This window comes from Geodermatophilus sp. SYSU D00710 (genome assembly GCF_054050195.1).
Genome location: NZ_JBJGYX010000024.1, coordinates 1 through 56,679 on the forward strand (window position 1 = coordinate 1; position 56,679 = coordinate 56,679).

The window sequence follows — 56,679 nt, forward strand, 5'->3', positions numbered from 1 at the left end:
CGGCGGGGGGGGGGGGGTGGCCGGCCGGTGGTGCTGGGTCTTGATCTGGGGCCCGACGCGCGGGGGCGGCCGCGGGGGGGCGCCCCCCGCCCGCGCCCCCCCCCCCCGGTCGAGGAACCCCTGCGGGTCGGGCGCCGCCGACGTGCACAACAGCGCCAGCCGGTCCACCCGCGACGGCTCGCGGGCGGCCAGCCGCATCGCCGTCATCCCGCCCAGCGACAGGCCGGCCACGTGCGCCCGCCGCACGCCGAGCCGGTCGAGCAGCGCGACGACGTCGTCGGCGAGGTCGTCGACCGTGTACGGCCCGGCCGGCGCCGGCGACTCCCCGTGCCCCCGGGCGTCGTAGGTGACCACCCGGTAGCGCTCGGCCAGCGCCGGCACCTGCGGGTCCCACATCCCGCGGGTCGCGCCCAGCGAGTTGGACAGGACGACGACCGGCGCGTCGGCCGGCCCGTCCACGGTGTAGCTGACCTCGACCGCGCTCACGGCGCTCCCTCCACCAGCCTCTCGTGCTCGGACAGCGCCGCGTCCACCTGGGCGCCGGCCTCCCCCACGTCCGGCGCGGCCGCGGCGAGCACCGCGGCGGCGTCGACGTCGTCGCGCGCGGCCACCAGCTCGGCCAGCGGCCGGCCCGACGCGCGTGCCTCGCGGGTCGCCGCGGCCGCCGCGTCGTGCGCCCCGCCGCGTCCCAGCGCCGGCGCGAGGGCCTCGGCCAGCGCACCGGCCAGCGGCCCCTCGCCCGCCGCGGCCACGGTCGCGGCCATCCGGTCGACGTCGGGCCGCAGCCCGCGCAGGCCCTCCGCCAGCCACGACGCCGCCGAGCCGACCGTGACCAGCAGGTCGGTGAGCGTGGGCCACTCGCTGTGCCAGGCACCGGCCGCCCGCTCGTGCTCCTGCTCCATCGCGCCGAGCAGCGTGGCCACCAGCCCCGGCGCCCGCCGCGCGCACGCCCGCGCCGAGATCGCCGCCACCGGGTTGCGCTTGTGCGGCATGGCGGAGGACCCGCCGCGCCCCTCGCCGGCCTCGGTGACCTCCGCGACCTCCGACTGGGCCAGCAGCACCACGTCGACGGCCACGGTGGCCACCACCCCCGCGGTCGCGCCGAGCGCCCCGGCGAGGTCGGCCACCGGCAGCCGCACGGTCGACCACGGCACCGCGGGCGCCACCAGCCCGAGCCCGCCGGCCAGCGCCTCCCGCAGCACCACCCCGGCACCCGACGACGCCGCGAGCGTGCCCACCGCGCCGCCGTACTGCACCGGCAGCGTGGCCACCACCTCGGCCAGCCGCAGCCGCGCGCCGTCGAGCCCGGCCAGCCACGTCGCCGCCTTGAGCCCGAAGGTCGTCGGCAGCGCCTGCTGCATCAGCGTCCGGCCCATGACCGGGTCGTCGCGGTGCGCGCGGGCCAACTCCGCGCACCGCCCGGCCGCGGCGGCGAGGTCGGCGTCGAGCGCAGCGACCGCCGACCGGGCCAGCAGCACCAGGGCCGTGTCGACGACGTCCTGGCTGGTCGCGCCCACGTGCACGGCGACCGCGTCGCGCTCGCCCACCGCGTCCTGCAGCGCGCGCACCAGCGGCGGCACCGGGTTGCCGGCGTCGGCCGCACGGGCGACGACGCCGGCGAGGTCGAGCCGCGACGGGTCGGCGCAGGCCGCGGCCACCGCGTCGGCCGCCGTCGCCGGCACCAGGCCCACCGACGCCGCGGCCCGGGCCAGCGCCGCCTCGACCTCGAGCAGCGCGCGGAACCAGGCGTCGTCGGAGACCGCCGCCGCCGCACCGCCGCGGGCGAAGGTGCCGGCGAACAGACCCGTCACGACGTCCTCCCCACCGGCCGTCGCGCTCAGACGGCGAAGAAGACCGTCTCGCGGTCCCCCTGGAGGTGCACGTCGAAGCGGTACCCGTCGTCGGTCGGGGTGGCCAGCAGCGTCGACCGCCGGTCCTCCGGCAGCGACCGCAGGACGGCGTCATCGGCGTTGGCCGCGGCCTCGTCGGCGAAGTAGACGCGGGTGACCACCCGGTCGAGCAGGCCGCGCGCGAACACCGAGACGTCGACGTGCGGCGCCTGCAGCCCGCCCTCGCCGTCGGGCACCCGGCCGGGCTTGAGCGTGCAGACGGCGTACTCGCCGTCGGGCACGGTCTGCACGCGGCCGAACCCGGTGAAACCCGGGCGGGCGACCGCGCCCCGCGGGTCGTCGGGGTGGTCGAAGCGGCCGTCGGGGTCGGCCTGCCAGGTCTCGATCATCGCGTCGGGGACGACGTCACCGTTGCCGTCGAACACCGTCCCGCGGATCCAGATCGCGCCCTCGGTGCCGGGCGGGACGACGAACTCGCCGCCCTCCCAGGTCAGCCCGATCGCCAGGTACGGGCCGACGGTGGCGCTCGGCGTGAGAGGGAGGCGGCTCACGCGACGTCCCCGTCGTCCTCGGTCTCGAACGGCGTCCGGTCGGCGCCGCGCAGCACGACGTCCCACTCGAAGGCCAGCGCCCAGTGGTCGACGGTGCGCTGGTGGTCGAAGCGGCTGACCGCCGCCGGCCGGGCCGCCTCGGGGATGGCGTTGTAGATCGGGTCCTGGGAGAAGAGCGGGTCGTCGGGGAAGTACATCTGCGTCACCAGGCGCTGGGTGAAGGCCCGGCCGAACAGCGAGAAGTGGATGTGGGCCGGCCGCCAGGCGTTGTCGTGGTTGCGCCAGGGATAGGCGCCGGGCTTGACGGTGAGGAACTCGTAGCGTCCCTCGGCGTCGGTCACGACCCGGCCGAGGCCGTCGAAGTGCGGGTCCAGCGGCGCGGGCCAGGTGTCGACGACGTGCCGGTAGCGACCGGCCGCGTTGGCCTGCCAGACCTCCACCAGGGTGTCGGGCACCGGCCGGCCGTCGCTGTCGAGCACGCGGCCGTGGACGACGATCCGCTGACCCACGGCCTCGCCGCCGGCGCGCCGGGTGAGGTCGGCGTCCTCGGGGCGCACGCGGTCCTCGCCGAGCAGTGGACCGGTCACCTCGGTGAGCCGCTGCGGCAGGTCGACCGGGGTCCGCAGCGGCGCGCGCAGCGCGGTGCTGCGGTACCCGGGGAAGCCCACCGGGGTGCGCGCCGCGGCGTCCGCGCGCAGGTAGCGGGGCAGCCGCAGCCCCGGTGGCGTCACCTCGGGTGTGGTCCGGGTCATGCCGGGAACGTACGTCCGGGCGGGAGCCGTCCCAAGCGTCCGGTTCCGCTGGGAGGAAGTCCGAGGGGGTCAGCGGCCGGCCGCGGCGCCGGCGAGCTCGGCCAGGTGGGCGTGCACCAGCGTCACCGCCAGCGCGCCTTCCCCCACCGCCGAGGCGACCCGCTTGACCGATCCCTGGCGCACGTCGCCGGCCGCGAAGACACCCGGCGTGCTGGTCTCCAGCAGGGCCGGCGGCCGCTCCAGCGGCCACGCCGGCGAGGCGTCCTCGGTGGTGAGCGAGGCGCCGGTGAGCAGGAAGCCCCAGCGGTTGCGCGCCAGGGTGCCGGCGAGCCAGTCGGTGCGCGGTTCGCTGCCGATCATCACGAACAGCATCCCCGTCTCCTCGGTCTCGGCGCCGGTGTCGAGGTCGCGCAGCACCACCGACTCCAGGACGTCGCTGCCGCTCCCGCCGACCACCTGCACCCGGTACCGGATCTCCACCCGCGGCAGCGCCACCAGCTCGCGGATGAGGTAGTCCGACATCGTCTCGGTCAGCGACGCGCGGCGGACCAGCAGGGTCACCTTCTCGGCGTACCGCGAGAGGTACACCGCCGCCTGGCCGGCCGAGTTGCCGCCGCCGACGACGAAGACGTGCCGGCCGGCCATCGCCGGGGCCTCGCTGACCGCCGCCCCGTAGAAGACGCCGCGGCCGGTGAACGACTCCAGCTCCGGCACGCCGATCCGACGCCAGGCCGCGCCGGTGGCCACCACCACCGTCCGCGCCTGCACCGTGGACCCGTCGTTGAGGGTGAGCCGGTGCACGCCGCCCTCGGTGGTCAGCGCCGTGGCGGTGCGCATGAAGGAGAACGTCGTGCCGAACGCCCACGCCTGCAGGTAGGCGGAGAACGCCAGCCGGCTGCCGCTGACGCCGGTGGGGAACCCGAGGTAGTTGCGGATCAGCGAGCTGGTGCCGGCCTGCCCGCCGACCGCCTCGCACTCCAGGTGCAGGGTGTCGAGCCCCTCGGACGCGGCGTAGACGCTGGCGCCGAGACCCGCGGGCCCGGCACCGACGATGGCGACGTCGTGGACGGCCTCGGTGTCCAGCGGGTCGAACAGGCCGAACGCCTCGGCCACCTCAAGGTCGGTCGGGGCCTCGAGCACGGTGTGCTCGGGCCGGAAGCGGACGACGACCACCGGCAGCCGGGGCTGCTCGAGCTCGAGGTCGGCGAGCATCGCGCGGCCCTCGGGGGAGCCCGCCTCGTAGACGCCGATCGGGATGCGGTTGCGGGTCATCTGGTCGCGCAGGTGCTGCGCGTGCGGGTCCCACTGGTCCCCGATGATCCGCACCGCCTCGAACCCGCCGCCCCGCCGCGAGGACCACTCGTCGAGGATCTCGGTGACCGAGCGGTGGAACTCCTCGTCGGCGCGCCCCTGCGGCGCGTAGACCCAGCGGTCGAGCTGGCCCACGGTGATCGCCTCGAAGATGGGCCGGGCGGTCTCGAAGGCCCCCCACCGCACCAGCGCCACCGCCACCGCGCCGGGGTACCGGCCGTGGCAGGCGCGCAGCACGTCGAGCCCGTCGGGGTCGGCGTCCCCGAGCCCGCCCAGCAGCACGGCCACCGGCGGGTCGCCCGCCGCGCCCATGGCCGCCTCCGCCTCGGCCGGGTCGGCACCGGACACGATCCGGTAGTCGCTGCCGTAGCGGCGCTCGAGCTCCCGGGTGGTGGCGGTGCGCACGCCGGCGTCCCGGGTGACGACGACCAGCGCGGCGCCGGGGTCGTGGGCGGTCACGACGGCGCCCCGTCGCGGACCGGGAGGAGCCGGGAGGGACCGGGCTGGGCGGGGGCACGGGTCACGGTGGTCTCCGAGTGCGCGTCCCCCGTGCTGTCGTCGGCCGCCGGTATGCAACCACCCTGGCCGGGGCCCTGTCACCGGGTTCCGGGACGCCCGTGACGGGACGGCGGGCCGTCCCTAGACTCGCGGCGTCGGCAGACTCCCCGGCGTCGGCGACCCCGGACGGGCCGAGCGCCCGTCGACCGGGCGGGAGGTGCACGCACGTGACCGCAGTGGCGGACGTGCCCGGCGCCCCTCCCCCGCCCATCGCGACCCCCGACCGCCGGCTGCGGGTCTTCGTCTCCTCCACCCTCGAGGAGCTGGCGGCCGAGCGGCGCGCCGTCCGCGACGCCATCGCCCGCCTGCGGCTGACCCCGGTCATGTTCGAGCTCGGGGCCCGCCCGCACCCACCGCGCGACCTCTACCGCGCCTACCTCGCCCAGAGCGAGGTCTTCGTCGGGATCTACGGCGACCGCTACGGCTGGGTCGGCCCGGACATGACGATCTCGGGCCTGGAGGACGAGCTCGTGCTGTCGGCGGGCATGCCCCGGTTGCTCTACGTCCGCACGCCGGCCCCCGACCGCGACCCCCGGCTGACCCGGCTGCTCGCGCGGGTGCAGGCCGAGGGCGGCATGTCGACCACCCCCTACCGCGACCCGGCCGGGCTCGCCGACCTGGTCGCCGACGACCTCGCCGTGCTGCTCAGCGAGCGCTTCGGCCGGCCCTCCCCGACGCCGTCCGGGCTGGCGGCGGGCTGGCTGCCGACGCCGCCCACCCCCATGGTCGACCGCACGGCCGAGCTGGCCACGGTGACCGGCCTGCTCCGCGACCCGGCCGTCCGGCTGGTGGCGCTCACCGGCCCGGGTGGCATCGGCAAGACCCGGCTGGCGCTGGCCGCGGCCGCCGCCGTGGAGCCCGGCCGCGACGGCACCTGGTTCGTCGACCTCTCCGCCGTCCGGGACGCCGCCGACGTCCCCGCCGCCGTCGCCGAGGCGGTCGGGGTGGCGGCCGAGGGCCGGCGTCCGCTGCTCGACCTGGTCGCCGACCGGCTGGCCGGCCGGCGGGCGCTGCTGGTCGTCGACAACCTCGAGCACGTGACGGCGGCCGTGCCCGGCCTGGCGACGCTGCTGGCCCGCTGTCCGTCGACCCAGCTGCTGGTGACCAGCCGCACCGTGCTGCGGCTGCGCGGCGAGCACGACGTGCCGATCGAGCCGCTGGGGACACCGGCGCCGGGCGACGCCGGTGTCGCGGACGTGACCGGGGTGCCCGCCGTGGACCTCTTCGTCGCCCGCGCCCAGCAGGCCGACCCCGGCTTCGTCCTCACCGAGGCCACCGCGGGCCCGGTCGCGGAGCTGGTCCGCCGCCTCGACGGCCTGCCGCTGGCGGTGGAGCTGGCCGCGGCCCGGGTGCGCACGCTGCCCCCGCGGCTGCTGCTGGCCCGCCTCGACCGCGCGCTCGACCGTGCCCTCGACATGGGCGACCCCGACGTCGACGTCCCCGACCGCCAGCGCACGCTGCGGGCCACGATCGCCTGGAGCCACGACCTGCTCGACGAGCGGGGCCGGGCGCTGCTGGCCCGGCTGTCGGTGTGCGCCGACGGCTGCACGCTCGACACCGCCGAGGCGGTGGGCGCCGACGGCGACGACCTCGACGTCGTGGAGACGCTGTCGGACCTGGTCGGGCACAGCCTGGTGAGCCCCACCGACACCGGCGACGGCGAGCCGCGGTTCCGCATGCTGGAGCTGGTCCGGGCCTACGCCGCCGAGCGGCTGCGGGAGCGCGGCGAGGAGGAGGCGACCCGCGCCCGGTGGGCCGAGCACATGGCGGGCCTGGGCGCCGACGCGGGCGCCGGGCTGGCCGGCCCGGCGGCGCAGCTGTGGCGCGCCCGGCTCGACGCGGAGACCGCCGACCTGCGGGCCGCGCTGCGCTGGGCGGTGGCCACCGACCGCGCCGAGCTGGCCGTGCGGCTGACCGCGCCGCTGGTCCGCTGGTGGTGGGCGCGCGGGCTGCTGCCGGCCATGGCCGAGCTCGCCGAGCAGACCGCGCGGCTGCCCTCGGCCGCCGCGCTGCCGCCCGACCTCGCCGGCCGGCTGGCCTGGGCCCGCGCGGCGCTGCGGATCGCGATGGGCTCGCCGGCGACGGCGGCGCCGCTGCTCGACGGGCTGGTGGCCGACGCCCGCCGGCGCGGCGACGTCTGGCTGGTCGGCCACGGCCTGGGCGCGGAGGCCATGACCCTGCCCCCGGGGGACCCCCGCGTCGCCCCGCGGCTCGACGAGGCCCTCGCCGAGCTGCGGCGCAGCGGGGACGGGTGGTCGGTCGCGTTCAACGGGATGCTGCGCGGCGGGGTGGCGCTCGCGGCGGGGGACCTCGAGGGAGCCGAGCGGGTCGCCGACGAGGCCCGCGGCCTGGCCCGCGCGGCCGCCGACGACCAGCTCACCGCGCTGCTGACCGACACCCTCGCGCTGGCCGCGCTGCTGTCCGGGGACCTGCCGCGCGCCCGCGCCCGGCTGGAGGAGGCCGCCGCGCTGCACCGCCGGACCCGCGACCTGGAGGGCGTGGCCTCCTGCCTGGAGGTGCTCGCCGGGCTGGCCCTCGCCCAGGGCCGGCACGCGCCGGCCGCCCGGCTGGCCGGCGCGGCCGAGAACGCCCGCGCCGCCCTCGGGGTGGCCCGCTGGTCGCCGCACCAGGCGCTGGCCGACCGGCTCCGGGAGACGCTGCGGGCCGCGCTCGGCGACGCGGAGGAGGCGGCCGAGCGCGCGGCCGGCGCGGCGCTGGGCCCCTGGGCGGCGCTCGACGAGGAACTACCGGGCGGCGGCTGATCGGACCAGCGCGCCCGCCGGGTACTGCGACAGCGGTGCGGTCCCCGGGTGCGCCACGGTGAACCGGCCGACGGGGGCGTCGCTGCCGGCGTACGGCGCGGGCGGCGCGGCGTCGGCGGCGCCGAGTGGCCGGCCCGCCGGCAGCGTGCTGCGGTACTCGACGGCGCGGAAGGCGGCCAGCGCCGGGGACAGCTCGAGCCGGCGCAGCGCGCCGGCCACCGGGTGCTCCCCCAGCACGAGCCCGGCCCTGCCCGGACCCGGCCGGGCCTGCCACCGGGCGAGCACCGGGATCGTCGTCTCGTGCAGCCGCCCGTCCCGCACCGACCACAGCCGGCGCGTGCCGGTCCCGCGCAGCGCCGGGCCCCACGTCCGCACGGTGTGGGTGAGCACCTCGGTCCCGCCCTCGGACAGCCGCACCACCTGGCGGTCGGCGGCGTCGAGGAAGTCCATGTCGGCGAGCCACTTGGGCAGCCCCCACTCCTCGCGGCCCAGGTCGCGGGCCTCCCGCGAGGTCACCGGGAGCTGGAGCACGAACCCGCCGATCGCGGGCCGGGTCCTGCGGCGCGCCGCCGGGCCGGCGAGGACGCCGGCGGTCACCCCGACCTCGCCGTAGGGCGCCACGGTGTGCGTGCCGCCGTCGGCGTCGGTCCAGGTGACGGTGCGGTAGCGGTAGGCGTGCACCGCGACCAGCGTGCGGCCGCCCGGCAGCGGTATCGGCCGCAGCAGCGGCCGGCCTGCGCGCCGCGGCAGGGCCGCGGCGACCGCCTCCGCCGAGGCGAGGTGGTAGGAGCAGGCCACCGCCGTGTCGTGGTAGGCCAGCGGCAGCCGGACGGACTCGGTCATGCCCACCTCCCCGGCGTCCGGCCCAGCACACCGGTCCGCGGAACAGACCGGCAAGACCCCAGCCTCCGGCCCTTCCGCTGGGTGGGAGACTGCCGCCGTGGCGGGCGGCGCGGCCGAGGGTGGGCGATCGGTGACCTCCCGCGCCCTGGCGCTGCTCGACGCGTTCGACGCCGCGGCGCCGCGGCTGTCGCTCAGCGAGATCGCCGAGCGGTCGGGCACCCCGCTGACGACGGCGCACCGACTGCTCGCCGAGCTCACCGGCTGGGGCGCGCTGTCCCGCCGCGCCGACGGCCGCTACGAGATCGGCCGCAAGCTGTGGGACCTCGGCCTGCTCGCCCCCGTGCAGCTCGAGCTGCGCCAGGTGGCCGCGCCCTTCCTGCTCGACGTGCACACCGCCACCCGCGACACCGTCCACCTCGCCGTGCGCGACGGGACCAGCGCGCTGTACGTGGAGCGGATCTCGGGCCGCGAGTCGGTTCCGGTGGTCAGCCAGGTCGGCAGCCGGCTGCCGCTGCACGCCACCGGGGTCGGCAAGGTCCTGCTGGCCGCCGCCCCCGACGAGGTCGTCGCCGAGGTCCTCGCCGCACCCGTGCGGGCCACCCGGCACACCGTGGTCGACCCCGGGCGGCTGCGCCGGGAGCTCGGCGAGGTGCGCCGGCGGGGCTGGGCGCGCACCGCGGAGGAGATGTCGCTGGGCACGCTGTCGGTCGCCGTCCCGGTGCGCGTGGAGCGCCCCGGCAGCACCGTCGTCGCGGCGGCGCTCGGGATCGTCGTCCCCAGCCACCGGCGCGACCTGCCCCGCCTGGTGCCGGTGCTCGAGGTGGCCGCGCGCGGCATCGGGCGCGCGCTCGCTGGCACGGCTCCCTTCCGCTGACCGGGAGGCGGCGGTGTCCTGCCGGGCGTAGCCGGGGTCACACTCGGCCGCATGCGCACCCAGGTGGGGATCATCGGCGCCGGCCCGGCCGGCCTGCTGCTGTCGCGGCTGCTCGCCCTGCAGGGCGTCGACTCGGTGGTGCTGGAGAACCGCTCGCGGGAGTACGTCGAGGCCCGGATCCGCGCGGGGATCCTCGAGCAGAACACCGTCGACGTGCTCACCGAGGCGGGTCTGGGCGACCGGCTGCACCGGCAGGGCCTCGAGCACCGCGGCATCCACCTGCAGTACCCGGGCGTGCGCGCCACCCTCGACTTCCCGGCGCTGTGCGGCCGCCGGGTGTGGGTCTACGGGCAGACCGAGGTGGTCAAGGACCTCGTCGCCGCGCAGCTCGCCGGCGGCCCGCCGCTGCACTTCGAGGTCTCCGACGTCGCCGTCGAGGACGTCGACACCGACAGCCCGCGGATCCGGTTCACCGACGCCGAGGGGCACCCGCAGGTGCTGGAGTGCGACGTCGTCGCGGGCACCGACGGCTTCCACGGCCCGTCGCGCGCCGTCGTCGCCGAGGGCACGCGGCAGCGGCTGTGGGAGCGCACCTACCCCTACGCGTGGCTGGGGATCCTCGCCGACGCCGCCCCGGCCACCGACGAGCTCATCTACGCCTGGCACCCCGACGGGTTCGCGCTGTACTCCATGCGCTCGCCGTCGGTGTCGCGGCTGTACCTGCAGGTGGACCCGTCGGAGCGGATCGAGGACTGGTCCGACGACCGGATCTGGGAGTCGCTGGCCACCCGGTTCGCGCACGAGGGCTGGGAGATCAGCACCGGCCCGGTGACCGAGAAGTCGATCCTGCCGATGCGCTCGTTCGTCAGCGCCCCGATGCGCCGGGGGCGGCTGTTCCTCGCCGGCGACGCCGCGCACATCGTGCCGCCCACCGGCGCCAAGGGCCTCAACCTGGCCGTCGCCGACGTCGTGCTGCTGTCCCGGGCGCTGGTGCGGCTGCTGCAGGAGAAGGAGTCCGACCTCGCCGACGCCTACTCCGACACCGCGCTGCAGCGGGTGTGGCGGGCCACCCACTTCTCCTGGTGGATGACCTCGATGCTGCACACCACCGGCGACCCGTTCGACGCCGAGCTGCAGCTGGCCCAGCTGCGCCGGGTGTGCTCCTCGGAGACCGCGGCCCGCGAGCTGGCCGAGAACTACACCGGCCTGCCGCTCAGCTGAGCAGCTCGCGCACCCGCCCGGCGGTCCCCTCGGCCAGCGGCAGGTGCGGCAGCACCCCGGTGACCTCCTCGGGCTCGAGTCCCTGCTCCACGAGGACGGCCAGCAGCCGGCGGGCCTCGGCCGGCGGCACCGGCGAGGGCAACCCCGCCTCCCGGACGGCGGCCAGCGCGAGGAACAGCGCGCCCGAGAGGTCCTCGTCGCCCTCGTCCGGCGGCGGCGCCGGCGCGGCCGCCCGCGCGGTGGCCTCGGCGGCGCGCACCAGCGACAGCGGCAGCCCCTCGGACTCGACCTCCAGCAGCGGCGCCCGCCCCAGCGCGGCCAGCACGACGTGCTCGGCCTCGGTGCGCAGCGGCTCCTCCCAGTCACCGGCGCGGACGACGTCGGCCGGGTCGGCGTCGGCGGGGTCCTCCCCCAGCTCGTCGAGCAGCTCGGCCCACTGACCGGGCCGGGTGCGGCGGGCGCGGACGGCGGCGAGCACGCAGGTCTCGTGCACGAACGGCTCGATCACCTCGCGGTCGAACCGGTCGGCGAACACGGTGCCGTCGGCGTCGACGGCGTTGAGCGCGTCCTGGAAGCTGCCGGGTGTGGCGTCGCCGAGCTCGATGCGGCCGTCCTCCTCCCCCGACAGCGGCTGGCCGGTGGCGGCCCGGTCGCCGATCGTCGAGCCGGTGGCCACCAGCCGGCCGCGCAGCCGCAGGTGGTGCGGCCGGTCGGACAGGCCCACGCTCCACGCGCAGGCCTCGGCGATGAGCGCGGCACGGCGCTCGCGGAGCAGCTCGCGGCCGAGCAGGCCGAACCAGTCGGGTTCGAAGTCGGACACCGCACCGTTCTACCCGGCCGGCCGGGCTCGGGGACCGCGGACGAGGTCCTCGACCGTGGCCCGGACCCCCCGCTGCCGCAGCGAGGTCAGCGTCTCCACGAACGCCGCGGCCACCCGCGGGTCGTCGGCGAGGTCGCCGAAGACGTCGGTCTCGCGGAGGAAGGCCAGCGGGTCGGGGTCCCGGGCGCGGGCGAGCAGCGCGTCGCGCCGCGGGTCGGACAGCTCGATCGGCCGGCCCGCGTCGTCGGCCCCCTCCGCCGTGCGCGCCCAGCCGGCGAGGACCGCCACCGACCGGCGGATCTCCCGTCCCGCGGCGAGGTCGTCCCGCAGCACCGGGAGGAGGAACTGCGGGACGCGGTCGGAGGCGTTCTCGCAGATCCGGGTCAGGGTGTCGCGGACGGCGGGGTTGGCGAAGCGGCCCACCAGGTCGGACCGGTAGCGGCGCAGGTCGATGCCGGGCACCGGCGGCAGGGTCGGGGTGGCCTCCTCGTCGAGGTAGCCGAGCAGCAGCGCGCGGAACAGCGGGTCCTGGCAGGCGTCGTGCACGTGCTCGTGACCGGCCAGCCGACCGAGGTGGGCGAGCACCTGGTGCCCGGCGTTGAGCAGCCGCAGCTTCATCGTCTCGTAGGGGGCGACGTCGGCCACGAGCTGCACGCCGACGTCCTCCAGCGGCGGGCGGCCCCCGGGGAAGGAGTCCTCGAGCACCCACTGCGTCCACGGCTCGCACACCACCGGCCAGGCGTCCTCGACGCCGGTGGCGGCGGTGAGCTGGGCCCGGTCGGCGTCGGTGGTCACCGGCGTGATCCGGTCGACCATCGAGTCCGGGAAGGGCACCTCGGCCGCCACCCACTCCCCCAGCGCGGGGTCGCGCAGCGCTGCGAAGGCGGCGAAGCTCGCGCGGGCCAGGTGCCCGTTGCCGGGGATGTTGTCGCACGAGACGACGGCGAAGGGCGCCACCCCGCGCTCGCGCCGCCGCACCAGCGCCTCGGTGACCAGGGCGAACACCGTCCGCGGCGGCGCGCCGGGCCGCAGGTCGGCGACCACCGCCGGCGCCGTGGCGTCGAAGGCGCCGGTGTCGGGCGAGGTGTTGTACCCGCCCTCGGTCACGGTCAGCGACACGATCCGGGTGCCGGGCGCGGCCATCGCCTCCACGACCGCGTCGGGGTCGTCCGGCGCGAGCAGGTAGTCCGCCAGCGAGCCGACCACCCGCGCGTCGAGGTAGCCGTCCGGGTGCTTGACGACCAGCGTGTACAGGCGGTCCTGGGCCGCCATGACCTCGGCCATGCGCCGGTCCGAGGGCAGCACGCCCACGCCGCAGATCCCCCAGTCGCGGTGCCCGGCCGTGAGCAGGTCGTCGACGTACACGGCCTGGTGGGACCGGTGGAAGCCGCCGACGCCCAGGTGGACGATGCCGGTCCGCACCGCCGGCCGCTCGTAGCGCGGGATCCGCACCGACGCGCTCAGTCGGGACAGCGTGGTCGCGTCGAGCCGGGGCATCGGGTCCTCCTCGGGTGCGGGTCCCCGGGCTACCCGGCCGGGCCGCCGTCACCCGCCGCGACGTCGACCCGCGCGGGCACCGGCACGCGCTGCAGGTCGGAAGCGACGACGAGGTCGCCGTCGTACTCCGCGCGCGCTTCGTCCTCGAACCGGCGGGGGTCGGCGTAGCGCTGGGAGAAGTGGGTGAGCACGAGCCGCCGCACGCCCGCCTCCGCCGCGACGCGGGCCGCCTGGCGCGCGGTGAGGTGGCCGTACCGCCGGGCCAGCTCGGCGTCCTCGTGCAGGAAGGTGGCCTCGATGACCAGCAGGTCCGCGCCGTCGGCCAGGGCCGCGACGTTGGCGCACAGGCGGGTGTCCATGACGAAGGCGAACCGCTGACCGCGACGCGGGACGCTGACCTCCCCGATCCGGACAGTGCGCCCGCCGGCGTGCAGCACGCCCTCGCGCTGCAGCCGGCCGACGTCGGGGCCGGTGACGCCGGCCGCGGCGAGCCGGTCGGGCAGCATCCGCACGCCGTCGGGCTCGACGAGGCGGTAGCCGAAGGTCTCCACGGGGTGCTCGAGCCGGCGCGCCTCGAGGACGCCGGCGGGGTCCTCGGCGACGGTGCCCTCGCAGTGCACCGGCTCGGCGCGGATGTCGGCGAGGTCGGCGAAGGCGCTGGCGTGCCGCAGCCGGTCGAAGAAGACCTGTCCCGACGCCGGGTAGTGCACTGCGACCGGGTGCGGGACGCCGTCGAGGGACATCCGCTGCACCACCCCGGGCAGGCCCAGGCAGTGGTCGCCGTGGAAGTGGCTGACCAGCACCCGGTGGACCGCGCTGCTGGGGACCCCGGCCAGCAGCATCTGCCGCTGGGTGCCCTCGCCGGGGTCGAACAGGAAGCCGCGGCCGTCCCAGCGCAGCAGGTAGGCGTTGTGGTTGCGGGTGCGGGTGGGCGCCTGGCTGGCGGTGCCGAGCACGACCAGCTCCCGCCCCGCCACGGCCGGGAACCTACCGGCGGCCGGCCGGGAGGTCCTGCCGTGCGCAGTAGTGCTCTGCCTACAGGTGTGTGCAGAGCACGACCGTCCGCGGAGGTGAGGTGTCGCCCTAGCCGAACAGGTCGGACAGGAACGACTCCTTGCGCTTCTTCCCGTGCGAGCCGTACGAGCCGTGCGAGGACGACGACGACCGGGTCACCGCGCCGAGCACCTCGTTCACCACGGCGCCCAGGCCCGCTCCGCCGGCGGCCGGGTACTGCGCGCCGTGCTGCTGCGGAGCGCCGTGCGGCTGCGGGGTGCCGTACTGCTGGGCGGCGCCGTGCTGCTGCGGGGCCGGCTGGGCCCGCTGCTGCGCGCCGTGCCAGGAGTTCTCGGCGTCGATGAGCCGCTCGAGCTCACCGCGGTCGAGGAAGATGCCACGGCACTCGGTGCACTGGTCGACGTGGACGCCGTTGCGCTCGTAGGTGCGCATCGTTCCCTGGCACTTGGGACAGACGAGATCCATGCCGCACGGTACGACGCTCGGGAGTGCCCCGGACGGCGCCGGACCGTGCCACAGTGCGCGCCCGTGACGACGACCCGCACGGTGACCCTCCGGTTCGGCGCGGCCTCCCGCGAGGACCTCACCCACACCAACCTCTCCGCCGTCCGCAGCGACGGCCCGGTGCTCTGGGTCGCCGGCGACGAGACCGCCACCATCGAGCGGCTCGTCGCCGACGACCCCGCCGACCCCACGTGCTACGGGGACCAGACCACCTTCTCCCTCGCCGACCTGGTGCCCCTCCCGGGCGGTACCGGCCCCGGCGTCGAGGAGGAGGCCGACATCGAGGGCATCGCCCGCCACGACGGCGCGGTGTGGGCGGTCGGCTCGCACAGCCTGCGCCGCCGCCGGATCCGCGACGAGCACGACGGCGAGCAGGCGCTGCGCCGGCTGGCGAAGGTCACCGGGCAGCCGCGCCGGCAGATCATCGCGCGGATCCCGGTGGTCGACGTCGACGGGCTGCCCACCCTGGTCAAGGACGACGGCACCCGGAGCGCCGCCGTCTTCGGCACCCGCGGCAAGGACCTGCGCGACCTGCTCGCCGACGACGAGCACCTCGGCCCGTTCCTCGCCATCCCCAGCAAGGACAACGGCCTCGACGTCGAGGGCATCGCGGTCGCCGGCGACCGGGTGTACCTGGGCCTGCGCGGGCCGGTGCTGCGCGGCTGGGCGGTGGTGCTGGAGCTGCGGCCCGAGGTCGACGAGCGCGACCCCGCCCGGCTGCGCCTGCGCAGGTTCCCCGACGGGTGCCGCTACCGCAAGCACGTGCTGCGGCTGGCCGGCCTCGGGGTGCGCGACCTGTGCCCGCACGGCGACGACCTGCTGGTGCTGGCCGGGCCGACCATGGACCTCGACGGCCCGGTGTACGTCTACCGCTGGCACGGCGCGCTGGTGTGCGAGGAGCCGGCCGTCGTCCGCGGCGACCGGCTCACCCGCGAGCTGGCGCTGCCCTACGGCGACGGCGACGACCACGCCGAGGGCATCGGCCTGCTCGGCGCCCCGGAGGACGGCCGGCTGCTGGTCGTCTACGACAGCCCGGCCCCCGAGCGGCTGACCGCCGACGGCGGCGTGGTCGCCGACGTCGTCCAGCTGCCCTGACCCCCGCTCAGCCGATCCGGACCGGGCGGGGGGGGGGGGGGGGGGGGGGGGGGGGGGCGGGGGGGGGGGGGGGGGGGGGGGGGGGGGGGGGGCGGGGGCGCGCCCCGGGCGGCGGCCATCCCGGCCGCCGCCAGCCCGGCGCCGAGGGCGAGCAGGAGCAGCAGCGGCGCGGTCCACCCGCCGGTGGCCTCCGACAGCGCACCGACGACGACGGGGCCGAGCGCACCGGCGGTGTAGCCGACCAGCTGGGTCATGCCCGACAGCCGGGCGGCGGTACCGGCGTCGGCCGAGCGCAGCACGACGAGGGTCACCGCCAGCGCGATGCCGGCGCCCTGCGCCAGCCCGCCGAGCACCGCCCACAGCGGCCAGCCGCCGGGGAGTGCGAGCAGCCCGGCGACCGGCACGGTCCACAGCGCGGCGACGGCGAGCGCGAGCCCCGCCTGGCCCGTGCTGCGGGCGAGCACGGCGGGCACCAGCAGGCTGCCGGCGATGCCGAGCACCTGGAACACCGACGCGGCCAGCGAGCCGGTGGCCGCGTCGGTGCCGGCGCGGTCGGCCAGCAGGGTCGGCAGCCACGCGGTGAGCGAGAAGTACAGCGTCGAGTGCAGCGCCTGGACCGCGGTGACCGCCCACGCCACCGGCGACCGCCACAGCCGCGCGCGCCGGACCGGCGCCGGGCTCGCGGCGTCCGGGCCGGCGGCGGCGTCCCGGACAGCCCGCGCCCACACCGCCGCGGCGGCCACGGCCAGCAGCCCCTCCGCGGCGAGCGCACCGCGCCAGCCCAGCACGGCCGCCAGCGGCGCGGTGAGCGCGGCGCCGGCCGCGGCACCGGCGACCAGCGCCGCGGTGTAGAGGCCGGTCACGGTGGCCGCCCGCCGACCGAACCCCGCCTTGACCACGGCCGGCAGGAGCACGTTGCCCACCGTCATGGCCGCGCCGGCCAGGAGGGTGCCGGCCAGCAGCACCGGCGACCCGTCGAGCACCCGCAGGCCCTGGGCGACGGCGAGCACCACCAGCGACCCGAGCACCGCCGGCCCGGCACCCAGCCGCCGCCCGGCCGCGGCGGCGGCCGGCGCGAGCACGGCGAAGCACAGCACCGGCACCGCGGTCAGCAGCCCGGCCTCCGCGGCCGAGAGGCCCAGGTCGTCCCGGACGTCGGCGAGCACCGGGCCCACGGCGGCGATCGCGGCCCGCAGGTTGAGCGCGGTGAGCAGGACCGCCGCCAGCAGCAGGCGGTTCCCCCCGGGCACCCGCCCATCGTGCTCCGGGCCCGTCACGACGGCCCGCCGCCCGTCCCGGCGACGGGTCCGCGACACCGCCCGCGACGCGCGGGAGTCGCACGTACTGATCAGTAACCGGTGTGGGATCGTCGGAGGACACGTCGAGACGGCCGCCACCGGGCGCCGTCAGGAGAGAGGTCCCATGCGGTTGCAGCTTTCCCCGGAGATGGAGGCCTTCCGGGATGAGATGCGCACCTTCTTCACCACGCAGGTGCCGCAGGAGGTCCGCGACACGCTCGCGGCGCGCCGGCACCTGAGCCGCGAGCAGTACATCCAGGCCCAGCGGGTGCTCAACGCCGCGGGCCTGGCCGTACCGCACTGGCCGGTGGAGTGGGGCGGCAAGGACTGGACGCCGCTGCAGCGGCACATCTGGCGCGAGGAGATGCAGCTGGCCAACGTGCCCGAGCCGCTCGCGTTCAACACCAGCATGATCGGCCCGGTCATCGCCGCCTTCGGCAACCAGGAGCAGAAGGAGCGCTTCCTGCCGGCCACGGCGAACCTCGACATCTGGTGGTGCCAGGGCTTCTCCGAGCCCGACGCCGGCTCCGACCTCGCCTCGCTGCGCACCACCGCCGTCCGCGACGGCGACGACTGGGTGGTCAACGGGCAGAAGACCTGGACCACCCTCGGCCAGCACGCCGACTGGATCTTCTGCCTGGTCCGCACCGACCCGACGGCGGAGAAGAAGCAGCGCGGCATCTCGATGCTGGTCTTCCCGATGGACTCCCCCGGCGTCACGCTGCGCCCGATCCAGCTGATCGACGGCGGCCACGAGGTCAACGAGGTCTTCTTCGAGGACGTCCGCGTGCCCGCCGAGAACCTGATCGGCGAGGAGAACCGCGGCTGGGACTACGCCAAGTTCCTCCTCGGCAACGAGCGCGTGGGCATCGCCCGCGTCGGCGCCACGAAGAAGCTCATCGCGCAGGCCAAGCAGTTCGCCCGCGAGGTGCACGCCGGCGGCCGCCCGCTGTCGGAGGACCCCCGCACCACCGCGCGCATCGCCGAGCTGGAGAACGAGCTGCTGGCGCTCGAGCTCACCGCGTTGCGCGTGGTCGCCAACTCCGCCGACGGCAAGCCGCACCCGGCGTCGTCGGTGCTCAAGCTCCGCGGGTCGGAGCTGCAGCAGGCGGCCACGGAGCTGATCGTCGACATCGCCGGCCCGCTCTCGCTGGCCTCGTTCGCCGACGGCGGGTCGCAGGTCCCCGACTGGGCCCGGGTGGCCACGCCGGAGTACCTGAACTACCGCAAGGTCTCCATCTACGGAGGCAGCAACGAGGTCCAGCGGACCATCATCGCCGGCACGATCCTGGGGTTGTGAGGTAGCCGTGGACTTCACCTACGACAGCGAGCAGAACGACCTGCGGGAGGCCGTGCGCGGCCTGCTGCAGCGCGCCTACTCCGACAGCGAGCGGCGCCGCCAGGTCGTCGCCGCCGAGCCGGGCTTCGACGAGAAGACCTGGGCCCAGCTGGCCGAGATGGGCGTCCTGGGCCTGCCCTTCGCCGAGGAGCACGGCGGCATGGGGGCCGGGCCGATCGAGGTCGGCATCGTCGCCGAGGAGATGGGCCGGGTCCTCGCGCCCGAGCCCTTCGTCGAGTCGGTCGTGCTGGCCGGCGGGCTGGTCGCCGCCGTCGGCACCGACGCGCAGCGGACGGCGGTCCTCGGGCCGCTGTCCGAGGGCTCGAGCGTGCTCGCGTTCGCGCACGCCGAGCCGGCCGCGCGCTGGAGCCCCGCCGCGTCGGCGGTCACCGCCACGCGCGACGGCGAGGGCTGGGCGCTGACCGGCGCCAAGGAGCCGGTGCCGAACGGCGCCCGCGCCGACGTCCTGGTGGTCTCCGCGGCCGTCGACGGCGGCACCGCGCTGTTCCTCGTGCAGGGTGACGCCACCGGCCTCACCCGCACCGGCTACCACACGCACGACGGCGGCCGCGCGGCCAACGTGACCTTCGAGGGCACCCCCGCCGAGCTGCTCGGCGAGGGCACCGCCGACCGCAGCGCCGACGTCGAGCGCGCCCAGGCCCTGGCCCGGATCGCCTACGCCAACGAGGCGGTCGGGGCGATGGACACCGCACTGCGGACCACGTCGGAGTACCTGAAGACGCGCAAGCAGTTCGGCGTCACGCTCAACCGGTTCCAGGCGCTGACCTTCCGGGCGGCCGACATGTACGTGTCGCTGGAGCTGGCCCGCAGCACCGCGCTGTGGGCGAGCATGGTGGCCGACGCGGGCGGCGACGTCGTCACCGCCGGGCACCGCGCGCGGCTGCAGACCAGCCGCGCCGGCCGCCACATCGGCAAGGAGGCCATCCAGCTGCACGGCGGCATCGGGGTCACCGCGGAGTACTCGGTCGGGCACTACACCAGCCGGCTCACCGCGATCGACCACCTGCTCGGTGACGGCGACTGGGCCGCCGACCGGCTGGCGGAGACCGTCGACTCCTACCCGACCGTCGACCCGCTGGGCGCGCCCTACACGGGCTGACGACCCCGCACCTCACCGGCGGCGGCCGGCGTCCCCCTCGGGGGCGCCGGCCGCGCGCGTCTGCGGGCCCGTCCGGGCCGGCGGCGCCTAGGGTGCCCTGCCGTGCACGTCGCCTGGCTGCTCCTCCCGCTCGTGATCGGCGTCGCCCTGGCCTGGGCGGCGGCCCGCGCGGTCCGCCGCCGCAGTGGGCGCGTCGCGGCGGGGCTGGTCGCCGTCCTGGTGTGGACGGCGGTGGCCGCCGGCGGGTTGCAGCTGTGGGCGCGGGCGTCGCTGGACTCCTCCGCCACCGCCCGCGCCGTCGTGTGGATGGACGCCGACGTCGACGACTGGCGCCGCTTCCCGGCCCTCCCGATCCCGGCCGGTGGGACCCCGCTGCCGCTGCGCCCCGGCACCCTGCCCGCCGGCGTCCTCGACCGGGTGACCGTCCCCGGATCCGGCGAGGAGGACCTCGACGACCTGCTGGCCCGCACGCAGACGACGGCCTTCCTCGTGCTGCGCGGCGACGAGCTGCTCGTCGAGCGCTACCCCGGCGGCGGGTCCCGGGAGTCGGTGCAGACGTCGTTCTCCGTGGCCAAGTCGGTGCTGTCCACGCTGGTGGGCATCGCGATCGAGCGCGGCGAGATCGGCGGCCTCGACGACCCGGTCACCGACTACGTGCCCGAGCTGCTCGACCGCGACCCCGACGCCGCCCGGATCACCCTGCGGCACCTGGTCACCATGTCCTCGGGGCTGGCCTACGAGGAGCAGGGCCTGCCGTGGAGCGACGACGCGCTCACCTACTACGACCCCGACCTGCGCGCGCTCGCCCTCACCGTCGAGGTCGCCGAGCCGCCCGGGCGGACGTGGCTCTACAACAACTACAACCCGCTGCTGGTCGGGCTGGCGCTGGAGCGGGCGGTGGGCCGGCCGGTGGAGGAGTACGCCGCCGAGGTGCTGTGGGGACCGATGGGCGCCGAGGCCGACGCCAGCTGGAGCGCCGACAGCGAGGCCACCCGCTTCCCGAAGATGGAGAGCGGGGTCAACGCGCGGGCGGTCGACTTCGCCCGCTTCGGCCTGCTGTTCGCCCGCGAGGGCCGCGCCGGCGACGCGCAGGTCGTACCCGCCGCGTGGGTCGCCGAGGCGACCGCGCGCGACACCGCCACCGACCCGGCCGAGCACTACCAGTACTGGTGGTGGGTCGACACCGAGCGCGAGGGCCGCTTCTCCGCCCGCGGCAACAAGGGGCAGTTCGTCTACGTCGACCCGGCCACCGACGTCGTCGTCGTGCGGATGGGCCGGGAGGCGGTGCTGGAGGACTGGACGGCGGTGCTGCGCGACGTCACCGACCGGGTCGCCGCGACCTGACCGCCGTCAGGAGGTGAGCGCGCGGCGCAGGTCCTCGGCCGCGGCGGCCACCTGCTCGAGCACCGCCGCGACGCCGTCCTCCCGCAGCAGTCCGCCGCTGAGCCGCTCCACCGGCACCGGCTCGTGCACCGGGTCGGCGGAGCGCGCGCCGACCTCGAAGGCGACGCGCAGCAGCGCGCCGTCGGGGGCGGCGGGGTCGTCGGCGGCGGCCAGCGGGCCGACCATGACGGCCGGGAAGCCCCACTGCTCGAGCGCCACCGCCGACAGCCGCAGCGCGGAGATGCCGTAGCGGGACACCTCGGCGGCACGCCGCGCGGCGAACGAGCGGGCGGCGCCGGCCAGCGCCCGGTAGCCCGCGGGGTCGTCGCCGTGCAGCAGGGCCACCCCGACCTGGGCGAGCAGCCCGAGGCACAGGGCGTCCTGCGGCCGGGCGCCGAAGCGCGGCGCCAGCACCGACGCGGCCAGCGCCACCCCGGTGCTGGTCTCCCAGAACCCCTCGGGCAGGTGCTCCTCGTCGTCGAGGCAGGTCAGCGCGACCGTCGCCATGGTCCGCACCGCGGTGAAGCCGACCACCGTGACCGCGAACTGCAGCGTGGTCGCCCTGCCGCTCATGCCGAAGTAGGCCGAGTTGGCCAGCTTCATCACCCGGCCCGCCAGGGCGACGTCGCCGGCGAGCACCCCGGCCAGCCGGGCGGCGCTGGCGTCCTCGGTGGTGGCCACCGCGACCACCTGCGCGGCCACCGGCCGCTGCCCGGCCATCGTGTCCATCCGGGCCAGCAGCCGGTCGAGGTCGACCGCCGGCGGGGCGCCCAGCGACGGGACGGCGTGCAGGTGCGCGCTCACCGGGCACCGGCCCACGCGGCGGTGGCGGCGCCGTCCATCGGCACGGCCAGCGAGAAGCCCTGCAGGTAGGTGGCTCCCAGCGCGGTGAGCGCCGCGGCCTGGCCGGGGGTCGCCACCCCCTCCGCGACCGTGGACAGCCCCAGGCTGCGGGCCATCGCGATCACGGCGGTGGCGATCTCGGCGTGGCCCTCGGCGAGCTCGGCGACGAAGGACCGGTCGACCTTCAGGCAGGTCACCGGCAGGTGCCGCAGCGAGGCCAGCGAGGAGTACCCGGTGCCGAAGTCGTCGATGGCCACCGCCACGCCGAGGTCGCGCAGCGACTGCAGCACCGTGCGCGCCGCCGCGGGGTCGGTCATCAGCGCCGACTCGGTGATCTCGACCGACAGCCGGGCGGGGGCGAGGCCGTGCCGGTCCAGCGCGGCCACCACCGCGTCGCGCAGGCTCCCGTCGAGCTGCAGCGCCGAGACGTTGACGTTGACCCGGGGCGGGGCGGCCGGGCCCAGCTCACGGTCCCACGCGGCCACCTGCCGGCAGGCCTCGTCGAGCACCAGCAGCCCCAGCGCGCCGATGAGCCCGCTCTCCTCGGCCAGCGGCACGAAGGTGGCCGGGCTGATCGGCCCCTGCTCGGGGTGCACCCACCGGGCGAGGGCCTCGACGGCGTCCAGCGACCCGTCCCCGGCGGCGAGGATCGGCTGGTAGTGCAGCGCGACCTCGCGCCGCTCGATCGCGTCGCGCAGGTCGGCGACCAGCCGCAGCTTGGCGCGGGCCTCGGCGCGTCCCGCCCGGTCGAGCACCCGCACCCGGCCCTTGCCGCCGGCCTTGGCCTGGTACATCGCGATGTCGCAGTCGCGCACCAGGTCCGCCGCGTCGGCGTGCTCGGGGGCCTGCACGGTGACGCCCACGCTGGCGTGCGGCCGGAAGAGGACCCCGGCCAGGGACACCGGCGCGGCGAGCGCGTCGACGACCCGCGCGGCCAGCGCGGCGGCGGCGGCCTCGTCGACGTCGTGGCAGACGACGACGAACTCGTCCCCGCCGAACCGGGCCACGAGGTCCCCGGGTCGGACGGTGGCGCGCAGCCGGCCGGCCACCTCGACGAGCAGCTCGTCGCCGGCCTCGTGGCCGAGGGAGTCGTTGACCACCTTGAAGTCGTCGAGGTCGAGGAACAGGCAGGCCACGCCCCGGCCGCCGGGGAGCGCGCGGGCCGCGGCGAAGGCCTCGGCCAGGTGCTGGTCGAGCAGGGTGCGGTTGGGCAGGCCGGTCAGCGGGTCGTGGGAGGCCTGGTGGGTCAGGCGCGCCTCGAAGGCGAGCCGCTCGGTGACGTCCTCGACGGTGCCCAGGAAGCCGGCGCCCGCGCCGGGGGTGAACACGTGGCCCAGACGCAGCAGCGCCGACCGCTCGGTGCCGTCGGCGCGCACCAGCCGGGCGTCCGCCTCGACGTCGCTGCCCTGCAGGACGGCGGCCACGGCCTCGACGACGGCGCCGAGGTCGTCGGGGTGCACGCAGTCGGTCCACCCGGTGCCCAGCAGGTCCGCGGCCGGCCGCCCGACGAGCCGGCAGAACGCGTCGTTGACGTGCGCCAGCCGCATGCCCTGCTCGGAGAGGACCGTCGGCACCGGCGAGCGCTCGGTGAGGGTGGCGAAGCGCCGCTCGGCCGCGGCGGCGGTGGCCCGCGAGGCCCGCTCGGCGTCGGCGGCACCGGTGCCGACCGTCAGCGTCCACGCCCGCCCGGACGGGGCCGGGGTCGCCCGCACGACGGCGTCAACGAGGCGACCGTCGGCGGTGCGGACCGGCAACGCCAGCCGGGACGTGCGGCCGCGACGCAGCAGCACGGGCAGTTCCGCCGGCGGCAGGGTGGGCAGCAGGTCCGGCACCGGCAGGCCGGACGGCGCGTCGCCCAGCAGTGCGACCGCGCCCCGGTTGGCCCACGCGACCCGCGGCGTGCCGGTGGCGGCCTCGACCACCAGCACCGCCTCGTCGCCGGCCGCGGCCGCGGCGAACACCGCGGCCACCACCTCCGGCGACGCGCCGCCGGGCTGACCCGTCGTGCTCGGGCTGGCGGGCACGGGACTCCTCCCTGCTGTCGGTGACCTGCGTCGGCCGGCGTCCCGGTGCGGGGACTCCCCGGCACCCTCGGCACGCCGCGGGCCGGGCTCCAGCCCGGCGCACCCCGCCCTCACCCGGTCGGGGGACCACGCGATTCCGTGCGATCGGGTCACGAATCCGTCGGGGGTGGCCCGGGACGGTGCCGGCGCCTGTCACGATGCAGCACCGGGGTCGGCCCGCCCGCCTCCCCCGCTGCACCACCCGGTCCGCCGGCGGGGTCGCCGGCCCGAGCTGTCGATGGAGTGCGCGTGCTGATCGGTGTGCCGGCAGAGACCCGACGGAACGAGACGCGGGTGGCCGCGACGCCGGTGAGCGTCGGCCGGCTGTGCGCGCTGGGCCACGAGGTCCTCGTCGAGGCCGGTGCCGGGGCGGCGGCGTCCTCCCCCGACGAGGCCTACGTCGCCGCGGGCGCGCGGATCGGGCCGGCCGCCGACGCGTGGGCCGCCGACGTCGTCCTGCACGTCAACGCCCCCACCCCCGAGCAGGTGGCGCTGCTGCGCCCGGACGCCGTGCTGGTCAGCCTGCTCGCGCCGGCGCTGTCGCCGGACCTGCTCGACGCGCTGGTCGCCCGCGGCGTCACCGCCCTGGCGATGGACGCCGTCCCCCGCATCTCGCGGGCACAGTCGCTGGACGTGCTGTCGTCGATGGCCAACATCGCCGGCTACCGCGCCGTCGTCGAGGCCGCGCACGCCTTCGGCCGGTTCTTCACCGGCCAGGTCACCGCCGCGGGCAAGGTGCCCCCGGCCACGGTGTTCGTCGCCGGCGCCGGCGTCGCGGGGCTGGCCGCGATCGGCACGGCGAGCAGCCTCGGTGCGATCGTGCGCGCCACCGACGTCCGCCCGGAGGTCGCCGAGCAGGTGCGCTCCCTCGGCGGCGAGTACGTGGGCGTGCCCGCCGACGAGGACGAGCAGGCCGCCGCCGGCGGCACCGGCTACGCCTCGGTCACCTCCGAGGACTTCGACGCGCGCGCCGCCGTCATGTACGCCGAGCAGGCCCGCGAGGTCGACGTCGTCATCACCACCGCGCTCATCCCCGGCCGGCCGGCGCCCCGGCTGCTCACCGAGGACATGGTGGCGAGCATGAAGCCGGGCTCGGTGGTCGTCGACATGGCCGCCGCGCAGGGCGGCAACGTGGCGGGCTCGGTGCCCGACGAGGTGGTGGTGACCCCGAACGGCGTGACGATCATCGGCTACACCGACCTGCCGGCGCGGCTGCCGGCCCAGGCCTCGCAGCTGTTCGCCACCAACCTGGTCAACATGTTGACGCTGCTGACCCCCGGCAAGGACGGGCGGCTGGTGCTCGACCTCGACGACGTCGTCGTGCGGGGCATGACCGTGGCGCGGGCCGGGGAGAAGCTGTGGCCACCGCCCCCGGTGCAGGTGTCGGCCGCGCCGGCACCGGCCGCCGCGCCGCCACCCGCGCCGCTGCCCCCACCGGCCGCGACGACCCCCGCCCCGCAGCGGCGGGCGGCGCTGGTCGGCCTGGCCGGCGCGCTGCTGTTCCTGCTCGCCGCCTTCTCCCCCGACGAGCTCATCGGCAACCTGACGGTGTTCGCCCTGGCCGTGGTCGTGGGCTTCTACGTCATCGGGCACGTGCACCACGCGCTGCACACCCCGCTGATGAGCGTCACCAACGCGATCTCCGGGATCATCGTGGTCGGCGCGCTGCTGCAGCTCGGGCACGTCAGCACGGTGGTGACCGTGCTGGCCTTCCTCGCCGTGCTGCTGGCCAGCATCAACGTCTTCGGCGGCTTCGCCGTGACCCGCCGCATGCTCGGCATGTTCCGGAGGGCCTGACCATGACCGCCACGAACGCCGCGGCTGCGGCCTACATCGTCGCCGGCCTGCTGTTCGTGCTCAGCCTGGCCGGCCTGTCACGGCACGAGACCGCCAAGGCGGGCAACGCCTACGGCATCGCCGGCATGGCGATCGCGCTGGTCGCCACCATCGGGCTGGCCGCCCGCGACGGCGACGCGCTGTCGATCGGCCTGATCGCCGTCGCGATGGTGCTCGGGGCGGCGATCGGGCTCTGGCGGGCCCGGATCGTCGAGATGACCGGCATGCCCGAGCTGATCGCGCTGCTGCACAGCTTCGTCGGCCTGGCCGCGGTGCTGGTCGGCTGGAACGGCTACCTGTCGGTGGAGGGCGCGCCGGCCGGCGAGGCCGAGGTGCTGGACCTGCCCGTGGGCATCCACTCGGCCGAGGTGGCGATCGGGGTCTTCATCGGCGCGGTCACGTTCACCGGCTCGGTGGTCGCCTACCTCAAGCTGTCCGGGCGGATCCGCAGCAACCCGCTGGTGCTGCCGGGCAAGAACGCGCTCAACGTCGGCGCGCTCGCCGCGTTCGCCGTCCTGACCGTCGTCTTCGTCGTCTCGCCGGGGCTGGGCGTGCTGGCCGGGCTGACCGTGCTGGCGCTGGCGCTGGGCTGGCACCTGGTCGCCTCGATCGGCGGCGGCGACATGCCGGTCGTCGTCTCGATGCTCAACAGCTACTCGGGCTGGGCGGCCGCCGCCTCGGGCTTCCTGCTCGACAACGACCTGCTGATCATCACCGGCGCGCTGGTCGGCTCCTCCGGTGCCTACCTCAGCTACATCATGTGCCAGGCGATGAACCGCTCCTTCCTGTCGGTCATCGCCGGCGGCTTCGGCAACGAGGGCGCCACCGCGGTCTCCGGCGATGTCGGGGGCGAGCACACCGAGGTGACCGCCGAGGAGGTCGCCGAGCTGCTCCGCGACGCCGGCAGCGTCGTCATCACGCCGGGCTACGGCATGGCGGTGGCGCACGCGCAGAACGCCGTCGCCGAGCTGACCCGCACGCTCACCGACAAGGGCGTCGAGGTCCGGTTCGGCATCCACCCGGTCGCGGGGCGGCTGCCCGGGCACATGAACGTGCTCCTGGCCGAGGCCCGGGTGCCCTACGACGTCGTCCTGGAGATGGACGAGATCAACGACGACCTCGCCAAGACCGACGTCGTCCTGGTCATCGGCGCCAACGACACGGTCAACCCGGCCGCCGCCGAGGACCCGGCCAGCCCGATCGCCGGCATGCCCGTGCTGCACGTGTGGGAGGCCGAGCACGTGGTGGTGTTCAAGCGGTCGATGAGCACCGGGTACGCCGGCGTGCAGAACCCCCTTTTCTTCCGCGAGAACACCCGCATGCTGTTCGGCGACGCGCGGGAGCGCGTCGAGGACATCCTGCGGGCCCTGTGAGGGCCCCTCCCGAGAGGAGCACCGTGAGCACGACTCCCACCGCCGGCGTGCTGGTCAGCCCGGCCTGGCTGATCGGCGGCCTGCGCAACGTCCCCGGCTTCCTGGCCACCGACGGGCGCGGGCTGGCCTTCGTCAGCGACACCCCCGTGTTCGACGTCCCGCTGGGCGCGGTCACGGACGTGAGCTGGCCGTGGTGGTGGTTCGGCGGCGGGCTGAAGCTCACCGCGGCCGGGCAGCGCTTCAAGGTCACCTTCGTCCGGCCCAACGGCATGCCGGCGCCGAACCCGGGGATGCTGGCCTCCTCGGTCGGCACCGTCGGGGTGCTCACCGGCACGCTGCCGCCGCACGTGCTCGCCGACCTGCACGCCCTGCGGGGGCTGGCCGACGTCCGCGACGGGCGGGCCGCCGGCCGGCGCTGGCGCGAGGTGCTGCCGGGCTGAGTTGCGGCGCGGTCGCCGGGGGCGCGACGGTTGCCGCTGTGGACCCCTTCCGCCTCGGCATGCCGAAGATCCCCGGCCTCACGGAGCTGCTGACCACGCTCCAGGCGCAGACCGAGGCGCTGGCCCAGCTGCCGCGCACGCTGACCGACCTCAACGCCGCCGTCCGGGACCTCATCGCCGCCACCGCGACGGCGACGTCGGCGATCTCGTCGGCGCAGCGGACCGCGGAGCGGCTGGAGGACCTGGTCGGCGAGCTCGAGGAGCCGGTGCGGGCGCTGCGGCCGGGGCTGGAGCGGGTGGGCCGGGTGCTCGACGACCCCGCGGTCGACGCCGTGCCGGACATCATCCGCACCATCGACGAGGACCTCATGCCGATGATCTCGACGATCCGTCAGGCGCAGTCGCGGGTCGCCGGCGTCACCGGCCTGCTGCGCCGCCGCGGCCGCCCCGACGACGACGGGGACGCCGTGCCGTGACCGGTGCGGTCGCCGTGGCGGCCGTGGCCGGCCAGTGCGCGGGGCGCTCGAGCGCGGCCGGCAGGTGGGTGGCGCCGTCGCCGCGGGCCGCGGCCACCTGCGGGCGGGTGAGGAACAGCGCGCCGGAGAGGTCGGCGCCGCGCAGGTCGGCCGCGCGCAGGTCCGCGCCGAGCAGGTCGACGGCGGTGAGGTCGGCGCCCCGCAGGTCGGCGCCGATGAGGTAGGCGCCGCGCAGGCTGGTGCCGCGCAGGTCGGTGCGGCGCAGGTCGGCGCCCACCAGGTCGGCACCGCGCCGGTCCCGGCCGCCGGGGCGGATCGCGGCGCTGACCCGGCCGAGCAGCTCGCCGGCCTCGGCCCGGACCGCGGCGGCGTCGACGCCGGCCAGCTCCTCGGGACCGCCGGCGGCCAGCCGCTCGGTGCGCTCGGTGAGCGCGGCGACGTCGGCGCGCAGCGGCGCGGGCAGCGGCCGGGCGGCGGCCTCGGTGAGGTACCAGAGCAGCTCGTGCAGCTGCCGCAGGACGGGGAAGGCCGCGGCCACGCCCGGGTCGGCGGCCGGCCGCTCGACCGCGGCGGCCCGCACCAGCCGCTGCCCGGCGCCGAAGCAGTCGAAGACCGTGCAGCCGGGGAAGCCGCGCTGCCGCAGGTCGGCGTGGATGCCGCAGCGGGCGTCCGCGGTGAGGTGGACGCACAGCCGGCCGGCGGGCTTGTCGATCGCGAAGTCGGCGGAGGTGGCGAACGCGGGCAGGACGCAGCACAGCCCCGCGCAGGCGGAGCAGTCGGCGCGCAGCTCCCGCCGCCGGTCGACGGGATCCGCCGCCGGGGAGGCGGGAGGGGTCACCGCTCGAGGGTATGCGGCGCGGCTGCCCGCCCCGTCCCCGCCGAGATCACGTGATCTCGCCGAGCGGGCGGGGCCAGGATGGCGGCGTGGACGTGCTCAGCAGCCGCGTGCTCCTGCGGCCCACCGACGCCGCCCGGTCGCAGGCCTTCTACCGCGACGTCCTCGGGCTGGCCGTGTACCGCGAGTTCGGCCCGCCCGAGCACCGCGGCCTGGTGTTCTTCCTCGGCAACGGCCTGCTCGAGGTCTCCGGCCGGGCCGACGAGCGGCCGCGCGGCCTGGCGCTGTGGGTGCAGGTGCGCGACCTCGCCGCCGAGGTGGACCGGCTCGCGCGGGCCGGCGTCCCCGTCGTCGACGAGCCCGGGCGCCGGCCCTGGGGGCTGCTGGAGGCGACGGTCACCGACCCCGACGGCGTGGCGATCGTGCTGGTCGAGGTCCCGGCCGACCACCCGCTGCGGGTGGACGTGCGACCGCCCGGCCAGGTGCAGCCAGGGCCTGCCACGGTGGGCGAGTGACCAGGGAGCGGTTCGCGCACGAGGCACTGCTGTCGATGGAGTCCGGCACCGACGACCGTGCCCCGGGCGGCGCGATCACCGTCGCGCTGTGCGGCAGCTGGGAGCACGAGCCGCCGTGCCCGCTCGCGCCGCACCACACCCGGGCCGACCGGGCAGGCGACGAGGTCCGGCTGCGGGTGCTCTTCGCGGCCGGACCGGACGACGAGGCGCGGGTGCGGGCCGCGATCGACGACGCCCTGGCCGCGGGCACGGGCGCGACGCCGGAGGGCGGAGCCGTGGCGTGGCGGCTCGTCCGCTCGTGGGCGTCGGAGGTCCGACCGGAGGAGCAGGAGCACGCCGGACGTCTGGCGCGGAGCTGACCGCCCCGTCCTCCGATCGGGACTGCAGCGCTACGCCGTCCGTCGGTGAGCCGGGCGCTCGACCCGGTAGCGGATGTGGGTGGCGAGCGGCGAGGTGTCGACCTCGACCGGGGTGAGGTCGACACCGGTGAGGTCGGTGAAGATCGGCTCGCCTCGCCCGAGCACCGCCGGGACGAGGTCGACCACCAGCTCGTCGAGTGCGCCGGACGCCAGCGCCTGGCGCACGGTGGAGGCGCCACCGGCGACGTCGACCACGCCGTCGCCGGCGGCGCCGCTCGCCTGCCTCAAGGCGGCATCGAACCCGTCGGTGACGAAGAAGAACGTCGTGCCGCCCGCCATCTCGAGCGGCTCCCGCTCGTGGTGGGTCAGCACGAACACCGGGGCGTGGTACGGCGGCTCGCTCCCCCACCAGCCCCGCCAGTCGCCCTGCCAGGGGCCGCGCACCGGACCGAACATGTTGCGTCCCATGACGTACGCGTCGCCGCGGTCGAGGAGCCGCTCCTGCCAGGGGACGTCCGCCGGGTGCAGCCGGCCGATGTGCCACTGGTGCAGCGCCAGACCCCCGATCCCCAGCGGGTGCTCCTCGGACTGGTCGGGGCCGGCGACGAAGCCGTCGAGGGACATCGACATGTGCGAGATGACGGTGGCCATGCCGTGGTGACCGCCCGACGGCCCGGGACTCATCTCCGGGGTGGCTCGTTCCGGGTTGTCGAGAACGGGGCGCCGGCTCCGTCCCGGGGACGAGAGTGGCCACGACAGGCCGCGCGACGGAGGGGAGAACCGCCGTGACGATCCAGCGGATGGACCACGTCAGCGTCGTCGTCGACGACCTCGAGGCGGCCAAGGCGTTCTTCGCCGAGCTCGGCATGGAGCTGGAGGGCGAGGCGCCGATCGAGGGACCGTGGGCGGACCGCGTGAACGCGCTCGACGGCATCCGGGTCGACATCGCGATGATGCGGACCCCGGACGGCCACGGCCGGCTCGAGCTGACGAGGTTCCACAGCCCGGAGGTGGTCAGCCCGCAGCCGGAGAACGCCCTGGGGAACACGCTGGGCCTGCGCAGCATCATGTTCGCCGTCGACGACCTCGACGCCACTCTCGCCGGCCTGCGATCCCACGGCGCGCAGCTCATCGGAGAGGTGGCGCAGTACGAGGACAGCCACCGGCTCTGCTACGTCCGCGGCCCCGCGGGGATCATCGTCGCGCTGGCCGAGCAGCTCGACTGAGCCCGGCTGTACCCCCTCTGTCGGCCTCGGCGTCGGTGTCCCGCAGCGGCCCAGTGGTGGCCCTGCGACGTCCCGCACGGCATCGTCTCGTCGGGCGTGCACGTGAGCTGCGTCGAAGGGGTCGGGCATGGCGGCCGAAGGGGAAGCGAGAGCTCAGGACACCGCGGAGCCCCTGGCCTCGCTGGACGGCGAAGGCGTCGGTCCGCGGCTCGCGCTGCTGTGCCTCCAGCGCGATGGTCGGCTGACCGAGTCACGGTGGGCGGTCCGCGCAGCGCGGGCGGGGCTGCTCGTCGATCTCGCGCTGGCGGGCCGGCTGATCGAGGGTGAGGACCACATCGAGCTGCTGCCAGGCCCGGGAGCTCCACTGTCTCCGCCGGCCGAGGCGCTGGCGCAGGAGTTGGTGGGCCCTCCACCGCGGACGCTGAGTGAGGTCGTCGACGACGGTGCGGTGGGTCTCGATCAGCTGGCGGCGGATCTGGTCGCCCGTGGGCTCTGGATACCGCAGACGCCGCGCCTGCTCCGATGGGGGACGCGCTATCGGGCGGCGTCGCCGCGGCTGTCTCGGGCCGAGTTGATGCCCGTGGTGGCCGACATCGCTCCCGGCGGAGTCGGCGTCGACGCTGGGTGGGCGGCCACCGCCGTCCTCGCGGCGGTGGCGGGCCTGCTCGCCGGCGAGTTCCGTCGCGCCGACGAGCGCCTCGTCGAGGCCTGCGGCAGTGCTGCGTGGGTGGTCCAGGTGGCGGTGGACGACCTCGAGAGCGCACGCAGCCACCACGCGATCGTCGCCAGGGCGACGCGCCGCGACCTGCACACCCCGGGGTAGACGTGGCACGGGCGCGCAGGGCCGTACTCCCCTTCCCGGCGGGACCGGCGACTCCTAGCGTCGGCCCATGACTCGGAAGCCACTGCGGTGTCGGTTCGGGTTGCACTCCTACGTCCAGCGGCACCCGGACGGCGAGGGGCCCTCGGGTCCGGACGACAAGGTCTGCCGGCGGTGCGGGAGGCGCACGGGTGCCCCGTTCGGGAACGCGCCGTGGGTCTTCCCCGGGTGATGCTGTCGGCGGTGGCGGAGGAGCGATGGCTCTCGATACGACCTCCGGACTCGAGGACACGCGGCTGCGCTACAGCACGTCCTTGGCCGCGCGGTGACCGGTGAGCGACCGGCGGCGGTCGATCAACCTGCTGGTGCCATGAGCGGCGCCGCAGACGGCGGACAGCGCCGCCCCCGCTGCGATCGCCGGGTTGACCCACCCCGGCACGAGGTCGTGGTCGGCGTTGCACGGCGCCCTGTAGGGCGGCAGGGGACCGCTGCGGTGGGCTGCCCAGTACTCGACGTCGAAGCGCTCGTACTCGACGAGCGTGCAGGTCTCCCCGGCGTCCGTCCCGGCGAGGGTCTGCAGTAGCCCGAAGGCACACAGCACAAGGGTCGTGACCACACCGAGCCGGGTAGCGCGCCGCGTGAGCTCCGCCCAGGAGGACCGTCGCCTGCGCATCGATCGGATGGTGTCAGATCCGCCCTCTGCCGCGTGTTGACGCGCGCAGAGGGGCGCCGATCTGCCGATCGAGCTCGAGCAGGCAGTCGTGGCGGCCTCACGGGACTGGCTCACCGGAGATGAGGCGTGACTCGACGTTGTAGGCGCCCGTGACCCGCTTCCCGGCCTCCTACTGCGACTGACCTGAGGACTGATCGGAGTTCGACAGTCCCCAGGCGACCCACTCGGGGACACCTCGGTGCGGAGGCGTCCCCGCGGGAACGCCCCTCTGGAGGTCAAGGGCCTCGACGCGACTCCGTGGCACCCATCCGCTCGTCTCAGCGCGACCCCTGCCGAGCGCACGCGGCGGCGCTGCGACCACCGTGACGCCGGGTCAGGTGAGCGAGCGCACGTCCGCGACGTCGTACTCGGCGACGGATGCCGACAGCATCGCCGCACTCTGGTCGTCACTGGGGCCGCTCCCCCGGAACGCCTCGACCGCGTCCCGCGACTCCCACCGCTCGAAGACGTTGATGCGGCCCGGGTCGACCAGGTCCGCGCTCAAGGCGAAGTCCAGACATCCGTTCGACCGGCGGGCCTGCTCGACGACCGTGACACAGCCGGCCAGATACGAGTCGCGATGCGCTGGGTCGACGTGGAGTTGTCCTGCGACGATGAGCATGCTGGGTCATCCTCCGGGCCAGGGGTGCTTCCTTCTCGGAAGGACCGGCGGAGGCCGTCGGGCTCATCGATCATGCGCAACAGCCGGATCGACGATGCGGCGTCTGGACCCGCGCTCGCGCCGTGCGCAGGAGTCGTGCCCATGACCGTGCGCCACCGAGGCCGGCTCGACGACGGGTGGATCGAGGCCGGGGGTCCCGCCTACTGGCCGACGTGGGCGCCGCGGGGTGTTCCCGGAGCCGCACCGACGCCCGCCACGAGCGGTGTCCTCAAGCGGCCCACTTGAGGACAGCGCGGTGCACCTTCGACGCGAAGTTGACTCAGCCTGTCCGCCAACTCCTCAAGCGGGATTGTCAGCAGGAACCGTCCTCCGTCCTCGGACTGCAAGCCCGATTCGGCGATGCCTGCCTCCCGTCAAGCAGGGTCCGGTGCAGCACGTAGTCGATGCTGAAGAACAGTGGTCGCTCGCCAGGTTTGCGGTCGTCTTGGTTCTCCTTGGTGGCCTGATCGGCGCTGACCCAGAGCGGCAATACGTCATGGCTGAGGCGGTCGGTCCACGGCATTCAAACCTTGATCATCACCCCACGCCCACAGGCTCTGGAACTCGCGGACCGCTTCCCAGATCTGCGCGATGCGCTGTCGCCGGGACAAGCCTTCTTCGGACACGCGTCCGACTCCTTGGATGGTGAGTGGGTCTCCGCAGTCTCACCCGGCACCGAACCATCGGGCCGCAGACACGGGGTTGCAAGGGCACCCAGGCTCCGGGCCTGTGACGCCAGGCCATCGGCGGCACCAGGGTCGCTCAAGCCGCGCCCGTCTCTGAGCGGCCCGCTGAGGCACACAGAGGGATGCCATGTCCGTCACAGCTGCCGTGGCTCAGTGGAGCGGGCGGTCCGCAGAGACCTTGTGCTCTGGCGACCGTTTGCCTCAACCCGTCACCCTCGCGAAGGATCGCAGGAGGTCGTCATGACGAACCGACTGGTCAGGGCCACGGTTGTCGGCGGTGTCGGGTTGGCTCTGGTGACGGCAGTGCCCGCCTCAGCCCAGGCTGCTGCGATGGTCTTTCTCTTCCGGGGCCAGGTGGACGGCGTGGCTGGCCCCAACGACGCCCCCTTCCTGCCAGAGGGTGTTGGCATCACGAACTCCACGGTCGTCGTGACCCCTGATGGCGGCCTCAACGTCACCTGCTTCGGACAGCTCCCCGAGGGTGTCCCAGCGCCTACCACGACCTACGCGGGCTCCACGAGCTGTCACAGTGACACCGGAGTCGTAGGCCGGGAGCGCGTCGTCGTGACGACCAGCGGCCGGATAACCATCACCTGTCACATCCCGCCGGCCTGACCGTCGACCCACGCAGTGCGCCCCTGTGAGGGCCTCCCAGAGGCCGCCTTGAGGGACGCTGCTGTGTGTCTGCGTTTGCCGTCGCCGGAGAGGGATCCCCTGCGGGGCGCCGGCGGTTGGCTGCCTGCTCCGTCCGAACGTCGCCGTTGAGCGTTCCCACGACGGGACAACGTCTCCGCCCTGCCGCCCAGGATCCCTCGGTAGCCGCCGGAGTCCTCGACCACCGCGTGAGGCGGGACGTGGAACTGCTCGGCCCACGTCCGCGCCTGCAGGACACAAGCAGTCGCCACGGCGCGGTCACGGACGCGCCGAACAGGAACCCACGCGGGCGGCGGTGCGGGCGGAATCACCCTGCTCCGTCGTCGCGGACGGAGCTGGCGCTCCTCGTCCCAGGAGAGCCCATGACCGCGAGGAGAGGGGAAATCAGCGGTCGGGGAAGTCCGTGCCGACCATGACCCGCAGCGCGTTGGCCTCGAGCGCGATCCGCACGGGCGTGCGTCCGCGGATCTCGCCGTCGACGTCGAGCGCGAGGGGCGGGTCGGTGTCCACCCACACCTCGCCGGCCGTGAGGAAGCGGGTGCGGGCCAGCGGCCGACGGGGCCCGATGACCGTCTGGCGGACGGTCGCGAGGCTCAGCCGGAGCCGGTTGGCGTCGCCGAGCCGGTACACCACCAGCTCGCGGTCGTCGAGGCCGGTGTCGGAGGCGATCGCCCGGCCGGCGTGGTGACTGCCGTTGGCGATGTTGAGCTGGTGGGTCACGAGTTCGTGGAGCTCCTCGCCGATTCGCAGGCGCGCGGTGAAGGGCCGGTGGCCGGGCAGCAGTGCGAGCGCCGTCAGCGGGTAGGCAGCGCGGCCGAGCACCCGCTTCAGCCTGTGCGGAACGTGCTCAGCGACCTGCACCGACAGCCCGAGGCTGGTCAGGTTGGCGAAGTGCCGCCCGGCTACGTGGCCGAGGTCGACGTCAGCGACCTTGCCGCCGGTGAGCACGCCCAAGGCGGCCGACAGGCCGAGCGGCAGGCCGAGGCCGCGGGCGAAGTTGTTGGTCGTGCCGAGCGGGACCACGCCGAGGCAGACGTCGCGGTGGGCGAGCTGGTGCGCGGCTTCGCTCAGCGTGCCGTCGCCGCCGCCCACCACCACGAGGTCAGCGTCGCTGTCGGCCGCGGCGGCTATCGCCTCCGGCAGGCCCCGAGGGTCAGCGACCGGGCGCACATCGACCAGCTCCACGGTGGCCTGCAGCCGTTGGTGCACCGCCGCGAAGTGACGGCGTCCCCTGCGGGACCGGACGTTGACGACCAGCGCGGTGCGGCGCCGGGTACGGATGTCGGCGTTCAGCGCCGCCTTCGACCGTTGGTGCACAGGTCCCGTCACGACGATCTCCGTCCTCCCGGCGCGGGTGGCTGCCCCCGCGAGCGCCGCCCGGACGGCAGCGTCCAACCTCGGCGGGACCCTGCATCAGGGGCCGGTAAGCCCCGTTCGTCAAGGGTCCCTCGCCGGCGAGGGTGAACGCAGGCCCGCTGACGCGTCCCTGAGGGCGGCTTTAGGGACAGTCGTAATTCGGCAGCCCCCTGTCCCGCTCGATCGGGTGAGGCCGAGGAACTAGCGCGCCTTCCGCTTTAGCCTCACAGCGTGCCAGGCAGCCGAAAGCGACCTGCGGGACCCAGACCCGAGGTCTTCGTCGCCCTTGCCGTGTTCTGGCTGTTGCTCGCGGCAGGGGCCTGGCTTCTGACCGACCAACTCGTGATGGCGACACTCGCGGCAGCAGCGGGCTCTGCTTCCTAGGCGCGGCAGCGACGACGCGTCGGAAGGAACGACGCCAGGGCTGATTCGTCGCCACGTGTCCCAAAGTGGGCCGCTTGAGGACATCTCATCCGGAGCCGGCGTCGGGAGCAGCGGATCGACGATCACTCCGGTGGGCGATAGCCGCCCCTCTTTCGCGTTGTCGGCATCTGAGAGGTAGTCGGCCGGGCCATCACTGGGTATCGCGCGCTGCCCTGTCCGGGCGTGCGCCATGCAGCAGCGTCCTGCCACGTTGCCGCCCTCGGGCCATGCCGCCTGGGACGATCTCGCCGCGTGGTGGTTGTCGCGCTACAAGCCCAGCACCCAGCGGACCTACGCCACCTACCTGCCCCGCTGGGTGAGGTGGTGCGCCGACCGCGGTCTCGACCCGCTCGCCGCCCGGCGCGCCGACGTCGAACTCTGGCTGCGCAGCGTCGCCGACTCCGGCCTCTCGCGGGCCTCGGTCGCGGCCCACTACGACGCCGTGGCCAGCCTGTACCGCCTGGCCTACGAGGAGGAACTGGTGACGGCCAACCCGTGCGCCCGCGTCACCGGCCCAAGATTCAGCGAGAGTTGCAGCGCCGCGAGGTGCTCACCGTTCTCGAGTACGCCGCCTTCTTGACCACCGCTCGAACCCTCGGCCCGGCCCAGCATGCCATCGCGCTGCTCGGCGGCATGATGGGGCTGCGGGCCACCGAGATGGCCACCCTGACCGTGGAGTCCTTCGCCACCGTACGCGGCTACGCCACGCTGCTGGTCCTCGGCAAGGGCGACAAGCCGGCGCGGGTGCCGGTGCCCATTCGGGCCCTCGACGCAGTCACGACCGCGATCGACGGCCGCGACACCGGGCCGCTGCTGCGTACCCGCAGTGGCGCCGGGATGGATCGCCGCTCGGTTCACCGCTACGTCGCCGCCACCGCGAAGGCCGCCGGCATCAGCCGACCCACCGGTCCACACGCCTTGCGTCGCACGGTTGGCACCGTCGGGCTCAGTCAGGGCATCCCGCTGCGCGACGTGCAACGCCCCCCCTTCGGCATACCCGCCCGGAGACCACTCTGGGCAGCTACGACGTCAGCGGCGAGGCGCTGGAACGCCACGCCTCTCATCAGGTCGCCGGCTTCCTCGCCGGCTGGACCGGCTGAGATAGGACACAAGCGGCTGCGCATGTCCCCGCCCGCGGTTGAGCTATGTCGCCGTCCTTGAGCGGCCCACGTTCGGACACGTCCGACCTCGCATCAGCAGGCCGACGGCCAGGGGCTTACGGCGCGCTGGGCCATTCGATGTGACGATCGTGGCCGAGGGTGAGGGTAGGAGCTGCTTGGCGGGCGCAGTCGGTTACTGGGACGGCCATCGCTCTTCGTCTGATACTGACATGCGGTGAGGTGCTGCAGAACTCCGGCGACTGTCCCCTTCGGAGGTGGCGGCGATCTTATGTCGGCCCGCCGGCGCGGAGCGGCGGTCATCATGACCCCCCTTCATAGTCGTCAAGGATCGAGGCACCATGTCGTTGACTCGAGGGTCACGGTGCCGACAGAAGGAAGCGGCCAACCGGCACAGGATCGAGGAGTGCGCTGGTGGGGGGATCAATTCCGACCGAATACAGGCATGACGCCTTCTTTGCCTACAGTCACGGAGCTGACGGCCTTCTCGTCAGGGAGTTGCAACGTCTCATCAATGGTGTCAGCGAGCGTCAGAGCACGCGCGGCAGGCTGCGCCTGTTTCGGGATGACGTCAGTCTCAGTGCGACTCCGAACTTGTGGGATGCCATCCAGACGGCCTTGGAGAGTTCCCGCTACTTCTTATTCTTTGCCTCGCGGCAAGCAGCCCAGTCACCCTGGGTCTCGCGCGAAGTGCTATTCTGGCGTCAGCACCGCGAGTCTTCGAGTATTCTCCTGCTGCTCACCGATGGTGAAATCCAGTGGAGCAATCGAGACCATGATATGGACTGGAGTCGAACCACTGCGCTTCCGTCCGCGCTCTCGGGCTGGTTCGCCGATGAACCTCGATGGTTCGATCTGCGGGTTGCCAGGCATGAGGCGCAAGTCGGCCAGTTGAACAGTCTCGTCGTGGAAGAAGCTGCGATAGAAGTCGCCGCGGTTCTCTATGGCATTCCCAAGGAAGAGCTCTGGGGGGAAGTCAAGCGGGAGCGCTTCTTCACCACACGTAGCTCGTTAAGAAACGAGCTACGCATCCGCGAGGCTCAGCTCAGGCAGCAAGCTGCCCGCCTGCAACGCCAAGAGTTTCAGCTTCAGCAACAGGCCCAAAGGCTCCAAGAGTTGGCCGCCTTCGACCAAGAGGCAGAAAGGACAGGGGGAGTTTTCGTCAGCTATTCACATGCCGACAGCGATGTCGTTGATGCGCTGACAGCCCGATTTGACGTCGACAGAATCAACTACTGGCGCGACGATAAGGACTTGCTGGTCGGGGATGTTGTTGATAGGGCGATCTCCAGGGGCATACAGCAATCGATACTCTTCCTTGTTCTTCTCACTCCCAGTTCGGTCAAGAGCAAGTGGGTTCAACGAGAGTTGGACGAGGCCGCGCACGAGGAGGTGGAGGGCTCCAAGATCGTGTTGCCGGTCGTCGCCAAAGGTCTGCAGTCGAACGCAATCCCCCACAGACTTCGAAGGAAGCTGTACGTCGATATCAGCGGGAACGCATTCGATAGTGGATACGCTCGGCTCGCGCAATCAATCAAGAGACATCTGGGCAATGTCAGTGCCGATAAGCAAGCGCCCTGAGAATGAGACTCGATCCGCCGTCGTGCGCTGGAGGTTGCCCCAGAGTGGCCACAGGCGGCGTGTCCCCGAGCGGCCCACTCAGAGACACCTGCACGAGGCCGCCAACTGGGTGACAGCGTCCTCGTGGGCCGGGCGGTGTCCACCACACCCTCATGGCCTCCGAGGCATGCAGCGGCTGTCGTGGCGTAGCCCAGTGCGTTGGTGGTTCATCGCCGTCTTCGCCCTGATCGGGTTGGTCGCGGCCCTCATGGGCGTCTGGTGGACGGCGGTTGCCATGGCCTTCTTCGTCGTCGCTCAACTTGCCAGCATCGTGCACGAGCGTCGCAAGGCACTGAGGCAAGGCTCCCGAGCCGACCCGTGAGCCCACGCGGTCGACTGATGACCTCGGGTGTCCCTGGAGCCGCCTTCAGGGACACCAGTCGCGACGCACGAGATCCGCAGGGAGCTCAGTCGTTGCCGGCCTCCATGGCGGCGCGGTCGAGCAGCTCGTCCTCCCCGGCCGGGCCGCCGCGCGCGGCGATGACCTCGGCCCCGCCCCGCGTCATCGTGCCGATGAGCCCGGTGGCGGCGGCCTGGGCGGCGCCGATCGCGACCCGCTCGGGGCCGGTGCCCACCATGCCCAGCGCCGCGTACTGCTCGAGCTTGGCCCGCGAGTCGGCGATGTCGAGGTTGCGCATGGTCAGCTGGCCGATCCGGTCGGTGGGCCCGAACGCCGGGTCCTCGGTGCGCTCCATCGACAGCCGGTCGGGGTGGTAGCTGAACGCCGGCCCGGCGGTCTCCAGCACCGACCAGTCCTCGCCCCGCCGCAGCCGCAGGGTCACCTCGCCGGTGACCGCCATGCCCACCCACCGCTGCAGCGACTCCCGCAGCATGAGCGCCTGGGGGTCGAGCCACCGGCCCTCGTACATCAGCCGGCCGAGCTTGCGGCCCTCGGTGTGGTAGGCCGCGAGGGTGTCCTCGTTGTGCACGGCATTGACCAGCCGCTCGTAGGCCGCGTGCAGCAGCGCCATGCCCGGCGCCTCGTAGATGCCGCGGCTCTTGGCCTCGATCACCCGGTTCTCGATCTGGTCGGACATGCCCAGCCCGTGCCGGCCGCCGATGGCGTTGGCCTCGAGCACCAGGTCGACGGCAGAGTCGAACTCCTTGCCGTTGATCGTCACCGGCCGGCCCTGGGCGAAGCCGACGGTCACGTCCTCGGTGGGGATCTCCACCGCCGGGTCCCAGAAACGGACGCCCATGATCGGCTCGACGATCTCGATGCTGGCGTCGAGGTGCTCCAGGCGCTTGGCCTCGTGGGTGGCGCCCCAGATGTTGGCGTCGGTGGAGTAGGCCTTCTCGGCGCTGTCCCGGTAGGGCAGCCCGTGCGCGGTCAGCCACTCCGACATCTCCCGCCGCCCGCCGAGCTCCTCGACGAACGCGGCGTCCAGCCACGGCTTGTAGATGCGCAGCGCCGGGTTGGCCAGCAGGCCGTAGCGGTAGAAGCGCTCGATGTCGTTGCCCTTGAAGGTGGAGCCGTCGCCCCAGATCCCGACGCCGTCCTCGAGCATGGCCCGGACCAGCAGCGTGCCGGTGACCGCGCGGCCCAGCGGCGTGGTGTTGAAGTAGCTGCGCCCGCCGGAGCGGATGTGGAAGGCCCCGCAGGTCAGCGCCGCCAGCCCCTCCTCGACCAGCGCCGCCTGGCAGTCGACCAGCCGGGCGATCTCGGCGCCGTAGGCGGCGGCCCGGTCGGGCACCGAGCCGATGTCGGGCTCGTCGTACTGGCCGATGTCGGCGGTGTAGGTGCAGGGCACGGCGCCCTTGTCGCGCATCCAGGCCACCGCCACGGAGGTGTCGAGACCGCCGGAGAAGGCGATCCCGACGCGTTCACCGACGGGCAGGGACGTGAGCACCTTGGACACGTCGAAGATTATGCACGACCACGCATGATCATGCAGTGACCGGGGTCAGGCGGGTGGCTCCCGGTCTCCCGGCGAGCGGCGGACCACGTCGGCGAAGGACTCCTCCAGCCGGGCCCAGGTGGAGCTCCACTCGACCAGCGGGTCGAGGATCCGCTCGAACACGGCGAGCTGCTCGTCGAAGGCCTGCAGCTGCCCGATCAGGCCCTCGATGAGCTGCCGCTGGGCCTTCACCGACGCGGCGATCGACCGCACCTGGGCGGCCGACATCGCCCCGGGCGGCGAGGGCAGCCGCGGCAGCGACAGCCCCGACGGGACGGCGCCGGCGGCCAGCCGGGTGGCCCGGTCGGTGAAGCCGCGCAGCTGGGCGACGAACTCCTCGACCGAGCGCGCCACCAGCCCGCTGTCGCGGGGCCTGTCCTCGGACTCGCTCACCCTCCGCCTCCCCCGGCCCGGCCCGCCGCGGGTTCGGCGGGGCCCGGACCAGTCTGGCGTCCGGAGGCCGGGGCCGCTCAGCCGACGAACGCCCGCAGCGTCTCCGCGTTGCGCACGGCGTGACCGTGGCCGTCGTTGTTGAAGTACGCGTAGACGTCGCGGCCCTGCCCCGCCCACTCCCCGATCCGGTCGGCCCACCAGCGCAGGTCGGCGTCGGGGTAGGAGCCGGCGTACAGGTGCGCGGGGTCGGGGCCGTGCAGCCGCACGTAGACGAACGGCGCGGTCGCCCGCAGCACGCACGGCAGGCCCGCACCGCTCATCACGCAGTAGGCGGCGCCGTGCCGCTCGAGCAGGGCGAACACCCCGTCGTCGTGCCAGCTGGGGTGGCGGAACTCGACGGCGACCCGCATCCAGTCCGGCAGCCGCGACAGGAAGAAGTCGAGCCGGGCGTCGTCGCGGGCGGCGGCCGGGTGCAGCTGCACCAGCAGCACCGCCCGGCGCGGGCCGAGCTCGTGCCAGGCCGCGGTCATCCGCTCGACCCACGCCTCGGGCGCGAACAGCCGCTTGGCGTGGGTCAGCCCGCGCGGCGCCTTGACCGACAGCTGGAAGCCCTCGGGCAGCCGCCGCCGCCACGAGGCGAACGTCGCGTTCCGCGGCCAGCGGTAGAAGCTGGCGTTGAGCTCGACGGTGCCGAAGCGGGCGACGTAGTGGGCCAGCCGGTCGCGGGGCGGCGTCCCCGGTGGGTAGAGGACGCCGTCCCAGTGGTCGTAGCTCCAGCCCGACGTGCCGACGTGGACCGCCATCGACCGGCCCGCGCCCTCAGGCGCGGCGCTTCTCCGCCAGCCGGGTCGCCCCGGCGAGGAGCCGGCCGTAGGAGCCGGGCGCCAATCGCACCAGGACGTCGGGGACGGCGGCGCTGGCGCCGATGAGCAGCCGGGGACGGCGCCGCTCGATCGCCGTGACGATGCGGGCGGCGGCCCGGTCGGCCGGGTAGCGCAGGAACTTCGCGAAGTCGCGCTTGCCCTGCTCGGCCTCCGCGGGGTCCACGCCGCTGCCGACCCGGGCGGTCTCGGCGATGCGGGTGGCGATGCCGCCGGGGTGCACGCTGGTCACGCCGACGCCGTCCTCGGCCAGCTCGTGCCGCAGGACCTCGGTGAAGCCGCGGATGGCGAACTTGCTCGACGAGTACGCCGCCTGCCCGGCCGGCGCCATGATCCCGAAGATGCTCGACACGTTGACCAGGTGCGACCCGGGGTGCGCCTTGAGCGTGGGCAGCAGGGCGTGGGTGAGCCGGACGGCGGCGCGGAAGTTGACGTCCAGGACCCAATCGAACTCCTCGAGGGTCACCTGGTCGAAGCGCCCGCCCAGCGCCACGCCGGCGTTGTTGACCAGCAGCGTCGTCCCGGGGTGGCCGGCGACGACCGCCTCGGCGGCCGCGCGCAACTGTGCGGCGTCGGCGAGGTCGGCGACGACGGTGTCGATCGACCGGGCGGGGTGGGCCGCCCGCAGCGACGCGGCCACGCCGTCGAGCCGCTCGGCGTCGCGGTCGAGCAGCACCAGGTCGTTGCCGCGGGCGGCCAGCGCCGGCGCGAGCGCGGCGCCGATGCCGCTGGCCGCGCCGGTGACGACGGCCGTGCCGGTGAAGTCGTAGGGCCGCATCACGCCGCCACCCCGCCGACGCCCGCCGTGGCGGGCTCGCGGACCGGGCGGGTGAACCGGATCCCCTCGTCCTCGACCGGCCCGCGGCGCATGAGCAGCACGTCGCGGACGTAGTTCTGGTACAGCTTCCACGGCGCCCGGGCGCCCTGCTTCGGCAGCGCCGCGATGCTGCGCTGCACGTAACCGGCCGACAGGCCGATGATCGGCGCGGCACCGCCCTCGGCCGGGGCCAGCGGGGTGGCCGCGGCGTAGCCGTTGCGGTCGAGGTGGGCGAGCAGCCGGCAGACGTAGCGGGCGACCAGGTCGGCCTTCAGCGTCCAGGAGGCGTTGGTGTAGCCGATGGTCATGGCGAAGTTCGGCACACCGGAGACCATGAAGCCCTTGTAGGACACGGTGCGCGACAGGTCGACGTCCTCGCCGTCCACGCTCAGCTGCATCCCGCCGATGGGCAGCAGGTTCAGGCCGGTGGCGGTGACGACGACCTCGGCGTCGAGGTGCTCCCCCGACTCCAGGGCGATGCCGGTCTCGTCGAAGCCGGCGATCCGGTCGGTGACGATCGACGCCTTGCCGGCGCGCAACGCACGGAACAGGTCGCCGTCGGGGACGACGCACAGCCGCTGGTCCCACGGGTCGTAGGGCGGGTTGAAGTGGGTGCCCACGTCGACGGTCTCGGGCAGCTCCTTGGCCGCCGCCTTCGCGAGGATGCGCTTCATCAGCTCGGGCCGGCGCCGGCTGAGCTGGAAGGAGGCCATGGAGACCAGCACGTTCTTCCACCGCACCACCGGGTAGACGACGCGGTCGGGCAGCCGGCGGCGCAGCTTCTCGGCGAGCGCGTCGCGGCCGGGCAGGCTCACGACGTAGGTGGGGGTGCGCTGCAGCATCGTCACGTGCGCGGCCTCGGCGGCCAGGCTCGGCACCAGGGTGACGGCGGTGGCGCCGCTGCCGATGACGACGACGCGCTTGCCGGCCCAGTCGAGGTCCTCGGGCCAGTGCTGCGGGTGCACGACCTGCCCGCCGAAGCGCTCCTCGCCGGGGAACTCGGGGCGGTACCCCTGGTCGTAGCGGTAGTAGCCGGAGCACACCGACAGCCACGAGCAGGTCCACGTCTCGGTCTCGCCGGTGTCGGTGCGCTCGGCGGTGACCGTCCACAGCGAGTCCTCGGTGGACCAGGACGCGGCGAGCACCCGGGTGCGGAAGCGGATGTGCTCGTCGACGCCGTACTCGCGCGCGGTGTCGCGGACGTACTCGCGGATCGAGGGCCCGTCGGCGATGGCCTTCGGGTCGGTCCACGGCCGGAAGGAGTAGCCCAGGGTGAACATGTCCGAGTCCGAGCGCACGCCCGGGTAGCGGAACAGGTCCCAGGTGCCGCCGATGGCCTCGCGGGCCTCGAGGACGGCGTAGCTCTTGCCGGGGACCTCGCGCTGCAGGTGGCAGGCCGCGCCGATGCCCGACAGGCCCGCGCCGACGATCAGCACGTCGACGTGGCGGGCGGGACTGGTCTCGGTCATGACTCTCCCTGTCGGAGCCGGGGTGACCTGGGCGACACTACTCGACACCGTGTCGAGTACGTCGACGGCGTGTCGGTCAGGCGGGGGCGGCCCCCGGCCCGTCGCCGCCGTAGACGGTGCGCAGCCACACGGTGAGCAACACGTCGACCAGGTCGGCCTCGCCCAGCACCGGCGCCTGCCCGGTGGCGGTCACGTGGATGACCCGCTCGTTCATCCAGTTGAGCGCCACGGCGAGGTCGCGGGCCGGTGGGCCGGGCGGGGCGGCGCCGCGGGCCCGCTCGGCGTCGATGGCCGCGGCGGTCTCGGCGACGAACTGCTCCATGACCTCCGACCACAGCGCGCGGGCCTCGGCGCTGGTGGCGAACAGCGAGGCCGCCGCGGTGGTGAGGGCGTGGTGCGCGGCGAAGGTGTCGCGGACCGCCTCGAGCGCGCCCCGCCAACCGGCGCGGACGTCGTCGCCGGCGCGGCGCAGCGCCGCCGAGCGGGACGCGCGGGCCTCCCCCACCACCCGGTCGAGCAGCGCGAGGACGACGGCGTCCTTGGACGGGAAGTAGAAGTAGAAGGTGGGCCGGGAGATGCCTGCCCCGCGCGCCAGGTCGTCGACGGAGATGTCGGCCAGCGGGCGCTGCCCGAGCAGCTCCTCGGCGGTGGTGAGGATGGCCCGCTCCCGGTCGTCGCCGGAGGGGCGGCGGGCCCGGCGCCCGCGGCCGCCGCCGGGGGCGACGGGGAGCGGTGCGGCCACGGCGGCGACCCTACCCACGACCGCGGGGCGCTCAGGGCAGTCGCCACACCGTCGTGCGGCGCAGGCCCGGGCCCTCGGTCTCGGGCACGTCGAGCACGGTGACCGGCTCGAGCCGCTCGTGCGGCAGGTACGGGCGGCCGGGGTCCCCGACGAACACCTCGGCACCGCGGGCGCGCGCCCGGTCGAGGAACGGCAGCACCCGCCCGGTCATCACGCGGTCGTAGCAGACGTCCCCGGCCAGGACGACGTCGACGTCGGGCGGCTCGCGGTGCAGGACGTCGCCGATCACGCTGATGCCGCGCACGCCGTTGAGGACGGCGTTGACGCCGACCGCGGTCCGCGAGAACGGGTCGACGTCGCTGGCGAGCACGTGCCGGGCACCGGCGAGGACGGCCGCGACGGCGACCAGGCCGCTGCCCGACCCGAGGTCGAGGACGCGGCGACCGGCCACCGGGACGGCGCCGTCGAGCACGGCGCGGGCCAGGGCCTGCCCACCGGGCCAGGCCGCGGCCCAGAACGGCGGCTCCTCACCGGCGCCCCCCGCGGTCTCCATCGCCTCCCACAGGGCGACGACGTCGTCGGCGACGTGCAGCCGGACCTCGGGGACGAGGGAGGGCCGGCGGACCTGGGTGTGCGCGCGGACGAAGCCCGCGGGCACCACCCTGGTCACCGGCCCTCCCGAGGTGACGTGCTGGAACGGCTCCGCTGCAGGGTCCCGCGCCGAGCGTGCGAGGCGCGGGGGGCAGCGGGGTCCTCCTAGTACCAGCCGGTGGCCTGCGAGTGGGCCCAGGCCTCGCAGGGCGAGCCGTAGCGCTCGTTGATGTAGACCAGGCCGGCGTCGATCTGGCGGTAGCCGTCGGAGGTCTTCGCGATGCCGGTGCTGGCCCAGGTGGAGTCGAGGAACTGCGCGATCCCGTAGGCGGTGCTGGTCGGGTTCTGCGCGTTGGGGTTCCAGTTGCTCTCCTTGCCCCAGAGCTTCTCGAGGCAGGAGAACTGCTCGGCGCCGACGAGGCCGAGCGCGTAGTCCTTGAACGACCCGCGGCTCTCGGAGCTGGAGCTGCTCGGCGCCGGAGCCGCGGCGGACTCGGCGGCCTGGGCCTCGGCGGCCTCGGCGGCAGCGGCGGCCTCCGCGGCGGCGGCCTCGGCCTCGGCAGCGGCCTGCGCCTCGGCAGCGGCCTGCGCCTCGGCAGCGGCCTGCGCCTCGGCGGCGGCGCGCGCGGCCTCCTCCTCGGCGGCGATGCGGGCGGCCTCCTCGGCGGCGACGCGGTCGCGCTCGGCCTGGTCGGCCGCGGCCTGGGCCTGGACGGCGGCGGCGTCGATCGCGGTGCGCTCGGTGCGGGAGGCGGCGAGCTCCTCCAGCGGCGCGAGGTCACCGTCCTCGACGGCGCCGTCGGTGCCCTGCTCCGCGAGGCCGAGCGCCTCGGCCACGCCCACCGAGGCGCTGGCGGTGTCGGCCTCGGCACCGCCGGTGGCGGCGGGGCCGGTGCCGGAGAGCACCCCGACCAGGAGCGCGCCGGCGGCGGCGGTGCCGAGCAGCAGGGCCGGGCGGCGGGAGCCCAGCAGGCCACCGCGGCGCGCGCGGCCGGGGGCGGGGGTCTCGTCGTCCACCTCGAGGACGGCGGTCTCGAGGGCGTCGGTGTCGGGGGTCTCGGCGACGGGGGTGTCGGCGGCGGTGCGACGGGTACGGCTGAACATGCGGGTGGGCGCTCCGAGGGAGAGGGCGCGCGGCGGCCCGGGTCATGGGCACGCGCACGCAGCGCGGGTCTACGGCGTGTCTGGTCGGGAGGTCTCCGGCGGCCGCGGTCGGCGCCGGGCGCGGCAGGGCAGGGTCGAGCCGGCGTCAGGAGGACGCGGGACCGCGCTGCGCGCGCGGGCGGCTGCACCTGCGGGCCGCGGGGGCCCGGAGGCGGGGCATGCGGAGGCTCTCCGTTTCTTCCGTGAGCCGCCTACCGAGTTAGCTGACGGGTTCGGGCGGGAAGCAGCCCTACGCCCCCGCGAGCAGAGCTCGACGGGTGCGATTCACCCCAGTACTGCGGTGGGTCCCCGGCTCGCGTCCGCGGGTGCGGACACGACTCGGCGGCGTCCGGTCAGGCTCCCCGGACGGGGAGAGACGACCGACCGGACGCCCGCCACCGTAGACACCGTTACCGGTCCGTGACAACACGGGGCCGGAGGGACGGGCGGGACGGCTGTGACCCGCCGGTCCTCCGGGCCACTGGCCGCGCCAGTGTCGCTGCTGGTCAGGAGGCCGCGGCGACCTGGGGCCGGTCCGTGTCGCGCAACACAGTGACCTGCGACGCATCGGCAGCGGCGACCGGCTCCCGCGCGGCGCCCGCGGTGGCCTCTCCGACGGTCTCTGCCGCCTCACGACGCTCGGCGAGGACGGGGACGTCGTCGGGCAGCACGCCGGTGATCACCGCGAGCGCCCGGTCGATCTGCCCGGTCAACCCGAGCAGCCACTCGCGCGCCTGGTCGCGCTCGTCGCGCAGCGGCGCGAGCTCGGCCTCGGCGACCCGCCGGCGCTCGGCCGCCTCCCGGTCCAGGCGCTCGCGCACCGCGGCCGCCGCGCGGTCCAGCCGGGCGCGCTCCTCGGCCGCCGCCCGGCCCAGCTCCGCAGCCTCGCGGCGGGCCGCCTCGAGCACCGCCGCGGCCTCGCTGCGGGTCTGCTCGCGCAGGGCGATGACCGCCTCGCGCATCTCGGCGACCCCGCCCAGCCGTGCCTCGGCCTCGGTGCGGGCCTCCTCGACCACGCGCCGCGCCTCCTCCTCGGCGGCGGCGGTCCGGGCTGCGGCCTCGGCCTCGGCCCGGCGGACCAGTTCTCGCGCCTCGTCCGGCCCCGGCAGCGACTGCCGCTCGCGGACGAGCGCGGCCAGCCGGCGCCGGGCGTTCTGCAGCTCGGCCGAGGCGGCGGCGTAGCGGCTGAGCAGGTGGTCGTTCTCCCGGCGCAGGACGAGGACCTCGGTCTCCGCCCAGTTCACGTAGTCGTCGACCTGTGCGCGGTCGTAGCCGCGGACCGCCCCGGTGAACACCGGCCCGGTCCCCAGCAGGCCGTCGAGGCCGCCCGACGGCGGCCGCCCTCCGGTACCGTCCCCCGGCGCTCCGGTCTGAGCGCCTCCCCCTGCCCGCTGCGACATCCCGGTCCCCCTCGGTCCGCCGTGCCGGTCCGGACTCCCCGGCCGGCCGTCGGGGTGATCACGATCCCACCCCGGATACCCACCGGCCGGGCGCCGACAGGGGGGCGCGGGGCCCGCCGGAGTGGGATCGCCGGGACGTGCCGGATCCATCACCGAGCGCAGTCACAGCATCTCAGCACGGTCACGAGACCCTGGGAATGGACGAGAGGGCACCGCGGTTGGACGGGCCGTAGCGATAGTTGCACTCTCAACCACATGGAGCACGAGATGCAGTTCGGCGTCTTCTCGGTCAGCGACATCACGACCGATCCCACGACGGGCCGCACGCCGAGCGAGGCGGAGCGGATCCGGGCGATCGTCACGATCGCGAAGAAGGCCGAGGAGGTCGGCCTGGACGTCTTCGCCCTCGGCGAGCACCACAACCCGCCGTTCTTCTCCTCGTCGCCGACGACGACCCTCGCCTACGTCGCGGCGCAGACCTCGCGGCTGCAGCTGTCGACGGCGACCACCCTGATCACCACGAACGACCCGGTGAAGATCGCCGAGGACTACGCGATGCTGCAGCACCTGGCCGGCGGCCGCGTCGACCTGATGATGGGCCGCGGCAACACCGGCCCGGTCTACCCCTGGTTCGGCCAGGACATCCGCGACGGGCTGCCGCTGGCGGTGGAGAACTACGCGCTGCTGCGCCGGCTGTGGGACGAGGACGTCGTCGACTGGCAGGGGCGGTTCCGCACCCCACTGCAGGGCTTCACCTCGACGCCGCGCCCGCTGGACGGCGTCCCGCCGTTCGTGTGGCACGGCTCGATCCGCAGCCCGCAGATCGCCGAGCAGGCCGCGTACTACGGCGACGGCTTCTTCCACAACCACATCTTCTGGCCGAAGGAGCACACCCAGCGGATGGTGGAGTTCTACCGCCGCCGCTTCGAGCACCACGGCCACGGCGCCGCCGACCAGGCGATCGTCGGCCTCGGCGGTCAGGTGTTCATGCGCAAGAACTCGCAGGACGCGGTGGACGAGTTCCGGCCCTACTTCGACAACGCGCCGGTCTACGGCCACGGCCCCTCCCTCGAGGACTTCTCCCGCGAGACGCCGCTGACCGTCGGCTCCCCGCAGCAGGTCATCGAGCGGACCCTCGGCTTCCGCGACTACGTCGGCGACTACCAGCGGCAGCTGTTCCTCATCGACCACGCCGGGCTGCCGCTGAAGACCGTCCTCGAGCAGCTCGACATCCTCGGCGAGGAGGTCGTGCCGGTGCTGCGCCGCGAGTTCGCCGCGCTCAAGCCCGCGCACGTGCCCGACGCGCCCACCCACGCGTCGCTGGTCGCCGCCCGCGGCGGCGCGCAGGACTCCACCGTGTACGCCGCGGGTGACGACGTCACCGGCCAGGTCCAGGAGGAGGTCTCCGCATGACCACCCGCACCCTCGCCGTCGTCAGCGCTGGCCTGTCGACGCCGTCGTCGACCCGGCTGCTGGCCGACCGGCTGACCGCCGCCACCGTCGACGCGCTGCGCGAGCGGGGCGAGGACGCCGTCGTCGAGGTCGTGGAGCTGCGCGAGCACGCCCGCGACCTGGCCGACGCCTTCGTCACCGGCTTCCCCAACTCGGCGCTGCGCGCGGCGATCGACACGGTCACCGGCGCCGACGCGGTGATCGCGGTGACCCCGGTGTTCACCGCCTCCTACAGCGGGCTGTTCAAGTCCTTCGCCGACGTGCTGGAGAAGGACGCGCTGACCGGGAAGCCGGTGCTGCTGGGCGCCACCGCCGGCACCGCGCGGCACTCGCTGGTGCTCGAGCACGCGATGCGGCCGCTGTTCGCCTACCTGCGGGCGGTGACCGTGCCGACGGCGGTGTTCGCGGCGAGCGAGGACTGGGCCGGCGGCGACGGCGTCAGCGGGGAGCTGGCGGCGCGGATCACCCGTGCGGCGGGCGAGCTGGCCGACGTCGTCACCGGCCGGCCGGCCACGGCCCGCCCGGTCGACCCCTTCGCCGACGTCCCCGACTTCGAGCAGCTCCTCCGCGGCGAGGCATAGGAGGCTCTCCCCACGTCCTGCGGCGCAGGACGTGGGGAGAGCTTCCCATGCCTCTGCTCAGCGGACGGCGTCCTCCGAGGGGGGCGCCGTCCCGCCCTGGGGCGCCTCGGCGGTCATGAGCGCGACGATCTCCGCGCGGTCGGCCGCCGAGGGCAGGCCCCAGCCGGGCTCGTAGCCGTAGACCTCGGCCAGCGGGGTCGACGCCGACCGCCCGGTGAGCACCTCCACCGACGAGGTGTCGATCAGCCCCGGGTGCTCGACGCCGCACGCCTCGGCCACCTTGAGCAGGTCCCGCCGCAGGGTGGCGACGTAGTTGGCCAGCCGCACCGACTTCAGCGCCGGGTCCAGGCCGTGGGCGAGCCAGGCGTTCTGGGTGGCCACCCCGGTCGGGCAGGTGTCGGTGTGACACTTCTGCGCCTGGATGCAGCCGATGGCCAGCATCGCCTCGCGGGCGATGTTCACCATGTCGCAGCCGAGGGCGAAGGCCACGACCGCGTTGTCGGGCAGGCCGAGCTTGCCGGCGCCGACGAAGGTCACCTGGTCGGTGAGGCCGCGCCGGGCGAAGGTCGAGTACACCCGGGCGAACCCGAGCTGGAACGGCAGCGACACCGAGTCGGTGAAGATCAGCGGCGCGGCGCCGGTGCCGCCCTCGCCGCCGTCGACGGTCACGAAGTCCACCCCGCGGCCGGTGGTGGCCATGAGCTCGGTGAGCTCGTCCCAGAAGGCCATGTCGCCGACGGCGGACTTGATCCCCACCGGCAGCCCGGTCTCGGCCGCGAGCAGCTCCACCCAGTCGAGCAGGCTGTCGGTGTCGGTGAACTCCGCGTGCCGGGAGGGGCTGACGCAGTCGACCCCCTCCGGCACCCCGCGGGCCGCGGCGATCTCGGCCGACACCTTGGCCCCCGGCAGCACCCCGCCGAGGCCGGGCTTGGCGCCCTGGCTGAGCTTGACCTCCAGCGCCCGCACCGGGGCCCCCGCCACCAGGTCCCGCAGTCGCTGCAGGTCGAAGCGGCCGCGCTCGTCCCGGCACCCGAAGTAGGCGGTGCCGATCTGGAACACCAGCTCGCCGCCGTGGCGGTGGTGCACCGACAAGCCGCCCTCTCCCGTGTTGTGCATGCACCCCGCGAGCGCCGCGCCGCGGTTGAGCGCCTCGACCGCCGCCCCGGACAGCGACCCGAAGCTCATCGCCGACACGTTGACCACCGACGGCGGCCGGAAGGCCTGCCGCCGTCCGCGCGGGCCGCCGAGCACCTTGGCCGAGGGCAGCGCGACGTCGGCGGCCGAGTGCGGGTGCGACGGCGGCACGGCGCGGCCGAAGGTGCGGTGGTTGATGACCGGGTAGCCGGCGGTGTACTCGAGGTCGTTGTCGGTGCCGAAGCCGAAGTAGTTGTTCTCCCCCTTGGCCGAGGCGTACACCCACCGGCGCTGGTCGCGCGTGAAGGGCCGCTCCTCGTTGTTGCCGGCGACCAGGTACTGCCGCAGCTCCGGGCCCAGGGCCTCCAGCAGGTAGCGCGCGTGCCCGATGACCGGGAAGTTGCGCAGCACGGTGTGCTCCCGCTGCAGCAGGTCCCGGGCGGCCACCGCCGCCACCGCGCCCAGTCCGGCCACCGCGGCCCGCGCCGCACCCCTCATGTCGCACCTCCGCTCGCGGTCAGGTCGCCATCCTGGCGCGGAACGGCGCCGTCCGCGCCAGGAGCGGCGCCACGGACCCCGAGCGGGGCTACAGGAACAGGCTGAGCAGGAACGCCAGCGCGAACCCGATCGACCCGAGCAGCGTCTCCATCACCGTCCACGTCTTCAGCGTCGTCTTCTCGTCCATCCGGAAGAACCGGCTGACCAGCCAGAAGCCCGAGTCGTTGACGTGGGAGAGCACGGTGGCGCCGGCCGCGATCGCGATGACGATCAGGGCCAGGTCGATCGAGGACAGCCCGTCGGAGGCCTCGACCACCGGCGCCAGGAGGCCGGCCGTGGTGGTGAGGGCGACCGTCGCCGACCCCTGCGCGACCCGCAGCAGGACGGAGACGACGAACGCGGCCACGATCACCGGCAGGCCGATGTCACCGAGGACGTCGGCCAGCGCCGTGCCGATCCCGCTGGCCCGCAGGACGCCGCCGAACATGCCGCCGGCGCCGGTGATGAGGATGATCGCGCAGACCGGACCCAGGGCGCTGTTGACGATCGACTCGACCTGGGCGCCGCTCTCCCCGCGCCGCCGGCCGAGGACCACGATCGCCACCAGCACGGTGATGAGCAGCGCGACCGGGGTGGCACCGAGCAGCTGGCCGGCCCGGACGACGAACGAGGCCTCGTCCACCGCGCCCGCGGCGGCCAGCGTGGTCAGCCCGGTGTTGAGGAAGATCAGCACCAGCGGCAGCAGCAGGATGCCCACGACGGTCCCGAACCCGGGCGGGGCCGGCCGGGTCGCGGTCTCCGTGCGCCGCCCGCCCGAGGCGCCCGCCGTCCCCGGCGCCGTGCCGGCGACAGTCGGCTCGGGAGCGACCGGGGCGTCAGGCTCGTCCTCGGCGGGCGGCACCGCGATGTCGTACCGCCGGCCGGCCCACAGGCCGAACAGGTAGCCGCCGAGGTACCAGGTGGGCAGGCCGATGAGCAACCCGAACACCAGGGTCAGGCCGATGTCGGCGCCGACGAGCTCGGCAGCCGCGACCGGCCCGGGGTGCGGCGGGACGAAGGCGTGCATGACCGCGAAGGCGCCGGCGACCGGCAGGCCGTAGGTGAGCAGCGAGCCCCCGAGGCGGCGGGCGACGGTGAACACGATCGGCAGGAAGACGACCAGCCCGGCGTCGAAGAAGATCGGGAAGCCGAACAGCAGCGCGGCCACGCCCAGGGCCAGCGGTGCGCGCTTCTCGCCGAACCGGCCGATGAGGCTGTCGGCGAGCACCTGCGCGCCGCCGCTGTGCTCGAGCAGCCGGCCGAGCATCGCGCCCAGGCCGACCAGCAGGGCGACGTTGGCCAGCGTGCCGCCGAACCCCTCGGTCAGGGTGGTGACGACGTCCTCGAGCGGGATCCGGGTGGCCAGCGCCGTCAGCAGGCTGACCAGGATCAGCGCCAGGAAGGCGTGCAGTTTGAGCTTCATGATGAGGAACAGCAGGACGGCCACCGCGGCGGCGGCGATGAGCAGCAGCGGGCCGGCCCCCAGTGCCGGTTCGACCTCGGGCATGGCGGTTCCCTCCTGGGTCAGACGGGGTGGTCCGTCGGGGTGTCGTCGAGGGTGTCGAGCGTGGTGAGGACGTCGGCCAGCGCGCGGGTGGACCGCTCGACCAGCGGGCGCGTCCGGCGGTAGAGGTCCGCCGCAGCCGGGTCGGGCTCCACGGGGTCGGAGACGCCGATGAGCGCGGTCGCCTCGTCGAGGTCGGGCAGCGCGCCGAGCGCGTGCAGGCCCAGCAGGGACGCGCCCAGGCCGGTGCCCTCGGGCGAGTCGGCCACCCGGACGGGCAGGTCGAGCGCGGCGGCCAGCGTCCGCACCCACAGCGACGAGGCCACCGCGCCGCCGGTCGCGCGCACCTCGGTGACCGGCAGGCCGGTGGCCGAGAACGCGTCCCGCACCAGTGCGAGCTGCTGGCACACCCCCTCGACCGCGGCCCGGACGAGGTGCGCCCGGCGGTGCTCACGGCGCAGGCCGACGTAGGCGCCGCGCAGCCCGGAGCGCCACCACGGCGCCCGCTCGCCGAGCAGGTAGGGCAGGCACAGCAGGCCCGCGCTGCCCGCCGGCACCTCCTCGGCCTCGGCCAGCAGCCGGGCGTCGAGGGCGTCGGCGTCCTCGCCCTCCAGCGCCGGCCCCTCCCCCGCGGCCAGCGCCTGCGCCGCCCAGCGCACCACCGACCCGCCGTTGTTCACCGCCCCGCCGACCACCCAGTGGTCGTCGGTGAGCGCGTAGCAGAACAACCGGTGCGCGGGGTCGGCCGTGGGCTCGGGCACGACGACCCGCATGGCGCCGCTGGTGCCCAGCGACACCGCCGCCACCGACGGGCGGACCGCGCCGATGCCGAGGTTGGCCAGCACGCCGTCGGAGGCGCCGACGACCACCGGGGTGTCCCCGGGCAGCCCGGTCGCCGCGGCCACCTCCGGGCGCAGGCCCGGCAGCACCGCCGTCGTCGGCAGCACCTCCCCCAGCTGGTCGGCGCGCACGCCGGCGACCTGCAGCGCCTCGGGGTCCCAGGAGCCGGTGCGGATGCCGTAGAGGCCGGTCGCCGAGGCGCACGCGCGGTCGAGCACCTGCGGCCCGCCGTGCAGCGCCGCGACGACGAGCTCCTTCACCCCGCCCCAGCGCGGCACCGCGGCCAGCCGGTCGGCGTCGTCGGCGCGCAGCCAGGCCAGCTTGAGCAGCGGGGACATCGCGTGCACCGGCGTGCCGGTGCGCTCGTGCAGCCCCGGCGCCCGGCCGTCGGCGCGCAGCGCGTCGGCGAACCCGGCGGCGCGCGCGTCGGCCCAGGTCACCACCGGGCCCAGCGGCCGGCCGTCGTCGTCCATGGGGACCAGGCCGTGCATCGCCGCCGACAGGCAGATCCCGACGACCCGGTCACCGCGGTCCCGGGCGGCGGCGCTCACGGCGGCCAGCGCCCGGACGGCGGCGTCGGCCAGGCGCCGCGCGTCGAGCTCGGCGCGGCCGGGCGCGGGCACCGACAGCGGGTAGCCGACGCTGACCAGGTCGCGGACCCGTCCGTCGGTGCCCGCGGTCACCGCCTTGGTGGCCGTCGTCCCGCTGTCCAGTCCGACCACGACGTCCATGCGGTGATCGTGCCGGGACCGACTCCCGGGCGCGAGGCGTCAGCGGTAGGCCGACGACCCGCGCAGCCGGGCGGAGACCGCGACGCGCAGCGGCGCGAGGACCACGCCGTCGCGGGCCAGCCGCGCGCGCAGCACCCCCCGGTGGCGCAGCACGCCGACCAGGCCGATCGCCCAGAACAGGTACTGGACGGCGAACGCGGCGCGGAACGCGTCCAGGTCGTAGGCGGTCGAGGCGCCAGGGGTGAGCAGGTCGAGGACCGCCCCGATGGCCAGGATGGTCAGCAGCGAGGCCACGAACCCGCCGACGTTGACCACGCCGCTGGCGCTGCCGTGCCGCTCGGCGGGGTTCCAGGTCCGGGCGAAGTCGAAGCCGATCATCGAGCCGGGGCCGTTGGTGCCGAGGACGACGACCAGCACGGCCAGCAGCCACAGCGGCGCGCGGCCGGGCCACAGCAGGACCACCGTCCAGGTGGTCGCCGTCAGGCCGAGGATGGTGAGCACCAGGACCGAGCGCCGCAGCGGCCACCGCCCGCACAGCCGGCCCAGCAGCGGCCCGACGGCCATGCCGACGACCACCAGCAGGCTGAGCAGCCCGGCCGCCGTCGCCGGGGAGAGACCCTGGCCGACGACGAGGAAGGGATAGCCCCACAGCAGCGCGAACACGGTGCCGGAGAACTGGGTCACCAGGTGCGTGTAGAGGCCGATCCGGGTGCCGGGCTCGCGCCAGGTGAGCGTCAGGCTGCGGCGCACCTCGGCCAGCCCCGCGGCGCCGGGCGGCGGCGTCCCGGGCGGGGCGTCGCGCAGCGTGGTGAGCACCAGGACGGCGACGAGCACCCCGGCCGCCGCGGCACCGACGAACGTGCTCTGCCAGCCGGCGGCGTGCAGCAGCGCCACCAGCGGATAGGCCGCCAGGATCTGGCCGACCTGGCCGAGGATGCCGGTGAGCTGGGTGACCAGCGGGACGGTGGGCCCGGGGAACCAGAAGCCGACCACCCGCAGCACGCTGATGAAGGTCATCGCGTCACCGGCGCCGACCAGCACCCGCGCGGCGACGGCGGTGGGGACGTCGGTGGCCAGCGCCAGCACCAGCTGGCCCGCGGCCATCGTCAGGCCGCCGGCGAGCAGCAGCCGGCGCGAGCCGAACCGGTCCAGCGCCACCCCGACCGGCACCTGCAGCCCGGCGTAGACGGCCAGCTGGAGCACGAGGAACAGCGAGACCGCCGAGGCGCCGGCGGAGAACCGCTCCTGGGCCTCCACGCCCGCGACGCCCAGCGAGGCGCGGTGGAAGACGGCGACGACGTAGGCGGCCAGCGCCGTGAGCCAGACGGCGTAGGCGCGCAGCGGCGCACGGGCGGGCGTCGGGGGCGTCACCCCGGTGACGACAGCGCCCGGCCGCCGGGTGTTCCCGGCCGCGCCCGTGAACCGCCTCACCGTGCCGCCCGCGCGGCGGTGTCGCCGGCCGTCCCGCCGGTCCGGCGGCCGTAGCATCCACCCGTGGACGCCCTGGTCTCGCCGGCCGACCTCACCGAGGACGACGCCGCCCGCCGGGTGCGCATCCTGCTCGCGCTGGCCACCTCCATGGCAGCCAAGGGCTACCGCGCCACGACGATCTCCGACATCGCCCGCGAGGGCCGGGTGTCCAAGACCGTCGTCTACGCGCACTTCCGCGACAAGGAGCACTGCCTCCTCGAGCTCTACACCCGTGCCACCGACAAGATGCTCGCCACCGTGCAGGCCGCCCAGGAGCGGGCCGCCGCG

The 56,679-nt window shown here is 75.1% G+C and carries 54 protein-coding genes and 1 riboswitch (1 of these 55 only partly in view); of the genes, 23 read left to right on the forward strand and 31 right to left on the reverse strand.

All coding sequences use genetic code 11. The features are described 5' to 3' along the window. From ACI78U_RS12795 to ACI78U_RS12815, 5 genes are all read right to left on the reverse strand, one after another. On the reverse strand, positions 1-486 hold a 486-nt coding region (locus tag ACI78U_RS12795; protein WP_456875697.1), incomplete at its 3' end, for an alpha/beta fold hydrolase. After that, positions 483-1,811: a 3-carboxy-cis,cis-muconate cycloisomerase gene (gene pcaB, locus ACI78U_RS12800; protein ID WP_456875698.1), complete on the reverse strand. Its 1,329-nt coding sequence runs from the start codon at positions 1,809-1,811 to the stop codon at positions 483-485. The genes pcaB and ACI78U_RS12795, both read right to left, overlap by 4 nt. 26 nt (positions 1,812-1,837) lie before the next feature. After that, the gene (gene pcaG / locus ACI78U_RS12805) at positions 1,838-2,401 is read right to left on the reverse strand and encodes a protocatechuate 3,4-dioxygenase subunit alpha (protein WP_456875699.1); all 564 of its coding nucleotides are present in this window, start codon (positions 2,399-2,401) and stop codon (positions 1,838-1,840) included. Beyond that, positions 2,398-3,153, reverse strand: coding sequence for a protocatechuate 3,4-dioxygenase subunit beta (pcaH, locus tag ACI78U_RS12810; RefSeq protein WP_456875700.1), 756 nt, complete (start codon positions 3,151-3,153; stop codon positions 2,398-2,400). Before pcaH ends, pcaG begins: the two co-directional genes overlap by 4 nt. A gap of 69 nt (positions 3,154-3,222) precedes the next feature. Continuing rightward, positions 3,223-4,923: an FAD-dependent oxidoreductase gene (locus ACI78U_RS12815; protein WP_456875701.1), complete on the reverse strand. Its 1,701-nt coding sequence runs from the start codon at positions 4,921-4,923 to the stop codon at positions 3,223-3,225. Between the two features lie 266 nt (positions 4,924-5,189). On the opposite strand from ACI78U_RS12815, the gene ACI78U_RS12820 reads away from it, so the two are divergent. After that, complete coding sequence (locus ACI78U_RS12820) at positions 5,190-7,784, forward strand: ATP-binding protein (RefSeq protein WP_456875702.1); 2,595 nt, start codon at positions 5,190-5,192, stop codon at positions 7,782-7,784. Here the strand turns inward: ACI78U_RS12820 and ACI78U_RS12825 are convergent. Beyond that, on the reverse strand, positions 7,767-8,627 hold the full coding sequence (locus ACI78U_RS12825; protein ID WP_456875703.1) for an acetoacetate decarboxylase family protein: 861 nt from the start codon (positions 8,625-8,627) through the stop codon (positions 7,767-7,769). The two genes, ACI78U_RS12820 and ACI78U_RS12825, sit on opposite strands and share 18 nt — an antisense overlap. 130 nt (positions 8,628-8,757) lie before the next feature. Here ACI78U_RS12825 and ACI78U_RS12830 point away from each other — a divergent pair, with 130 nt between their 5' ends. Further along, entirely contained in the window at positions 8,758-9,501 is a 744-nt protein-coding gene (locus ACI78U_RS12830) for an IclR family transcriptional regulator (protein WP_456875704.1), read from the forward strand. 51 nt (positions 9,502-9,552) lie between these two features. Further along, positions 9,553-10,722, forward strand: coding sequence for a 4-hydroxybenzoate 3-monooxygenase (locus ACI78U_RS12835; RefSeq protein WP_456875705.1), 1,170 nt, complete (start codon positions 9,553-9,555; stop codon positions 10,720-10,722). Here the strand turns inward: ACI78U_RS12835 and ACI78U_RS12840 are convergent. The 4 genes from ACI78U_RS12840 to ACI78U_RS12855 all read right to left on the reverse strand — a co-directional run bounded on the left by ACI78U_RS12840 (position 10,715) and on the right by ACI78U_RS12855 (position 14,518). Beyond that, positions 10,715-11,542 carry a hypothetical protein gene (locus tag ACI78U_RS12840; protein ID WP_456875706.1) on the reverse strand — a complete coding sequence of 276 codons (828 nt, stop codon included), beginning with the start codon at positions 11,540-11,542 and terminating at the stop codon, positions 10,715-10,717. The two genes, ACI78U_RS12835 and ACI78U_RS12840, sit on opposite strands and share 8 nt — an antisense overlap. A 9-nt stretch (positions 11,543-11,551) precedes the next feature. Beyond that, positions 11,552-13,039, reverse strand: a complete 1,488-nt coding sequence (locus ACI78U_RS12845; RefSeq protein WP_456875707.1) for a mannitol dehydrogenase family protein — start codon at positions 13,037-13,039, stop codon at positions 11,552-11,554. 29 nt (positions 13,040-13,068) lie between these two features. After that, entirely contained in the window at positions 13,069-14,016 is a 948-nt protein-coding gene (locus tag ACI78U_RS12850; protein WP_456875708.1) for a ribonuclease Z, read from the reverse strand. 106 nt (positions 14,017-14,122) lie between these two features. Next, entirely contained in the window at positions 14,123-14,518 is a 396-nt protein-coding gene (locus ACI78U_RS12855) for a TFIIB-type zinc ribbon-containing protein (RefSeq protein WP_456875709.1), read from the reverse strand. A gap of 63 nt (positions 14,519-14,581) precedes the next feature. Between ACI78U_RS12855 and ACI78U_RS12860 the strand changes: the two genes are divergently transcribed. Beyond that, positions 14,582-15,652: a DUF3616 domain-containing protein gene (locus ACI78U_RS12860; protein ID WP_456875710.1), complete on the forward strand. Its 1,071-nt coding sequence runs from the start codon at positions 14,582-14,584 to the stop codon at positions 15,650-15,652. Here ACI78U_RS12860 and ACI78U_RS12865 read toward each other — a convergent pair. After that, positions 15,580-16,902, reverse strand: a complete 1,323-nt coding sequence (locus ACI78U_RS12865; protein ID WP_456875711.1) for an MFS transporter — start codon at positions 16,900-16,902, stop codon at positions 15,580-15,582. The genes ACI78U_RS12860 and ACI78U_RS12865 overlap by 73 nt on opposite strands. 172 nt (positions 16,903-17,074) lie before the next feature. Here ACI78U_RS12865 and ACI78U_RS12870 point away from each other — a divergent pair, with 172 nt between their 5' ends. The 3 genes from ACI78U_RS12870 (at position 17,075) to ACI78U_RS12880 (ending at position 20,753) form a co-directional block, all read left to right on the forward strand. Beyond that, positions 17,075-18,250: an acyl-CoA dehydrogenase family protein gene (locus tag ACI78U_RS12870; RefSeq protein ID WP_456875712.1), complete on the forward strand. Its 1,176-nt coding sequence runs from the start codon at positions 17,075-17,077 to the stop codon at positions 18,248-18,250. A 7-nt stretch (positions 18,251-18,257) separates the two neighbouring features. Further along, complete coding sequence (locus ACI78U_RS12875; RefSeq protein WP_456875713.1) at positions 18,258-19,409, forward strand: acyl-CoA dehydrogenase family protein; 1,152 nt, start codon at positions 18,258-18,260, stop codon at positions 19,407-19,409. A 102-nt stretch (positions 19,410-19,511) separates the two neighbouring features. Beyond that, positions 19,512-20,753 carry a serine hydrolase domain-containing protein gene (locus ACI78U_RS12880; RefSeq protein WP_456875714.1) on the forward strand — a complete coding sequence of 414 codons (1,242 nt, stop codon included), beginning with the start codon at positions 19,512-19,514 and terminating at the stop codon, positions 20,751-20,753. Positions 20,754-20,759: 6 nt separating this feature from the next. Here the strand turns inward: ACI78U_RS12880 and ACI78U_RS12885 are convergent, their stop codons facing one another. Together ACI78U_RS12885 and ACI78U_RS12890 are read right to left on the reverse strand one after the other, a co-directional pair. Further along, a complete protein-coding gene (locus ACI78U_RS12885) occupies positions 20,760-21,596 on the reverse strand; it encodes an HDOD domain-containing protein (RefSeq protein WP_456875715.1) in 837 nt (278 codons plus the stop codon). After that, on the reverse strand, positions 21,593-23,659 hold the full coding sequence (locus ACI78U_RS12890) for a putative bifunctional diguanylate cyclase/phosphodiesterase (RefSeq protein WP_456875716.1): 2,067 nt from the start codon (positions 23,657-23,659) through the stop codon (positions 21,593-21,595). The genes ACI78U_RS12885 and ACI78U_RS12890 overlap by 4 nt, the downstream gene beginning before the upstream one ends. Positions 23,660-23,959: 300 nt before the next feature. On the opposite strand from ACI78U_RS12890, the gene ACI78U_RS12895 reads away from it, so the two are divergent. Genes ACI78U_RS12895 through ACI78U_RS12910 form a run of 4 tightly spaced genes read left to right on the forward strand, consistent with a single transcriptional unit; the run spans position 23,960 to position 27,823 of the window. After that, positions 23,960-25,495, forward strand: coding sequence for a Re/Si-specific NAD(P)(+) transhydrogenase subunit alpha (locus ACI78U_RS12895; protein ID WP_456875757.1), 1,536 nt, complete (start codon positions 23,960-23,962; stop codon positions 25,493-25,495). A 2-nt stretch (positions 25,496-25,497) separates the two neighbouring features. Beyond that, complete coding sequence (pntB, locus tag ACI78U_RS12900) at positions 25,498-26,907, forward strand: Re/Si-specific NAD(P)(+) transhydrogenase subunit beta (protein WP_456875717.1); 1,410 nt, start codon at positions 25,498-25,500, stop codon at positions 26,905-26,907. Between the two features lie 23 nt (positions 26,908-26,930). Continuing rightward, complete coding sequence (locus ACI78U_RS12905; RefSeq protein WP_456875718.1) at positions 26,931-27,347, forward strand: hypothetical protein; 417 nt, start codon at positions 26,931-26,933, stop codon at positions 27,345-27,347. Positions 27,348-27,385: 38 nt separating this feature from the next. Further along, positions 27,386-27,823: a hypothetical protein gene (locus tag ACI78U_RS12910; RefSeq protein ID WP_456875719.1), complete on the forward strand. Its 438-nt coding sequence runs from the start codon at positions 27,386-27,388 to the stop codon at positions 27,821-27,823. Here ACI78U_RS12910 and ACI78U_RS12915 read toward each other — a convergent pair. After that, positions 27,765-28,661, reverse strand: coding sequence for a pentapeptide repeat-containing protein (locus ACI78U_RS12915; protein WP_456875720.1), 897 nt, complete (start codon positions 28,659-28,661; stop codon positions 27,765-27,767). The two genes, ACI78U_RS12910 and ACI78U_RS12915, sit on opposite strands and share 59 nt — an antisense overlap. A gap of 86 nt (positions 28,662-28,747) precedes the next feature. Between ACI78U_RS12915 and ACI78U_RS12920 the strand changes: the two genes are divergently transcribed. Then, complete coding sequence (locus ACI78U_RS12920) at positions 28,748-29,173, forward strand: VOC family protein (protein WP_456875721.1); 426 nt, start codon at positions 28,748-28,750, stop codon at positions 29,171-29,173. Next, complete coding sequence (locus ACI78U_RS12925; protein ID WP_456875722.1) at positions 29,170-29,532, forward strand: hypothetical protein; 363 nt, start codon at positions 29,170-29,172, stop codon at positions 29,530-29,532. The genes ACI78U_RS12920 and ACI78U_RS12925 overlap by 4 nt, the downstream gene beginning before the upstream one ends. A gap of 30 nt (positions 29,533-29,562) precedes the next feature. On the opposite strand, the gene ACI78U_RS12930 is transcribed toward ACI78U_RS12925, so the two are convergent. Continuing rightward, a complete protein-coding gene (locus tag ACI78U_RS12930) occupies positions 29,563-30,183 on the reverse strand; it encodes a dihydrofolate reductase family protein (protein WP_456875723.1) in 621 nt (206 codons plus the stop codon). A gap of 134 nt (positions 30,184-30,317) precedes the next feature. Here ACI78U_RS12930 and ACI78U_RS12935 point away from each other — a divergent pair, with 134 nt between their 5' ends. After that, complete coding sequence (locus tag ACI78U_RS12935; RefSeq protein ID WP_456875724.1) at positions 30,318-30,758, forward strand: VOC family protein; 441 nt, start codon at positions 30,318-30,320, stop codon at positions 30,756-30,758. 127 nt (positions 30,759-30,885) lie between these two features. Continuing rightward, the gene (locus ACI78U_RS12940; RefSeq protein WP_456875725.1) at positions 30,886-31,581 is read left to right on the forward strand and encodes a hypothetical protein; all 696 of its coding nucleotides are present in this window, start codon (positions 30,886-30,888) and stop codon (positions 31,579-31,581) included. A 298-nt stretch (positions 31,582-31,879) separates the two neighbouring features. Here the strand turns inward: ACI78U_RS12940 and ACI78U_RS12945 are convergent, their stop codons facing one another. Together ACI78U_RS12945 and ACI78U_RS12950 are read right to left on the reverse strand one after the other, a co-directional pair. Continuing rightward, positions 31,880-32,194 carry a hypothetical protein gene (locus ACI78U_RS12945; protein ID WP_456875726.1) on the reverse strand — a complete coding sequence of 105 codons (315 nt, stop codon included), beginning with the start codon at positions 32,192-32,194 and terminating at the stop codon, positions 31,880-31,882. Between the two features lie 430 nt (positions 32,195-32,624). After that, the gene (locus ACI78U_RS12950; protein WP_456875727.1) at positions 32,625-32,912 is read right to left on the reverse strand and encodes a putative quinol monooxygenase; all 288 of its coding nucleotides are present in this window, start codon (positions 32,910-32,912) and stop codon (positions 32,625-32,627) included. A 965-nt stretch (positions 32,913-33,877) separates the two neighbouring features. Here ACI78U_RS12950 and ACI78U_RS12955 point away from each other — a divergent pair. Next, positions 33,878-34,252, forward strand: coding sequence for a hypothetical protein (locus ACI78U_RS12955; RefSeq protein ID WP_456875728.1), 375 nt, complete (start codon positions 33,878-33,880; stop codon positions 34,250-34,252). A gap of 423 nt (positions 34,253-34,675) precedes the next feature. Here ACI78U_RS12955 and ACI78U_RS12960 read toward each other — a convergent pair whose 3' ends face one another. Then, entirely contained in the window at positions 34,676-35,620 is a 945-nt protein-coding gene (locus tag ACI78U_RS12960; RefSeq protein ID WP_456875729.1) for a diacylglycerol/lipid kinase family protein, read from the reverse strand. Positions 35,621-36,260: 640 nt separating this feature from the next. Between ACI78U_RS12960 and ACI78U_RS12965 the strand changes: the two genes are divergently transcribed. From ACI78U_RS12965 to ACI78U_RS12980, 4 genes are all read left to right on the forward strand, one after another. Continuing rightward, positions 36,261-36,650: a site-specific integrase gene (locus ACI78U_RS12965; RefSeq protein ID WP_456875730.1), complete on the forward strand. Its 390-nt coding sequence runs from the start codon at positions 36,261-36,263 to the stop codon at positions 36,648-36,650. Then, positions 36,617-37,231, forward strand: coding sequence for a tyrosine-type recombinase/integrase (locus ACI78U_RS12970; protein WP_456875731.1), 615 nt, complete (start codon positions 36,617-36,619; stop codon positions 37,229-37,231). Before ACI78U_RS12965 ends, ACI78U_RS12970 begins: the two co-directional genes overlap by 34 nt. Positions 37,232-37,602: 371 nt before the next feature. Then, positions 37,603-38,769: a toll/interleukin-1 receptor domain-containing protein gene (locus ACI78U_RS12975; protein WP_456875732.1), complete on the forward strand. Its 1,167-nt coding sequence runs from the start codon at positions 37,603-37,605 to the stop codon at positions 38,767-38,769. Between the two features lie 166 nt (positions 38,770-38,935). Next, entirely contained in the window at positions 38,936-39,130 is a 195-nt protein-coding gene (locus ACI78U_RS12980) for a hypothetical protein (RefSeq protein ID WP_456875733.1), read from the forward strand. An 85-nt stretch (positions 39,131-39,215) separates the two neighbouring features. Here the strand turns inward: ACI78U_RS12980 and argG are convergent, their stop codons facing one another. The 9 genes from argG to ACI78U_RS13025 form a co-directional block, all read right to left on the reverse strand. Then, a complete protein-coding gene (gene argG / locus ACI78U_RS12985) occupies positions 39,216-40,667 on the reverse strand; it encodes an argininosuccinate synthase (protein ID WP_456875734.1) in 1,452 nt (483 codons plus the stop codon). 45 nt (positions 40,668-40,712) lie between these two features. After that, positions 40,713-41,099, reverse strand: a complete 387-nt coding sequence (locus ACI78U_RS12990; protein WP_456875735.1) for a hypothetical protein — start codon at positions 41,097-41,099, stop codon at positions 40,713-40,715. Positions 41,100-41,176: 77 nt separating this feature from the next. Next, on the reverse strand, positions 41,177-41,902 hold the full coding sequence (locus ACI78U_RS12995; protein ID WP_456875736.1) for a DUF72 domain-containing protein: 726 nt from the start codon (positions 41,900-41,902) through the stop codon (positions 41,177-41,179). Positions 41,903-41,918: 16 nt separating this feature from the next. Then, complete coding sequence (locus ACI78U_RS13000) at positions 41,919-42,758, reverse strand: SDR family NAD(P)-dependent oxidoreductase (protein WP_456875758.1); 840 nt, start codon at positions 42,756-42,758, stop codon at positions 41,919-41,921. Further along, on the reverse strand, positions 42,758-44,266 hold the full coding sequence (locus tag ACI78U_RS13005; protein WP_456875737.1) for a flavin-containing monooxygenase: 1,509 nt from the start codon (positions 44,264-44,266) through the stop codon (positions 42,758-42,760). Before ACI78U_RS13005 ends, ACI78U_RS13000 begins: the two co-directional genes overlap by 1 nt. A 76-nt stretch (positions 44,267-44,342) precedes the next feature. Continuing rightward, the gene (locus ACI78U_RS13010) at positions 44,343-45,008 is read right to left on the reverse strand and encodes a TetR/AcrR family transcriptional regulator (protein WP_456875738.1); all 666 of its coding nucleotides are present in this window, start codon (positions 45,006-45,008) and stop codon (positions 44,343-44,345) included. A 31-nt stretch (positions 45,009-45,039) separates the two neighbouring features. After that, on the reverse strand, positions 45,040-45,678 hold the full coding sequence (locus ACI78U_RS13015; protein WP_456875740.1) for a class I SAM-dependent methyltransferase: 639 nt from the start codon (positions 45,676-45,678) through the stop codon (positions 45,040-45,042). 86 nt (positions 45,679-45,764) lie between these two features. Next, positions 45,765-46,703, reverse strand: a complete 939-nt coding sequence (locus tag ACI78U_RS13020) for an aggregation-promoting factor C-terminal-like domain-containing protein (protein WP_456875741.1) — start codon at positions 46,701-46,703, stop codon at positions 45,765-45,767. Between the two features lie 233 nt (positions 46,704-46,936). Continuing rightward, positions 46,937-47,097: riboswitch (cyclic di-AMP (ydaO/yuaA leader) on the reverse strand. 151 nt (positions 47,098-47,248) lie between these two features. Beyond that, the gene (locus ACI78U_RS13025) at positions 47,249-48,037 is read right to left on the reverse strand and encodes a DivIVA domain-containing protein (RefSeq protein WP_456875742.1); all 789 of its coding nucleotides are present in this window, start codon (positions 48,035-48,037) and stop codon (positions 47,249-47,251) included. A 360-nt stretch (positions 48,038-48,397) separates the two neighbouring features. Here ACI78U_RS13025 and ACI78U_RS13030 point away from each other — a divergent pair, with 360 nt between their 5' ends. Next, positions 48,398-49,555, forward strand: a complete 1,158-nt coding sequence (locus ACI78U_RS13030) for an LLM class flavin-dependent oxidoreductase (protein ID WP_456875743.1) — start codon at positions 48,398-48,400, stop codon at positions 49,553-49,555. Then, positions 49,552-50,175, forward strand: coding sequence for an FMN reductase (locus ACI78U_RS13035; RefSeq protein ID WP_456875744.1), 624 nt, complete (start codon positions 49,552-49,554; stop codon positions 50,173-50,175). The genes ACI78U_RS13030 and ACI78U_RS13035 overlap by 4 nt, the downstream gene beginning before the upstream one ends. A 57-nt stretch (positions 50,176-50,232) precedes the next feature. On the opposite strand, the gene ACI78U_RS13040 is transcribed toward ACI78U_RS13035, so the two are convergent. From ACI78U_RS13040 to ACI78U_RS13055, 4 genes are all read right to left on the reverse strand, one after another. Then, entirely contained in the window at positions 50,233-51,807 is a 1,575-nt protein-coding gene (locus ACI78U_RS13040; RefSeq protein ID WP_456875745.1) for an FMN-binding glutamate synthase family protein, read from the reverse strand. A gap of 88 nt (positions 51,808-51,895) precedes the next feature. Then, the gene (locus tag ACI78U_RS13045; RefSeq protein WP_456875746.1) at positions 51,896-53,353 is read right to left on the reverse strand and encodes a GntP family permease; all 1,458 of its coding nucleotides are present in this window, start codon (positions 53,351-53,353) and stop codon (positions 51,896-51,898) included. Between the two features lie 17 nt (positions 53,354-53,370). Beyond that, positions 53,371-54,921 (reverse strand): gluconokinase, encoded by a 1,551-nt coding sequence (locus tag ACI78U_RS13050; protein ID WP_456875747.1) that lies wholly within the window; start codon positions 54,919-54,921, stop codon positions 53,371-53,373. Positions 54,922-54,960: 39 nt separating this feature from the next. Then, complete coding sequence (locus ACI78U_RS13055; RefSeq protein ID WP_456875748.1) at positions 54,961-56,292, reverse strand: MFS transporter; 1,332 nt, start codon at positions 56,290-56,292, stop codon at positions 54,961-54,963. A 123-nt stretch (positions 56,293-56,415) separates the two neighbouring features. On the opposite strand from ACI78U_RS13055, the gene ACI78U_RS13060 reads away from it, so the two are divergent. Continuing rightward, positions 56,416-56,679, forward strand: partial view of a TetR/AcrR family transcriptional regulator gene (locus tag ACI78U_RS13060; RefSeq protein WP_456875749.1) — the 5' portion only. The gene runs 366 nt beyond the window's last position; 264 of the gene's 630 nt are visible here — the first part of the coding sequence; its start codon is at positions 56,416-56,418; its stop codon lies off the right edge, out of view.

Bases quoted from the DNA above. Each gene is read 5' to 3' on its own strand.
- ACI78U_RS12855 (WP_456875709.1), bottom strand. From the start codon at position 14,518: ATGGATCTCGTCTGTCCCAAGTGCCAGGGAACGATGCGCACCTACGAG.
- ACI78U_RS13000 (WP_456875758.1), bottom strand. From the start codon at position 42,758: ATGCGGCCCTACGACTTCACCGGCACGGCCGTCGTCACCGGCGCGGCC.
- ACI78U_RS13045 (WP_456875746.1), bottom strand. From the start codon at position 53,353: ATGCCCGAGGTCGAACCGGCACTGGGGGCCGGCCCGCTGCTGCTCATC.
- ACI78U_RS12845 (WP_456875707.1), bottom strand. From the start codon at position 13,039: ATGCCCCGGCTCGACGCGACCACGCTGTCCCGACTGAGCGCGTCGGTG.
- ACI78U_RS13040 (WP_456875745.1), bottom strand. From the start codon at position 51,807: ATGAGGGGTGCGGCGCGGGCCGCGGTGGCCGGACTGGGCGCGGTGGCG.
- ACI78U_RS12870 (WP_456875712.1), top strand. From the start codon at position 17,075: ATGCGGTTGCAGCTTTCCCCGGAGATGGAGGCCTTCCGGGATGAGATG.
- ACI78U_RS12965 (WP_456875730.1), top strand. From the start codon at position 36,261: ATGCAGCAGCGTCCTGCCACGTTGCCGCCCTCGGGCCATGCCGCCTGG.
- ACI78U_RS13020 (WP_456875741.1), bottom strand. From the start codon at position 46,703: ATGTTCAGCCGTACCCGTCGCACCGCCGCCGACACCCCCGTCGCCGAG.
- ACI78U_RS12825 (WP_456875703.1), bottom strand. From the start codon at position 8,627: ATGACCGAGTCCGTCCGGCTGCCGCTGGCCTACCACGACACGGCGGTG.
- ACI78U_RS13030 (WP_456875743.1), top strand. From the start codon at position 48,398: ATGGAGCACGAGATGCAGTTCGGCGTCTTCTCGGTCAGCGACATCACG.
- ACI78U_RS12995 (WP_456875736.1), bottom strand. From the start codon at position 41,902: ATGGCGGTCCACGTCGGCACGTCGGGCTGGAGCTACGACCACTGGGAC.
- ACI78U_RS12980 (WP_456875733.1), top strand. From the start codon at position 38,936: ATGCAGCGGCTGTCGTGGCGTAGCCCAGTGCGTTGGTGGTTCATCGCC.
- ACI78U_RS12835 (WP_456875705.1), top strand. From the start codon at position 9,553: ATGCGCACCCAGGTGGGGATCATCGGCGCCGGCCCGGCCGGCCTGCTG.
- ACI78U_RS13035 (WP_456875744.1), top strand. From the start codon at position 49,552: ATGACCACCCGCACCCTCGCCGTCGTCAGCGCTGGCCTGTCGACGCCG.
- pntB (WP_456875717.1), top strand. From the start codon at position 25,498: ATGACCGCCACGAACGCCGCGGCTGCGGCCTACATCGTCGCCGGCCTG.
- ACI78U_RS13005 (WP_456875737.1), bottom strand. From the start codon at position 44,266: ATGACCGAGACCAGTCCCGCCCGCCACGTCGACGTGCTGATCGTCGGC.
- ACI78U_RS12930 (WP_456875723.1), bottom strand. From the start codon at position 30,183: ATGGCCACCGTCATCTCGCACATGTCGATGTCCCTCGACGGCTTCGTC.
- ACI78U_RS12955 (WP_456875728.1), top strand. From the start codon at position 33,878: ATGACGAACCGACTGGTCAGGGCCACGGTTGTCGGCGGTGTCGGGTTG.
- ACI78U_RS12950 (WP_456875727.1), bottom strand. From the start codon at position 32,912: ATGCTCATCGTCGCAGGACAACTCCACGTCGACCCAGCGCATCGCGAC.
- pcaH (WP_456875700.1), bottom strand. From the start codon at position 3,153: ATGACCCGGACCACACCCGAGGTGACGCCACCGGGGCTGCGGCTGCCC.
- ACI78U_RS12940 (WP_456875725.1), top strand. From the start codon at position 30,886: ATGGCGGCCGAAGGGGAAGCGAGAGCTCAGGACACCGCGGAGCCCCTG.
- ACI78U_RS13050 (WP_456875747.1), bottom strand. From the start codon at position 54,921: ATGGACGTCGTGGTCGGACTGGACAGCGGGACGACGGCCACCAAGGCG.